This is a genomic window from Bradyrhizobium sp. (genome assembly GCF_035570375.1).
In the GTDB taxonomy this organism is placed as follows: Bacteria; Pseudomonadota; Alphaproteobacteria; order Rhizobiales; family Xanthobacteraceae; genus Bradyrhizobium.
This window is the reverse complement of sequence record NZ_DATMLW010000207.1, coordinates 1-55,431: the sequence shown is the minus strand read 5'-3', so window position 1 is coordinate 55,431 and position 55,431 is coordinate 1. Positions and strand designations below refer to the sequence as shown.

Annotated in this window: 49 protein-coding genes; 23 read left to right on the top strand and 26 right to left on the bottom strand. The window is 60.7% G+C overall.

Features of this window, described 5'->3' with window-relative positions; genetic code table 11:
- The 3 genes from VNX23_RS22875 to VNX23_RS22865 all read left to right on the top strand — a co-directional run.
- On the top strand, positions 1–1,817 hold a 1,817-nt coding region (locus VNX23_RS22875; protein ID WP_325633847.1), incomplete at its 5' end, for an adenylate/guanylate cyclase domain-containing protein.
- Between the two features lie 1,066 nt (positions 1,818–2,883).
- Complete coding sequence (locus VNX23_RS22870; RefSeq protein ID WP_325633846.1) at positions 2,884–3,402, top strand: hypothetical protein; 519 nt, start codon at positions 2,884–2,886, stop codon at positions 3,400–3,402.
- Between the two features lie 395 nt (positions 3,403–3,797).
- A complete protein-coding gene (locus tag VNX23_RS22865) occupies positions 3,798–6,053 on the top strand; it encodes a PAS domain-containing hybrid sensor histidine kinase/response regulator (protein WP_325633845.1) in 2,256 nt (751 codons plus the stop codon).
- Positions 6,054–6,236: 183 nt separating this feature from the next.
- Here VNX23_RS22865 and coaA read toward each other — a convergent pair whose 3' ends face one another.
- From coaA to hisB, 7 genes are all read right to left on the bottom strand, one after another.
- Positions 6,237–7,193, bottom strand: a complete 957-nt coding sequence (gene coaA / locus VNX23_RS22860) for a type I pantothenate kinase (protein WP_325633844.1) — start codon at positions 7,191–7,193, stop codon at positions 6,237–6,239.
- Positions 7,194–7,239: 46 nt separating this feature from the next.
- Complete coding sequence (locus tag VNX23_RS22855; RefSeq protein ID WP_325633843.1) at positions 7,240–7,563, bottom strand: phosphoribosyl-ATP diphosphatase; 324 nt, start codon at positions 7,561–7,563, stop codon at positions 7,240–7,242.
- Between the two features lie 94 nt (positions 7,564–7,657).
- Entirely contained in the window at positions 7,658–8,434 is a 777-nt protein-coding gene (gene hisF, locus VNX23_RS22850) for an imidazole glycerol phosphate synthase subunit HisF (protein WP_325633842.1), read from the bottom strand.
- 72 nt (positions 8,435–8,506) lie between these two features.
- Positions 8,507–9,247, bottom strand: a complete 741-nt coding sequence (gene hisA, locus VNX23_RS22845; RefSeq protein ID WP_325633841.1) for a 1-(5-phosphoribosyl)-5-[(5-phosphoribosylamino)methylideneamino]imidazole-4-carboxamide isomerase — start codon at positions 9,245–9,247, stop codon at positions 8,507–8,509.
- The gene (hisH, locus tag VNX23_RS22840) at positions 9,244–9,894 is read right to left on the bottom strand and encodes an imidazole glycerol phosphate synthase subunit HisH (protein WP_325633840.1); all 651 of its coding nucleotides are present in this window, start codon (positions 9,892–9,894) and stop codon (positions 9,244–9,246) included. Before hisH ends, hisA begins: the two co-directional genes overlap by 4 nt.
- On the bottom strand, positions 9,891–10,421 hold the full coding sequence (locus VNX23_RS22835; RefSeq protein WP_325633839.1) for a DUF2628 domain-containing protein: 531 nt from the start codon (positions 10,419–10,421) through the stop codon (positions 9,891–9,893). The genes hisH and VNX23_RS22835 overlap by 4 nt, the downstream gene beginning before the upstream one ends.
- Positions 10,422–10,446: 25 nt before the next feature.
- Positions 10,447–11,040, bottom strand: coding sequence for an imidazoleglycerol-phosphate dehydratase HisB (gene hisB, locus VNX23_RS22830; RefSeq protein ID WP_325633838.1), 594 nt, complete (start codon positions 11,038–11,040; stop codon positions 10,447–10,449).
- A gap of 229 nt (positions 11,041–11,269) precedes the next feature.
- Here hisB and hslV point away from each other — a divergent pair, with 229 nt between their 5' ends.
- Genes hslV through hslU form a run of 4 tightly spaced genes read left to right on the top strand, consistent with a single transcriptional unit; the run spans position 11,270 to position 14,258 of the window.
- A complete protein-coding gene (gene hslV / locus VNX23_RS22825; RefSeq protein ID WP_325633837.1) occupies positions 11,270–11,830 on the top strand; it encodes an ATP-dependent protease subunit HslV in 561 nt (186 codons plus the stop codon).
- Positions 11,831–11,832: 2 nt separating this feature from the next.
- Positions 11,833–12,315, top strand: coding sequence for a GNAT family N-acetyltransferase (locus VNX23_RS22820; RefSeq protein ID WP_325633836.1), 483 nt, complete (start codon positions 11,833–11,835; stop codon positions 12,313–12,315).
- Positions 12,312–12,914 (top strand): DUF2585 domain-containing protein, encoded by a 603-nt coding sequence (locus VNX23_RS22815; RefSeq protein ID WP_325633835.1) that lies wholly within the window; start codon positions 12,312–12,314, stop codon positions 12,912–12,914. Before VNX23_RS22820 ends, VNX23_RS22815 begins: the two co-directional genes overlap by 4 nt.
- Positions 12,915–12,956: 42 nt before the next feature.
- Positions 12,957–14,258 (top strand): ATP-dependent protease ATPase subunit HslU, encoded by a 1,302-nt coding sequence (gene hslU / locus VNX23_RS22810; RefSeq protein WP_325633834.1) that lies wholly within the window; start codon positions 12,957–12,959, stop codon positions 14,256–14,258.
- Between the two features lie 34 nt (positions 14,259–14,292).
- On the opposite strand, the gene VNX23_RS22805 is transcribed toward hslU, so the two are convergent.
- From VNX23_RS22805 to VNX23_RS22795, 3 genes are read right to left on the bottom strand one after another with little or no spacing between them, the layout of a single operon-like run.
- Positions 14,293–14,889, bottom strand: a complete 597-nt coding sequence (locus VNX23_RS22805; protein ID WP_325633833.1) for a Smr/MutS family protein — start codon at positions 14,887–14,889, stop codon at positions 14,293–14,295.
- Positions 14,886–16,418, bottom strand: a complete 1,533-nt coding sequence (locus tag VNX23_RS22800) for a murein transglycosylase A (protein WP_414643058.1) — start codon at positions 16,416–16,418, stop codon at positions 14,886–14,888. The genes VNX23_RS22805 and VNX23_RS22800 overlap by 4 nt, the downstream gene beginning before the upstream one ends.
- Positions 16,396–17,100, bottom strand: coding sequence for a Tim44/TimA family putative adaptor protein (locus VNX23_RS22795; protein WP_325633831.1), 705 nt, complete (start codon positions 17,098–17,100; stop codon positions 16,396–16,398). The genes VNX23_RS22800 and VNX23_RS22795 overlap by 23 nt, the downstream gene beginning before the upstream one ends.
- Positions 17,101–17,627: 527 nt before the next feature.
- On the opposite strand from VNX23_RS22795, the gene secB reads away from it, so the two are divergent.
- Positions 17,628–18,119 (top strand): protein-export chaperone SecB, encoded by a 492-nt coding sequence (gene secB, locus VNX23_RS22790; RefSeq protein WP_325633829.1) that lies wholly within the window; start codon positions 17,628–17,630, stop codon positions 18,117–18,119.
- On the opposite strand, the gene dnaQ is transcribed toward secB, so the two are convergent.
- The 4 genes from dnaQ to VNX23_RS22770 are packed head-to-tail and all read right to left on the bottom strand — an operon-like array spanning position 18,106 to position 20,931.
- The gene (dnaQ, locus tag VNX23_RS22785; protein ID WP_325633827.1) at positions 18,106–18,828 is read right to left on the bottom strand and encodes a DNA polymerase III subunit epsilon; all 723 of its coding nucleotides are present in this window, start codon (positions 18,826–18,828) and stop codon (positions 18,106–18,108) included. The two genes, secB and dnaQ, sit on opposite strands and share 14 nt — an antisense overlap.
- 23 nt (positions 18,829–18,851) lie before the next feature.
- Positions 18,852–19,451 carry a dephospho-CoA kinase gene (gene coaE / locus VNX23_RS22780; protein WP_325633825.1) on the bottom strand — a complete coding sequence of 200 codons (600 nt, stop codon included), beginning with the start codon at positions 19,449–19,451 and terminating at the stop codon, positions 18,852–18,854.
- Between the two features lie 38 nt (positions 19,452–19,489).
- Entirely contained in the window at positions 19,490–20,098 is a 609-nt protein-coding gene (locus VNX23_RS22775) for a Maf family protein (RefSeq protein ID WP_325633823.1), read from the bottom strand.
- Positions 20,095–20,931, bottom strand: coding sequence for a pyruvate, water dikinase regulatory protein (locus tag VNX23_RS22770; RefSeq protein WP_325633821.1), 837 nt, complete (start codon positions 20,929–20,931; stop codon positions 20,095–20,097). Before VNX23_RS22770 ends, VNX23_RS22775 begins: the two co-directional genes overlap by 4 nt.
- 476 nt (positions 20,932–21,407) lie before the next feature.
- Between VNX23_RS22770 and hemJ the strand changes: the two genes are divergently transcribed.
- From hemJ to VNX23_RS22735, 7 genes are all read left to right on the top strand, one after another.
- Positions 21,408–21,830 (top strand): protoporphyrinogen oxidase HemJ, encoded by a 423-nt coding sequence (gene hemJ, locus VNX23_RS22765; RefSeq protein WP_325633819.1) that lies wholly within the window; start codon positions 21,408–21,410, stop codon positions 21,828–21,830.
- A 256-nt stretch (positions 21,831–22,086) separates the two neighbouring features.
- On the top strand, positions 22,087–23,352 hold the full coding sequence (gene rho, locus VNX23_RS22760) for a transcription termination factor Rho (protein WP_325633817.1): 1,266 nt from the start codon (positions 22,087–22,089) through the stop codon (positions 23,350–23,352).
- Between the two features lie 206 nt (positions 23,353–23,558).
- Positions 23,559–24,923 carry a tRNA uridine-5-carboxymethylaminomethyl(34) synthesis GTPase MnmE gene (mnmE, locus tag VNX23_RS22755; RefSeq protein WP_325633815.1) on the top strand — a complete coding sequence of 455 codons (1,365 nt, stop codon included), beginning with the start codon at positions 23,559–23,561 and terminating at the stop codon, positions 24,921–24,923.
- A gap of 134 nt (positions 24,924–25,057) precedes the next feature.
- Positions 25,058–26,950: a tRNA uridine-5-carboxymethylaminomethyl(34) synthesis enzyme MnmG gene (mnmG, locus tag VNX23_RS22750; protein ID WP_325633813.1), complete on the top strand. Its 1,893-nt coding sequence runs from the start codon at positions 25,058–25,060 to the stop codon at positions 26,948–26,950.
- Between the two features lie 97 nt (positions 26,951–27,047).
- The gene (gene rsmG / locus VNX23_RS22745; RefSeq protein ID WP_325633811.1) at positions 27,048–27,767 is read left to right on the top strand and encodes a 16S rRNA (guanine(527)-N(7))-methyltransferase RsmG; all 720 of its coding nucleotides are present in this window, start codon (positions 27,048–27,050) and stop codon (positions 27,765–27,767) included.
- Complete coding sequence (locus VNX23_RS22740; RefSeq protein ID WP_325633809.1) at positions 27,764–28,615, top strand: ParA family protein; 852 nt, start codon at positions 27,764–27,766, stop codon at positions 28,613–28,615. The genes rsmG and VNX23_RS22740 overlap by 4 nt, the downstream gene beginning before the upstream one ends.
- Before the next feature lie 126 nt (positions 28,616–28,741).
- Complete coding sequence (locus VNX23_RS22735; RefSeq protein WP_325633807.1) at positions 28,742–29,623, top strand: ParB/RepB/Spo0J family partition protein; 882 nt, start codon at positions 28,742–28,744, stop codon at positions 29,621–29,623.
- Positions 29,624–29,666: 43 nt separating this feature from the next.
- Here VNX23_RS22735 and holA read toward each other — a convergent pair whose 3' ends face one another.
- The 4 genes from holA to VNX23_RS22715 form a co-directional block, all read right to left on the bottom strand.
- Positions 29,667–30,695, bottom strand: a complete 1,029-nt coding sequence (gene holA, locus VNX23_RS22730; protein WP_325633805.1) for a DNA polymerase III subunit delta — start codon at positions 30,693–30,695, stop codon at positions 29,667–29,669.
- Positions 30,696–30,788: 93 nt separating this feature from the next.
- Positions 30,789–31,340 carry an LPS assembly lipoprotein LptE gene (lptE, locus tag VNX23_RS22725; RefSeq protein ID WP_325633803.1) on the bottom strand — a complete coding sequence of 184 codons (552 nt, stop codon included), beginning with the start codon at positions 31,338–31,340 and terminating at the stop codon, positions 30,789–30,791.
- Positions 31,327–33,951, bottom strand: a complete 2,625-nt coding sequence (gene leuS / locus VNX23_RS22720; protein ID WP_325633801.1) for a leucine--tRNA ligase — start codon at positions 33,949–33,951, stop codon at positions 31,327–31,329. Before leuS ends, lptE begins: the two co-directional genes overlap by 14 nt.
- Positions 33,952–34,193: 242 nt before the next feature.
- Positions 34,194–35,891 (bottom strand): GGDEF domain-containing protein, encoded by a 1,698-nt coding sequence (locus tag VNX23_RS22715; RefSeq protein ID WP_325633848.1) that lies wholly within the window; start codon positions 35,889–35,891, stop codon positions 34,194–34,196.
- A 114-nt stretch (positions 35,892–36,005) separates the two neighbouring features.
- Between VNX23_RS22715 and VNX23_RS22710 the strand changes: the two genes are divergently transcribed.
- Positions 36,006–36,695, top strand: a complete 690-nt coding sequence (locus tag VNX23_RS22710; RefSeq protein WP_325633799.1) for a YggS family pyridoxal phosphate-dependent enzyme — start codon at positions 36,006–36,008, stop codon at positions 36,693–36,695.
- A gap of 16 nt (positions 36,696–36,711) precedes the next feature.
- On the opposite strand, the gene VNX23_RS22705 is transcribed toward VNX23_RS22710, so the two are convergent.
- Positions 36,712–37,281 carry a L,D-transpeptidase family protein gene (locus tag VNX23_RS22705; RefSeq protein ID WP_325633797.1) on the bottom strand — a complete coding sequence of 190 codons (570 nt, stop codon included), beginning with the start codon at positions 37,279–37,281 and terminating at the stop codon, positions 36,712–36,714.
- Between the two features lie 235 nt (positions 37,282–37,516).
- On the opposite strand from VNX23_RS22705, the gene VNX23_RS22700 reads away from it, so the two are divergent.
- Positions 37,517–38,203, top strand: a complete 687-nt coding sequence (locus tag VNX23_RS22700) for a response regulator transcription factor (RefSeq protein WP_325633795.1) — start codon at positions 37,517–37,519, stop codon at positions 38,201–38,203.
- 134 nt (positions 38,204–38,337) lie between these two features.
- The gene (locus VNX23_RS22695) at positions 38,338–38,781 is read left to right on the top strand and encodes a cyclic nucleotide-binding domain-containing protein (protein WP_325633793.1); all 444 of its coding nucleotides are present in this window, start codon (positions 38,338–38,340) and stop codon (positions 38,779–38,781) included.
- Positions 38,782–38,830: 49 nt separating this feature from the next.
- Here the strand turns inward: VNX23_RS22695 and VNX23_RS22690 are convergent, their stop codons facing one another.
- From VNX23_RS22690 to VNX23_RS22665, 6 genes are all read right to left on the bottom strand, one after another.
- Entirely contained in the window at positions 38,831–39,646 is an 816-nt protein-coding gene (locus tag VNX23_RS22690; protein WP_325633791.1) for an exodeoxyribonuclease III, read from the bottom strand.
- A 144-nt stretch (positions 39,647–39,790) separates the two neighbouring features.
- Entirely contained in the window at positions 39,791–40,597 is an 807-nt protein-coding gene (locus VNX23_RS22685) for an outer membrane lipoprotein carrier protein LolA (protein WP_325633790.1), read from the bottom strand.
- Between the two features lie 144 nt (positions 40,598–40,741).
- A complete protein-coding gene (locus VNX23_RS22680) occupies positions 40,742–43,177 on the bottom strand; it encodes a DNA translocase FtsK (protein ID WP_325633788.1) in 2,436 nt (811 codons plus the stop codon).
- A gap of 95 nt (positions 43,178–43,272) precedes the next feature.
- Complete coding sequence (locus tag VNX23_RS22675; RefSeq protein ID WP_325633786.1) at positions 43,273–44,487, bottom strand: aminotransferase class I/II-fold pyridoxal phosphate-dependent enzyme; 1,215 nt, start codon at positions 44,485–44,487, stop codon at positions 43,273–43,275.
- 222 nt (positions 44,488–44,709) lie between these two features.
- Positions 44,710–45,945, bottom strand: a complete 1,236-nt coding sequence (locus VNX23_RS22670) for a site-specific integrase (RefSeq protein WP_325633784.1) — start codon at positions 45,943–45,945, stop codon at positions 44,710–44,712.
- A 46-nt stretch (positions 45,946–45,991) separates the two neighbouring features.
- On the bottom strand, positions 45,992–46,621 hold the full coding sequence (locus VNX23_RS22665) for a hypothetical protein (RefSeq protein WP_325633783.1): 630 nt from the start codon (positions 46,619–46,621) through the stop codon (positions 45,992–45,994).
- A 444-nt stretch (positions 46,622–47,065) separates the two neighbouring features.
- Between VNX23_RS22665 and VNX23_RS22660 the strand changes: the two genes are divergently transcribed.
- From VNX23_RS22660 to VNX23_RS22645, 4 genes are all read left to right on the top strand, one after another.
- Entirely contained in the window at positions 47,066–50,113 is a 3,048-nt protein-coding gene (locus tag VNX23_RS22660) for a primase-helicase family protein (protein WP_325633781.1), read from the top strand.
- A gap of 717 nt (positions 50,114–50,830) precedes the next feature.
- Positions 50,831–51,337, top strand: a complete 507-nt coding sequence (locus tag VNX23_RS22655) for a hypothetical protein (protein WP_325633780.1) — start codon at positions 50,831–50,833, stop codon at positions 51,335–51,337.
- A 34-nt stretch (positions 51,338–51,371) separates the two neighbouring features.
- A complete protein-coding gene (locus VNX23_RS22650; protein WP_325633779.1) occupies positions 51,372–51,695 on the top strand; it encodes a hypothetical protein in 324 nt (107 codons plus the stop codon).
- Positions 51,689–53,749: an ATP-dependent helicase gene (locus VNX23_RS22645; protein ID WP_325633778.1), complete on the top strand. Its 2,061-nt coding sequence runs from the start codon at positions 51,689–51,691 to the stop codon at positions 53,747–53,749. The genes VNX23_RS22650 and VNX23_RS22645 overlap by 7 nt, the downstream gene beginning before the upstream one ends.
- Before the next feature lie 438 nt (positions 53,750–54,187).
- Here VNX23_RS22645 and VNX23_RS22640 read toward each other — a convergent pair whose 3' ends face one another.
- Positions 54,188–54,985: a hypothetical protein gene (locus VNX23_RS22640; RefSeq protein WP_325633776.1), complete on the bottom strand. Its 798-nt coding sequence runs from the start codon at positions 54,983–54,985 to the stop codon at positions 54,188–54,190.
- Between the two features lie 260 nt (positions 54,986–55,245).
- Here VNX23_RS22640 and pqqA point away from each other — a divergent pair, with 260 nt between their 5' ends.
- Positions 55,246–55,326 (top strand): pyrroloquinoline quinone precursor peptide PqqA, encoded by an 81-nt coding sequence (gene pqqA, locus VNX23_RS22635; RefSeq protein ID WP_084807017.1) that lies wholly within the window; start codon positions 55,246–55,248, stop codon positions 55,324–55,326.
- Positions 55,327–55,431: the final 105 nt, after the last annotated feature.

The window sequence follows — 55,431 nt, the reverse complement described above, 5'->3', positions numbered from 1 at the left end:
CGCCACAGGTTGGCATTGGGGCACATATGTCAGACCCTATGGCAGTCAGCCGACGCCTCGTGGCGGTCTTCGCAGCGGATGTCGAAGGCTACAGCCGCCTCATGGGCGCTGACGAGGTCGGCACGCTCGAAGGGCTTACCGAGCGACGTGCGATCCTCGACAGGATCATTGGGGAACACAGGGGCCGCATAGCAAACACGGCGGGCGATAGCGTGCTCGCCGAGTTCGGCAGTGCTGTGGATGCCGTTCGGTGCGCGGTGGAAGCGCAGACTGCGCTGGCCCAAGCGAACTCAAGTCGAGCACCCGAACGCCGCATTTGTTTCCGCATCGGGATCCACATCGGCGACGTAATGGTGCGCGCCGGGGACCTCTTCGGTGACGGTGTGAACATTGCCGCGCGGCTACAGTCCATTGCGAACCCCGGAGCCGTTTGTATTTCCGGTGCAACATACGATCAGGTGCGCAAGGTCCTGCCGGTGACCTTTGCGGAGCTTGGTGCCCTGCACATCAAGAACATTCATGAGCCGATCAGAGCGTATCACGTGTGCGCGCCGAATGAAGCGAGCGACGCTGCGCCCGCGCATGTCGCTGAGGCGGAGAACCTGCCTCCGATCCCTGACAAACCTTCCATTGCGGTACTTCCGTTTCAGAACATTAGCGGCGATCCCGAGCAGCAGTATTTCGCTGATGGTATGGCCGAAGACATCACTACAGCGCTGTCGCGGTTCAAGTCGCTGTTCGTAATCGCCCGGAACTCTGCGTTCAGCTACAAGGGTAAGGCGATTGACGTAAAACGCGTGGGTCGCGAACTGGGTGTTCGATATGTGCTGGAAGGCAGCGTGCGCAAGGCCGGAAGCAGATTGCGAATTGCGGCTCAGCTGATCGACGCTGCGAGTGGAGCCCACATATGGGCAGAGCGGTTTGACGGCGCGCTGGAGGATGTTTTTGAGTTCCAGGATGAGGTCACAGAGAAGGTAGTCGGGGCCATTGCTCCGAGGGTGGAACGGGCCGAGATAGTACGCGCTTGGCGTAGGCCTCCCAGCAACACCGATGCCTACGATTGCTACCTGAGAGGTCTGGCGTGCCTTTCCCCCATGACAGTGGAGGGTTTGGAGCAAGCGTTGCATCTGTTCACGAAGGCGAGCGCTCTCGATCCCGACTACGCATCCGCCTACGGGATGGCGATGCACTGTCATGCCCATCGCTTTGACTTACTTCTGGCAGAGGCAGACGACATTGCGCATAGGAGAAGCGAAATATCACGACTTTGGCCGATTGTCGCACGGGTAGGTCAGGATGACAGCGTGGCTTTGGGCGAGGCTGCGTGGGCGGTGGCCTATCTGCTCCAAGACCTCTCGTCAGCAAGGCAACTCATTGACCGGGCCCTCGAACTGAACCCCAATCTTGCCAGTGCGTGGGCAATTAGCGGCTGGCTCAACACCTGGCAGGGACATCCTGACTTGGCGATTGAGCACCTTGGCCGTGCCCAACGGCTCGACCCTGGATCGCTCAGACTTACAAGTTTTGCGGCGATGGCGCACGCCCGCTTTTTCCTGGGCGAATATGAGAAGGCGCTAGGTCTGGCAGAAGAGATGCTCCGGCACAGTCCGGACGCACATGTCTGCTTGCGCATCGGAGCCGCCAGTGCTGCGTTTGCCGGCCACATCGACACGGCACATGGATTGGCCGCCCGCTTGCAAGTCGTTGACCCGGCATTCGGCGTTTCCCGCCTCAGGGAATACCTCGGGCCCTATCAGAAGTCCGCGTTCGTGGAAAAGTACGCGGAAGGCCTGCGCCTCGCAGGACTGCCCCAATGAGCCCAGTGCTGCGTCTCTGTGGCGAACACGCGGGAGACGATGTGAGGCGGGCGGCATAGGGTAGCCCTGACTCACCAAGAATTCACATCACCGGTCCGCCCTGCGAACGCAGAGGGCCATAATCACCAACGCCGGTTGATTTCAAGGCCGTCTCTCTTCGCGCCAAAAGCAGGGCCGCGGCGTCTGGGTCCTGGATCATGATGCGATTAAGTGGAATCGCATCATGATCTCATCTCTTGGTTTGAGCATGATCTCCGCGCAAACGCGTTCCGCGTTTGTCGCGAGGGAAAACCGGTTTCCACTTTGCGCCAACGCGGCCCTTCGGGTCCGGATCATGCTCCAGCGTGCGCGGCGACGACATTGGTGTGCCGCTTGACAGTTGAAAAAACAGCAAGTCGCAAACTGATTTGCCCGTCGTGCCAATCTGCCGCAGCCGCTGGCGCTTGCCGCTTGACCCCGAAACACTTCACGATCTGCAACGTCCCGCCTCATCAACAAGGGGCGTTTCGCGATCGTCACGAACGTTGGGCGCGGGATGCGATGGACGTGAGCGCGCGGCTGACGAAAGCGCGCCTCACGGACGGCGAAGTCGTGTGGTCCTGACATCCCGACGCTGATGTCAAGCCTGTCGAGGCGATGATCTCTCAGGCGATGGTGGCAACAAAGCCCGGCTCACCAAGGAGAGCGCGAAATAAGCCGTTAAAACCATTCGCGCGGGGAATGCCGGACGAAAGCGGTGTGATCCGTGGTGACTTGCTCGTGTGCTTTTTTTCATTCGCACGCGAGGCTGCGGGGCGCGTCGATCGCCCGGCATTCCCTGCGCCCTTGATCCTTCGAGGGCAGGTTTCCTTAAAGCCAACTTGCGGCGCGCGCGCCGCGAGATCGCACCAGCGTGGCTGCGACGGGCTCGCTGTCATTCCGGGATGGTCTGAAAGACCAGACCCGGAATCTCGGAGTCCCAATGGAGAGCATCTTGCGCGTCAACTCCCCGGTAACGAGTTTTGTTTACGCTCCGCCAACCATAAGCCCTGCGTGTGGAGGGCTTGCGTTGATTGGGTGGCGTGCGATGTTGCGTTTGAAAGTTCTACTCTTTTCCGTTCCACTGATTGCCGGTGCGGTCATCGCCGCTGGCTACCTGTTCCCGGCCTCACATCCCTGCATCGCGGTCGACGACGCTTCGGTCGAAATCTCCGACCTGCCCTGGCATGCCGACCTCCATGTCGCCTTCACCGACGATCCCGCATCGGCAACCGTGCGGGTCGGACTCTCGGAAAACCCGGAGACTGCCGACTTTGCCGTTGTGGACGATGCGGAGGACGCAGATCAGAGCGCCTGCGCGGCCAACCCGGCCACCCGGCTCGTGACGGTGTCGGTCTATCCCGCGAAAGACGAACCCGTGATCTATCTCTCGCATGACGGCCCGGCCGATTTCCGGATCTATGTCCGCTCGAAAAGCTTCTCTGAGCGCGACGCGGCAGCGCTCGTCGTCGGTGCCGGAAGCGGCCAACATGGTGGACACGCCTCGCTCAGTGGTCTGATTCTAACATTCGCAACCCGTTTCGGGAGGCACCTTTGCGAATGTTAGAATCAAAGGACCACTAGCAAATATAGTTCTCTAGTGGAGTTTTGGTTTTGACATTCGCGTTTCACGAGTTTGCGGCTGGGCTGGTAGCGAATGTCAAATCCACTCCACTAGCGCATGATCCGGACCCGAAGGGCCGCGTTAGCGCAAAGTGTGCAGCGGTTTTCCGAAGCGACAAACGCGAAACGCGTTTGCGCGGAGATCATGCGCAAACAAGAAACTAAAGCGCGTTGGCGTCGACATAAGTCATCGCGTTTTAGCGGCTTAACACTTCGTCAACCCTGTTCTCAAGCCGACGTCGAAAACCATGCGCCCTAAAACCCTTTGCAAGGTCGCTGCCACATCTTCGGTGTCAATCAAAACGACAATTGCGACGTGAAAGTCAGGGTAATCGGGCGATGGGGCGGATTCGTTGGATCAAGTTGCGCATACGCCGCTTCGCACGGCGCCACCCCTGGATCATCTTCTCCGTTCGATCGTTCATGGTATTTTCCGCCACCTTCGGCGGCGCGTATGGATTCATCGTCGGCAGCCGCGCGGAAAATTCCGGCTATGACCCGAATGCCTTTGCGATCGGGGCGAGCTTCTTGTTCGCGCTTGCCTGCCTCGGGCTTGCCATGCAGAGCATGCGCTTGCGATTCCTGCACAGGAAGCTTGGCAAGGTCGCGATCCATAACGAGGCGCTGGTCGATCGCAACTGGGAATTGAAGGAAGCCGAGGAACGCGCCCGCAGCCTGTTCGAATCGCAAGGCGATCTGATCGTGCTGCGCGACGCGGACGGCCGCATCACCTTCGCCAACGACGCTTTTTGCGAACTCGCCGGCAAACCGCGCGACGCGCTGATCGGCAGCCCCTTCCAGCTCACCATTCTCGAGCAGGGCGAGAGCGCGATCGAGCCGAACGGCACCAGAATTCATGATCAGAAGATCGCAACTTCGCTCGGACCGCGCTGGATCGCCTGGCGCGAAGGGCTGGTTCGCGTCGATGCAGGCGCACCTGCCGAGACACGATGCGTCGGACGCGACGTCACCGACCGCACCGAGACCGAGCGCGCGCTGGCCGAGGCGCGCGACCAGGCCGACGCCGCCAACCGCGCCAAATCGCGATTCCTGGCGATGGCGAGCCACGAGATCCGAACGCCGCTCAACGGCATCATCGGCATGAGCGGCCTCCTGCTCGACACCGCCTTGACGGGCGAGCAGATGACCTATGCGAAGGCCGTCAAGACTTCGGGCGACGCGCTGCTCGCGCTGATCGAGGAATTGCTGGATTACTCCAAGATCGAGGCCGGCAAGATCGATCTCGAACATCGGCCGTTCGCACTCCACGCCCTGATTGAGGACATCACCGAACTTCTGGCGCCGCGGGCACAGGCGCGAAAGCTCGAAATCGCCGCCTATATCGACGAGGACCTGCCGGCGCAGGTGATCGGAGACGCCGCGCGGCTGCGCCAGGTGCTGCTCAACCTTGCCGGCAACGCGATCAAATTCACCGAAAAAGGCGGCGTGGCGCTGATGGTCGAGCCCGGCATATGGCCCAACGAAATCAGCTTCTTCGTGCGCGATACCGGGATCGGCATCGCGCCGGAGGCGAAAGAGCGGATTTTCCGCGAATTCGAACAGGCCAACGACAGGATCGCCAGAAACTATGGCGGCACCGGACTCGGCCTGAGCATCTCCGAGCGCATCGTCAGGCGCATGGGCGGCCGCATCACCCTTGAAAGCGCCCCCGGCGCGGGCTCGATCTTCGAAGTGGCCCTTCCGCTTCCCTCCGCCGGCCGTGGCGGCGGACCGCAAGGCCTCGAAAGCCCGGATTTTGCCGGCAAATCGATCATGCTGGTGGCGCCGCAAACGATCGAGGCGTCGTTGATCGCGCGCCGGCTCGGACGCTGGGGCGCTCAGACCTGCGTGGTCTCGGACACGGCCGTTGCGCAAGCCCTGCTGCCGGAGCGGACATGGCAGGCGGTTCTGCTCGATCACGCCCTCGGCCCGGAGGAGGTCGAAGCACTGGCCGAGGCCGCAAAGCCCTATGCCAGGCAACGCATCGTCATGTTCACGCCGGCGAGCCGGCATGAACTCCGATCCGCCTCGACCGCCTCGTCCTTGACCGGCTATCTGGTCAAACCGCTGCGCGCGGCTTCGCTCGCGGCCCGCCTGCTCGCGGAAGAAACTCCCGCGCCGGAGATCGCAGCCGGCGCCATGGTCGAACTTTCCGACGGGACCGAGGTGAAAGTGGCTGCCGCCACGCGCGGCCTTTCGGTGCTGGTGGCCGAAGACAACGAGATCAATGCGCTGTTGATGCGATCGCTTCTGACTCGGCTCGGCCATCAAGCGGTCGTCACCACCAGCGGCGAAGAAGCGCTGGAATCCTGGCTATCGGCGAAATCCGCCGGCACGCCTTACGACCTCGTGCTGATGGACATCCAGATGCCGGGTCTCGATGGCATCGAGACCACCAGGCGCATCCGCGCCCGCGAGGCCGACAGCTCCAGCCGCCAGACGCCGATCCTCGCCCTGACCGCCAACACGCTGGTGGAAGATCGCTATGCCTGTTTCGAAGCGGGAATGGATGGTTTTCTGATCAAGCCGCTCGATCGCGAAAAGCTTGCCGACGCGCTCGCTGGCCTGGCTGCCGCAAAGCACGTCGCTGCGTGAGCGCAATCCACCCATTCCTCCGCGCCAGCTTGACGTCGTCGCTGATTCCCCTGAGCCTGATGCCAATCAAAAACGTCTCTCAGGGGCTGGAGAAGAACCGCATGCAGTTCTTCCATGAGCTCATGGGCTTTCTCGACGAGGAAAGACCGCGTGCCTTGAAATGAGTGCGGATTTTTGGCCCTGCTACAAACGCCGCAGCGCCACCATTTCCACCACATGGTCGGCGCCCTTTTTCAGGATCAAGGTTGCGCGCGGCCGCGTCGGCAGAATGTTGTCTTCGAGGTTGGCAAGGTTGGTACGCTCCCAGATCGCAGTTGCGGTCGCGATCGCTTCATCGTCGGAAAGCAGCGAATAGCGATGGAAATAGGATCGCGGATCGTGGAACGCCGTGTCGCGAAGTGTGAGAAAGCGCGTGATATACCAGTCGCGCAATACCGATTCCTCGGCGTCGATATAGACGGAGAAATCGAAGAAGTCGGAAACCACGGCTATCGCCTTGCCGTCGCGCGGAAGCCGGCCGGTTTGCAGGACATTGACGCCTTCGACGATCAGAATGTCGGGCCGGTCGATCTCGATCCACTCGTTCGGAATGATGTCGTAGGTCAAATGCGAATAGACTGGCGCGCGCACCGGCCGCCGCCCGGCCTTGATGTCGCTGAGGAATGCCAACAGCATCGGCAGATCATAGCTTTCGGGAAAGCCCTTCTTCTGCATCAGGCCTTGCCGCTCCAGCACCGCATTGGGAAACAGAAACCCGTCGGTCGTTATCAGATCGACCTTCGGCCGCGGCGACCAGCGCGCCAGGAGCGCCTGCAGCACGCGCGCGGTGGTGGACTTGCCCACCGCAACCGAGCCCGCCACACCGATGATGTAGGGCATCTTGCGATCGCGGATGCCGAGAAACTGGCGTTGTGCCTGATAGAGCCTGTGCGCCGCATCGACGTAGATCGACAACAGCCGCGACAGCGGCAGATAGATATCCTCGACCTCCTGGAGATCGAGCCGGTCATGCATGGAGCGCAGTCTTGCGAATTCGCCGGGCTCCAGCGTCATCGGCGTATCTTCGCGCAGACGCGCCCACTGCTCCCGGGAAAATATCCGGTACGGATTGTACACTTGCTCCGGTGCACGAACATCCATGACGCCGCCTCTCACCTGTTCGCGTCGGGCGCGGCCCGAACGCCGGTCAATCGCGCTTGCGCGCCGCCTTCTCTTCGAGTCCGGACATACCGGTCCGTTGCTCGAGCGCGGCTTCGACTTCCTCGAGCTTCACGCCGCGCGATTTCAAAAGCACCAGCAGATGAAACAACAGGTCTGCGCTTTCCGCGATCAAATGGTCGCGGTCCTTGCCGATGGCGGCGATCACGGTCTCCACCGCCTCCTCGCCGAGCTTTTTGGCGCAATGCTCCGACCCCCTGTCCAGGAGCTTGCGGGTGTAAGACGCCTCCCCGCCCGACTCGGCGCGGGCATCGACGATGCTGGCCAGATCATGAATCGTGAAACGCGACATCAACTCGGCTCGATCGAATCAACTCGATATGCATGGCTCGGCAAGGAAGGGCAGCCGTCAAGAAGACCTGTAGCACTTCCCTCACAAAGAGTCGTCAGGGATCGAGCCGCATCGGCAGCCCGGCACGCGCCATATGGTCCTTGGCCTCACGTATGGTAAATTCACCAAAATGAAAGATCGATGCCGCGAGCACGGCCGTGGCATGCCCTTCGCGGATGCCCTCCACCAGATGGTCGAGATTGCCGACCCCGCCGGAGGCTATGACCGGGACCGGGACGCTATCGGCGATCGAGCGGGTCAGCGGCAGGTCGAACCCCTGCCGGGTGCCGTCCCGATCCATCGAGGTCAGCAGGATTTCGCCGGCGCCGAGCGATACCACTTCCTGGGCATATTCGATGGCGTCGATCCCCGTGGGATTGCGCCCGCCATGGGTGAAGATTTCCCAGCGGTCGGAGCTCGTCCCGCGCTTCACCCGCTTGGCGTCGATCGCAACCACGATGCACTGGTCGCCGAACTTTTCCGCCGCTTCCTTGACGAATTCGCGGCGGTTCACCGCGGCAGAGTTGATCGACGCCTTGTCGGCGCCGGATCGCAGCAGCGTCTTGATGTCTTCGATCGTGCGCACGCCGCCGCCGACCGTCAGCGGCATGAAGCAGGCTTCAGCCGTGCGGCGCACCACATCCAGCATGATGCCGCGGTTTTCATGGGTCGCCGTGATGTCGAGGAAGCAGAGCTCGTCGGCGCCGGCGGCGTCGTAGGCGATCGCCGCTTCGACGGGATCGCCCGCGTCGCGCAGATCGACGAAATTGACGCCTTTGACCACCCGTCCGTCCTTGACGTCGAGACAAGGGATCACGCGCACCTTGAACATTCGAAGCTCCTAAATCTCCGTCTCGCGATTGATCCTTGCGAAAGACCCGTGCCCGCTTTTCCGGATCATGCGCTACGCGGCAGCGCGCGCGCTTCGGATCAACGCCAGCGCGGCTTGAGGGTCGAGGCGGCCATCATAGAGCGCGCGACCGACGATCGCGCCGGCGAGTTTCCTGGCGTGGGGCGCAAGCAGCGCGGTGACGTCGTCGAGCGAAGCAAGGCCGCCCGAGGCGATGACGGGAATCGAGATGCGTTCGGCGAGCGCAATGGTGGCATCGAGGTTGAGGCCCTTCAAAAGCCCGTCGCGCGAAATGTCGGTAAAGATGATGGCCGCGACGCCTGCATCCTCGAACCGTCTCGCAATATCGAGCGCGGTCACTTCCGAGGTTTCGGCCCAGCCCTGGACCGCGACCTTGCCGTCGCGCGCATCCAGCCCGACCGCGACTCGTCCCGGGAATGTTTTCGCTGCGGCCTTGACCAGTTGCGGATCGCGCACCGCCGCGGTGCCGATGATGACCCGCGCGATGCCTTTTGTAAGCCAGGCTTCAACCGTCTTCAGATCGCGGATACCGCCGCCGAGCTGCACCGGCATGCTGACTGCCGCCAGCATCGCCTCGACCGCGTGGGCGTTCATCGGCTTGCCGGCGAACGCGCCGTCGAGATCGACCACATGCAGATATTCGAACCCTTGCGCGGCGAAGCTCGCGGCCTGCGCGGCGGGATCGAGGTTGAAGACGGTGGCGCGCGCCATGTCGCCCTGCTCCAGGCGCACGCAGTGGCCCTCCTTCAAATCGATGGCGGGAAAAAGGATCACGGCTTCCACTTCAAGAAGTTCGAGATCAGAGCCAGGCCAAAACGCTGGCTCTTTTCCGGGTGAAATTGCGTGCCGAACGTGGTGTCCCGGGCGACGATGGCCGTCACCGGTCCGCCGTAATCGGCGCGCGCCAGCACGTCCGACTGGTTGGTCGCGTTGAGATGGTAGGAATGGACGAAATAGGCATGCCTGCCCTTCGGGCCGAGGGGCAAGCGCTCGAGCACCGGGTGTTCGGCGACCAGATCGAGCGTGTTCCAGCCCATATGCGGAATTTTCAGCTCCGCATCGCGCGGCGAAATCTTTTCGACATCGCCGGCGATCCAGTCAAATCCGTCGGTGGTCACATACTCTTTGCCGCGGGTTGCCATCAGCTGCATGCCGACACAGATGCCGAAAAACGGCCGCGCCTTGTGCCGCACCGCCTCCGTCATCGCTTCGATCATGCCGTCGAGTGCGTCCAGGCCGCGGCGGCAATCGGCGAACGCGCCGACGCCGGGAAGCACGACGCGGTCGGCACGAAAGACCGCGTCTGGATCGCGGGTCACGACGATCCTTTCCGGAGCATCCAGGCTCCGGCTTGCGCGCTCGAACGCCTTGGCGGCGGAGTGCAGATTGCCAGAACCGTAATCGATGATCGCAACACTCAACGCGATGCTCCCGGCTCCGGAAACAGACCGATGATCTCGTCGCGAGAAGGCGGCAACGGTCGCGAAAATGCCTGGCCAGGAACGTCCCGGGTCGGCGGTGGCGCGCCGCGATCGACCGATGATTGATCGTTGCCCGGCGCGCGTCGCTTGGCGGTCCAGCGGTCGAAGAAGCGCCGCTCTGCCGCCTCCTCGTCGTCGGCGACCACGATATCGAGCTGACGCCAGTTGCGCCGCGACAAGTTCCAGCGCTTCAGGGTCGAAGCCTCGAAGCCCAACAGCAGCGCAAGCAGGCCATCGACGAGAAAGACCGCCGCCGGGCCAAGGCCGAAGCGAATCATCGCGACATCCACGACAATCATCAGAACGATCCAGCCAATCAACGCCAGCCACAGACGGTTCCAGGCAAGCCACACCACGCCAAACAGCGCAGCCCAGACGTGAAAACCGTCGCGAACGAAGGTGAAGCGATCCGTGGTCCGGAGATCCCAGTTGCTGGTCGCCGGAGCGTGCACTGTGTAAACCGGCATCATCACTCTCCGCTGAGAAGGAAAGTCAGCCGCCGAGCTGACCCTTGGTCGATGGCACTTCGCCCGCGGAGCGCGGGTCGATGGCGACCGCCGCCCGCAACGCCCTCGCCAGACCCTTGAAACAGGATTCGGCGATATGATGGCTGTTCTCGCCATATAGGGTCTCGACGTGCAAAGTCACGCCGGCATTGACGGCGAAAGCGTTGAACCATTCCCGCACCAGTTCAGTATCGAATTGGCCGACCTTGTCGCGTGGAAATTCAACCTTGAAGACCAGCACCGGCCGGCCGGAAATATCGATCACCACACGCGACAGGGTTTCATCCATCGGCATCAGCACGCTGGCGTAGCGGGTAATTCCGGCCATGGTGCCAAGCGCCTGCTTCACGGCCTGCCCCAGCGCAATGCCGACGTCCTCTGTGGTGTGGTGGTGGTCGACGTGAAGATCGCCGACCGCCTTCACCGAGATGTCGATCCCCGAATGCCGCGCCAAAAGCTCGAGCATATGGTCGAAGAAACCGATCCCGGTCGCGACACTGGACACGCCGGTTCCATCGAGGTTGACCCCAACCTCGATGTTCGTTTCCTTGGTCTTGCGCTTGACGGTGGCGCTGCGCATGAAAAAGCTTCCCTTGACCCAAAACGCGGCCGTTTTATCAGGCTGGGCCAGCCTTCGCCACTGCGGGATAGTGCTTAAGGGGACGAACTTCCGCCTATGGTGACTGAAATCGAGCCGCTTTCCGGTCCAATGCATTTTCCTGGTACGAAGGATGGTCCGTTGGCTCAAAAAACGCTGTGTTGTAAGCCTGCGCGCCAGCCCCTAAATCTGGCCGAACACGAGGTACACCATGCAAGCATCACCCAACGGGACGCCACCGGTCTGGCACGGCACCACTATTTTGACAGTTCGCAAGGGCGGCAAGGTGGTGATCGGCGGCGACGGCCAGGTTTCGATCGGCCAGACCGTGATCAAATCCAACGCCAAAAAGGTCCGTAAACTCGGCAAGGGCGATGTCATCGGCGGCTTTGCCGGTGCGACCGCCGACGCGTTCACCCTTTTCGAGCGGCTGGAAAGCAAGCTTGAGCAATATCCCGGCCAATTGACCCGCGCCGCGGTCGAACTCGCCAAGGATTGGCGCACCGACCGCTACTTACGGCGGCTGGAGGCGATGATGATCGTCGCCGACAAGGATGTGTCGCTGGTCCTGACCGGCACGGGAGATGTGCTCGAACCGGAAGCGGGCGTGATGGCGATCGGATCCGGCGGCAACTATGCCTTGGCGGCCGCACGTGCCTTGGTCGATTCCGACAAGGATGCCGAGACCATCGTAAGACGGGCGCTGGATATCGCCGCCGATATCTGCGTCTACACCAATCGCAGTGTGACCATAGAGACGTTGGGCGGCTGAGCATGAGGACTTATGCGTTCCGCCCGATGTCGGCCAAAGACCTGCCGACCATCAAGCGCTGGCTCGGGACGCCTCATGTTACTCAATGGTGGCACGACCCTTCGGAGCAATTCGAGCTTGTCAGCGGCGACCTCGATCATCCTGACATGGCGCAGTTCATCGTCGCCGCGGATGAACGAGAATTCGCTTACCTGCAGTGCTACATCGTGAGCACCTGGAATAGCGGCTTGGGCCCACAACCGGAAGGCACGCGCGGACTTGATCAATTCATTGGCGAAGCCGACATGCTCGATTGCGGTCATGGCTCGGCGTTCATCCGGACTTTCACCGAGCTCTTGCTCGCCGCCGGCACGCCGCGCGTCGTCATCGATCCCGATCCAGCCAACGCGCGCGCCATCCGCGCCTACGAGAAGGCCGGTTTCTGCCGCGACAGGGTCGTCGAAACGCCGGATGGGCCGGCGCTGCTGATGGTTCGCGATTCATGACGATCGCCCGCAGCACGCCGGCGATGTCCGGTCTATCAGGCTGGCAATGGACGCTGATGGCAGCCGGGCTGATCGTTCTTCAGGCATCGATCCTGTTTTCGATGGGTCGCCTTCCGATCTGCGCTTGCGGCTATGTGAAGTTCTGGCACGGCGTGGTGCGGAGTTCGGAGAATTCGCAACACCTGACCGACTGGTATACGTTTTCGCATATCATCCACGGCTTCCTGTTTTATGCCGCGACCTGGTTTGCGCTTCCGCGGCTTGCATGGCCTGCCCGCCTGATCGTGGCGATGCTGATCGAAGGCGGTTGGGAGGTGGTTGAAAACTCCAACTGGGTGATCGAGCGCTATCGTTCCGCCACCGTCTCGCTCGATTATTTTGGCGACAGCATCGTCAACTCGGTCTCCGACACGCTGTCCATGGTCGCAGGTTTCCTGCTGGCGCGAAAACTGCCGATCGCGCTGACCGTGGCCCTTGGTCTCGCGTTCGAGATTGTGGTCGGGCTCCACATTCGCGACAATCTCACGCTGAACATTCTCATGCTGATTCACCCCTTTGAGGAAATCCGGCAATGGCAGGCCGGACCGCCGATCGTCTGACGCCCGCTTGTGCAGCAAGGCATTCCGACATAGCTAGGACCCATGACTGACTTCTCTCCCCGTGAAATCGTTTCCGAACTCGACCGCTTCATTGTCGGCCAGACCGATGCCAAGCGGGCCGTTTCCATCGCCTTGCGCAACCGCTGGCGGCGCCAGCAGCTGATCGGCAGCTTGCGCGAGGAAGTGCTGCCGAAGAATATTTTGATGATCGGACCGACCGGCGTCGGCAAGACCGAGATCGCGCGCCGGCTGGCCAGACTTGCCGGCGCGCCATTCATCAAGGTCGAAGCGACGAAATTCACCGAGGTCGGCTATGTCGGCCGCGATGTCGAGCAGATCGTGCGTGACCTCGTCGAAGTCGCGATCGCCCAAACCCGGGAGCGAAAGCGCAAGGACGTGCAGGCCCGCGCGCAATTGGCCGCCGAAGAACGCGTGCTCGATGCGCTGGTTGGCGCCAATTCCAGCGCCGCAACGCGCGATTCCTTCCGCAGGAAGCTGCGCGCCGGCGAACTCAACGACAAGGAGATCGAGATCGAGACGCAATCCTCGGGCGGACTGCCGATGTTCGAGATTCCAGGGATGCCCGGCGCGCAGATGGGCGCGATCTCGATTGGCGATATCTTCGGCAAACTGGGCGGCCGAACCAAGACTCGCCGGCTGAGCGTTGCCGGCTCGCATGAAATCTTGGTCAACGAGGAATCCGACAAGCTGCTCGACAGTGATCAACTGGTCCAGGAATCCATCACCGCGGTGGAGAACAACGGCATCGTGTTCCTCGACGAGATCGACAAGATTTGCGTCCGCGACGGCCGTATCGGCGGCGACGTCTCGCGCGAGGGCGTGCAACGCGATCTGTTGCCGCTGATCGAGGGGACCACGGTATCGACCAAGCATGGGGCGGTCAAAACCGACCACATCCTGTTCATAGCATCCGGCGCCTTCCATATCGCCAAGCCTTCGGACCTCTTGCCGGAACTGCAGGGACGCCTGCCGATCCGCGTCGAACTGGAGCCTCTGACCCGCGATGACCTGCGACGCATCCTGACCGAACCCGAGGCGTCGCTGATCAAGCAATATGTCGCGCTGATGCAGACCGAAGGCGTGACGCTGGAAATCACCGACGGCGCCATCGACGCGCTTGCCGACGTCGCGGTCGCCGTCAATTCGGCGGTAGAAAATATCGGCGCCAGGCGCCTGCAAACGGTGATGGAGCGTGTGCTCGACGAGATCTCGTTTACCGCTCCGGACCGGCATGGTGAGACGGTGAAGATCGACGCCGATTATGTCCAAAAGCACGTCGGCGATCTCGCCAGAAACGCCGACCTGAGCCGGTTTATCCTCTAGTCCAAGCGGACAGTTCAGGTTTCCAAATTCCCTTTCAGGTTCTCGATCGCCGGATGCGCACATAAAGCGCGCCCTCGCCCCCGTGACCGACATGGGCTGCTTCGAAGCCGACCACGAGGTTACGGAATTCCGGCTGACTGAGCCATTGCGGCACCTGGCGGCGCAGCACGCCACGCTCGGCTTCCGCGCCGCTAATCTTGCCCTTGCCGGTGATGATAAGCACGAAGGTCAGACCGTCCTGGTGTGCACGATGCAAAAAGCTCGAGAGTGCGCGGTGGGCGCGGGCCTGGGTCATTCCGTGCAAATCGAGGCGAGCTTCGATTTCTTTCTGGCCGCGTGAAAGTTGCGAGCGCTCGCGGCGCCCCAACGACGCCAGCGGCGGCATTGCGGGCTTCGCGATTTTCGGCGGGCTCCCGCGCGGCGTCGATGGCGGCAAGACTGCCGGCTTTGCAGCGAGATGAGCCTTCGTGTCGGACGAGCCGGCGTCCGGCTTTGCCGCGCGATGCTTTTTCCGTAGCGGTTTTGTCTGCTTCGCAACGCTCTCCCAGAGTGCGCGTTCTTCCTCGCTCAAGATGCGCTTGCGGCGCAGCGCCGACAATTCCCAGAGCGGAATCGAGGGTGGCCGCTTCATTGGCCGTTCCGATCATGGCGGAGGTGGCGGCGATTCGGATCGCTGCCTGGCTTGATCGCGGGGCGAGGTTCTGGAAGCGGCACCCTGCCCGTCACCGTCGACCCGGCCGCAACGCTGGAAGAGCTTGCGCCACTCTTCTGGTTTTTGGCTTGATCCTTCAAGGCATCGACGGGTGGAAACAGTTTTGCGATTTTCTCTGACGGCCGCGGGTCCGGGAGGGGCATTTTTCGGCCGCGTGCGACCGGATCGAGACCTTTCGGCACGAGCATGACAAATCGCATGTTGTGGCGAAAGCGGCCGGCGATGCGACCGGCCTCAGCACCGGCGCCGTAATAGATATCGGCGCGCGCGGGTCCCGTGATCGCCGAGCCGGTATCCTGCGCCACCATCAGGCGGTGAAACGGCGTCTTCGATAGCTCTGACTGGATCGGCAGCTCGCCTTCGATGAAGAAAGGCGTACCGTAAACGTGCAGCGACTTGTCGACTGCAATCGAGCGGCCCGGCGTCAGCGGCACGCCCTGCGCGCCGACTGCTTCGTCCTTGTCGGAAAGTGGCACCTCGTGAAAGAAAACGTAAGCGCGGTTCTGCCGTCGCAATTCGTTAGCGCCATCCGGGTTCTGGTCCATCCATTCCCTGATCTTCTGCATCGACATCTGCTCTTTCGGGATGATGCCGCGATCGATCAGGATGCGGCCGACCGCCGTATACGGATAGCCGTTGTGCGAATCGTAGTTGATGCGGATGGTCGTGCCGTCTTCGAGTCGGATCCGCGCCGAGCCCTGAATTTGCGCGAAAAGAAGGTCGGTCTGATCCTTGAGCCAACAGATTTCGAGGCCTCGGCCGGCAATCGCGCCGTCCTCGATCTCGGCCCGATCGTAATACGGCACGAGCTTGCGACGGCCGATCTTGCGAAATACCTGGCCCTTGTTGGGCAAACTCGGCGCCTCTTGCCTGAAGCCACGGACGAACAAGTTCGATGGACGCCGATACACCGGCACGTTGTAGACGTCGGTCGGGGTCCGCGACCCGTCGAGGACCGGTTCGTAATAGCCAGTGACGAAGCCCGCATCCTCCCCGAGCCGCGAAATCCGCAACGGAAGAAAATGCTCTTCGAAAAAAGTGCGGGCCCTGGCGCCGTCGGTAATTTCAAGCGCCCTCGCGGCGCGGCAGGGTTCAGTCAGCGAAGATCCAAGCGCCTTGGGTTCGGCGAGCGCTTTTTGCTGCCCCCCAATCGAGACGCAGCTCGCGCGAAACGCCTTGAACGCCTGCAGATGATCGTCCGATCGCCAGCCGCCGATGTCGCTCCACGCGGCCGGCGCATACTGGCTGCCACTGATCTCGAGCGGCCACTCAAGTCGCGTATAGGGAATCGAACGAATTTTGGGAGGAAGCGACCTCGCCCGGTGTGGGGAAGGCGGCGTCTGGGCGTTGCGGGCTGCAATCGCGGTCAAGGGCGCCGGCGCAACGGCGATCACGTACAGCGCGACCAGTCCCCACCGACGCGCGTTAGTGACCGCTTCCGGTGCCAACAAGCTTCCAGTTCGGATCGCGTGATGTCGTGTCTCGGGCGAAAGTCCAAACATCGGTGATATCGGCGACCTTGTCCGGATTGCCGTCGACAATGGTACCGGTCTTGTCGCGGGTAACCGAAATCATCTGCGACACAAAACGAACCGTGAGCTGTGCGGAGCGGTCGCGGGCTTCAGCGCCCACGATCTCGGCCTTGTCGATCGAAACAAAGCGCGTCTCGGTCTTTTGCTCCTGCTTCTCGCGATCCCTGATCGCGGCGTCGAAGCTTTCAGATACTTCCGAGGACAACAGATCCCTGAGCGCGCGGCGATCACCATTGGCAAAGGCCAGCACGATCATCTCGTAAGCGCTGCGCGCGCCGCTGAGGAAATGGCGCGGATCGAATGAGGAATCCCGGGCAGCAATCCCGTCAAGGCCCTGGGCCAACGCAGTGCCCGGCTCGGCGATGCCTTTCCAGCGATCGGTCGGCGGCGCGACTTCGGCCGGCGGCGCTACCGGCTTCTGATCGATCACCGCCCCCGGCATCGGAACGACATTGTTGTCCTGTGCCCCCTGCACGACATTGCGCGCAGCCCGGTCATAAGGCGGCCGTTCGTTTCCGGTGCGCTGTCCCAGGACGTTGCGCAGGCGCAGGAAGATGAAGACGGCCAGAGCCAGGAAGATGATGGTGTAAATATCCACGTCCAATTCGCTTTCTGATTCTAACGCCAACCACGGGTCCCGGCCGTAAATCACTCCCGTCGTGGGAAGGCGGAGATTACTTTATGGATGGGTCAGCATTATGTAGGCACGAATTCCGGCCCGGCCAATGGCGCGTCCCGACATGAAGCTCCGTGCCGATGGAAACAGGACCAGGCCAATGCCTCACCCATTGCCACAAGTGGAATTGTAGCGCGTTTTCAGCGCAAGGGGAAACCCCGAACCCTGCCGGAAATCGCGCATATTCAATAATTTAGAAAGGACGTTCCGATTTTTATCGGCCGGCGGCGCAACTTGCGGCCGCTTGCCGCAATCCCAACGGGAGCATGGAGCGACGATGGAGGGATCCTCGAGGGACCGCCACCCGCTGCGATGGCAGCGTTCCTTCTTGTGGAAGCAGGCGGGCCTATGATAGCCACTCGCCCCGATCGGCCATTTTCGCACCTCATCGGCGAATTCGGGCGCAAAATTGGTCCTCGCTCGCTCAAAACGTTCCAGGAGAGATTCCTATGACCAACGGCAACGGCACGCCTCCAGAGGCGGCCCCTCCTCCCCAGTTGAACGTGCTGGCGCAGTACACCAAGGACCTTTCGTTCGAAAACCCGAATGCGCCGTCGTCGCTGGCGCCACAGCAACAGCCACCGGCGATCAACATTCAGATCAATGTCAGCGGCAACAATATCGCCGAAAACGAGTTCGAAGTAACGCTTTCGGTCGAGGGCAAGGCCGAAGGCGGCGGAAAGCTGATGTTCAGCTTCGAACTCGCTTACGCCGGCGTGTTTCGGATCGTCAATGTGCCCAAGGAAAATCTGCATCCCTTGGTCATGATCGAATGTCCGCGCCTGTTGTTCCCGTTCGCCCGCGAGATCATCGCTACCGCAGTACGCGACGGCGGGTTCCCTCCGCTGATGCTCGATCCGGTCGATTTCGTCGGTCTTTACCGCCAGAATCTGGAACGGCAGGCCGCGCAAACCGCGGCGGCGCAAGTCAAGCCAAGCTAGGCGATGCGCCCAAAAAATCGTTCAGGAAGTCGTTCCAGATCGGCTTGTCGCCGAGCGTGAGGACGAACTCCCGATGCGCCGCACGATCAGCTTCGGTCACCCTGGCCGCAAGGGGCACCTCGCGTTGCCGCCTTGGCATGTCGCCATACGCGCCCGCGCGGGTATCGCGGGATTCCGCCGCAAGAATCAATTGCGACTGCCGCGCGCCGATCAGGTCGATGTACACCTCGGCCAGAAGCTCCGCATCGAGCAGTGCTCCGTGCCTGGTGCGACGTGAATTGTCGATCGCATAGCGCGAGCAGAGGTCGTCGAGACGATTCGAAACGCCCGGATGCTTGCGCCGCGCCAGCAACAGGGTGTCGACGAGCCGTTCGCGCGCGATGATCGGCCGCTGGATTCGTTCCAGTTCGGCGTTGATGAAGCTGATGTCGAACGATGCGTTGTGGATCACCAGCGGCGCCTCGCCGATGAATTCCAGAAACTCGTCGGCCACTTCGGCAAACAGCGGCTTGGTGTTGAGAAACTCGGTGGAAAGTCCGTGCACGGCAAACGCCTCCGCGGGCATGTCGCGTTGGGGATTGATATGCCGGTGGAAGGTCTGGCCGGTCGGCATGCGGTTGAAAATCTCGACACAGCCGATTTCGACCAGCCGATCGCCGCGCAGCGGATCGAGGCCGGTAGTTTCGGTATCGAGAACGATTTCGCGCATGAGAAGCCGCCGAGAGTGACGAATCAGGATCGTCGCGGCTGCATCTTAGCAGCCTTGGCCAGAATGTCCTGAATTCGCGCCCGGACAGGCTCAAGCCCGTGCGACGTATCCACGACGAAATGGGCGCGCTTTCGTTTTTCGGCGTCAGGCATTTGCCGCGCCAGAATGGCACCCAGCTTCTCGTCGGTCATGTTGGGACGCGCGAGAATCCGTTGGCGCTGGATTTCCGCCGTCGTCGTGACCACGACAACCGCGTCGACCCGCTTCTCACCCCCGGTCTCGAACAGGAGCGGCACATCGATCACCGCAACCGGCGCGCCCGATTGCCTGGCGGCGTTCAGGAATTTCTGTCGCGCGGCACCGACCATCGGATGAACGATTTGCTCCAACCGTTTCATCGCCGCAGGATCATGCACGACACGCGCCGAAAGCTTGTTACGGTCGACCTTGCCGTTCGCGGTGGTACCGGGAAAAGCGGCCTCGATGGCCGGCGCCGCTTCGCCTTCATAGAGCCTATGCACGGCTGCGTCCGCGTCATAGACCGGGACACCTGCTTCCGCGAACAGCTTCGCGGTGGTCGATTTCCCCATCCCGATCGAACCGGTCAGACCAAGGACTATCATGTCAATGATCACTCCTCGATGCCATCCGGCATCCGCCTTCACGCGCCAAGCAGCCGCTCGCTGCGGAAAAATTCAAGCAAGGCCAACATGGGCAGTCCAAGGATGGTGAAGTGATCGCCCTCGATCCGCTCAAACAAGTGCACCCCAAGGCCCTCCAGCTGATAGGCGCCGACGCTGGACGTGACCGCCGCACCCGCCTCGCCCAGATACGCGCCGATTTCGGCTTCGCTCAGGGCTCGCATGCTCATGCGCGCGATCGCGATTTTTTCGAACAATATCTTGCCGTCGCGCGCGACCGCAACCGCGGAATAAAGCTCATGGCTGCGGCCGGCGAGCGCGCGGAGTTGTTCTGCGGCCTGTATCCGGCCCGAAGGCTTGGTGAAAAGCCGCGTGCCGAGCGCCAATGTCTGGTCAGCGCCGACGACATATCGGCCCGGACGGCGGCGCGAAACAAACAGGCATTTCTCGCGCGCCAGCAGTGCAGCAATGTCGCGAGGTGTGGAAAGATTCGATTTTTGCTGGATTTGTCGTTCGTCAATTGCGGCCGGCTCGCTTTCGAAATTGATTCCGGCATTGGCAAGCAGCACCTGTCGCGCGTGGCTTTGCGAGGCCAGTATCAACGGCTCTTTTCCGCGCCACAGCGTCATTCCGCCAGCCGTTGCCGTTGCCTGTCGGTGAAAAGTTTCAGGACAGCGGCCGCGGTTTCCTCGATCGAGCGACGCGTGACATCGAGCTGCGCCCAATTGAATTTGGCGCTCAATCGCCGCGCGAACGCCACTTCATCGGCAACGGCCTGACGATCGATATAGGTGTCATTATCGCGATCCCCCATGCTCAACAGCCGGTTCTGGCGGACCTGAATCAAGCGCTCCGGCGTCGCGTGCAGGCTGACCACCAGAGGCTTCCGCAGTGTCTCCAATTGATGCGGAATCGGGATGCCTGGCACCAGCGGCACATTGGCGGTACGGATGCCGCGGTTGGCAAGATAGATCGAGGTCGGCGTTTTTGAGGTGCGGGAGACGCCGACGAGGATCACATCGGCCTCCTCCAGCCCTTCGACGTGCTGTCCGTCATCGTGCATCATCGTGTAATTCAGCGCGTCGATCCGCTTGAAATATTCAGCGTTCAACGTGTGCTGGGCGCCGACCCGGCCTGTCGTGGGCGCACCGAGATAGGCATGGAACAACTGCATGACCGGACCGATGATCGAGAGGCTCGGTATGTTGATTTCCTGGCACTTGGCCTCCAGTCGGGCAACGAGATCCTTCTCCAGCAACGTGAAGAGGACGATGCCCGGCGCTTCCTCGATTTCACTTAGCACCCGATCGAGCTGTTTTTGGCTGCGCACCAGCGGATAGACATGTTCGACCGGTGTCACATTGGCATATTGCGCAGCGACCGCCCGCGCCACGGTGATCAATGTCTCACCGGTCGAGTCGGAAACCAGGTGAAGATGGAAATAATTACTGGTCGTGGGCACAGAAAATCCCTGTCCAATCTGTGAATCGCTGTGGAGCTGGCTTGAGAGAATTCGCGGAGGTTTCGGCGGATCGGGATAACCCGGCTTTTTCTTCACAGGCCTCGAGACGAGGACAACTCCTTTCAATGAGCCCAAGGATAATGAGGTTTTGTGGATTTGTCTCTTCATAAGCTGGCGACATCATCGCGCAACCATTTGATGAAGATGTTTTTTAGTGGAACACCATGTTCGACATGGCAATTGTTGAGAGATGTGAAGAAACCCTGGGGAAGCGCCGGACAGACTTGCGCGGGTGCAATTCACGTTTACTCAGACTCAAACCTTAAGATTCTAAAATTATTGGTTTAGATAAGTGCTGCTTGCGGATAGGTCTGAGCCAGCAACGAAGAAAGATGTTTTGGAACGCGGAATAATGGCTGAGATGTGCTCTGCGCTGCTTTTTTCGGTTGGGTGCGTTCGAATGTGAATGAGGCGCGATGTACGGGTGGATCAAGGCACTGCATATTATTGCGGTCATCGCGTGGATGGCCGGAATGCTCTATCTGCCGCGGTTGTTTGTTTATCACTGCGAGGCGGAGGCAGGTTCAAAGCAGTCCGAGACGTTCAAACTCATGGAACGCCGGTTGCTGAGAGTGATCATCAATCCGGCGATGGTCGTGACCTGGCTCGCAGGACTTTACCTCGCCTGGGCCGGTCATTGGTTCTCGGCAAGCTGGCTGCATGCGAAGCTCGTGCTGGTGCTGGTATTATCTGGCGTCCACGGCTTTTTTTCGCGCTGCGTGAAGGATTTTGCCGCTGGACGGAACCTGCGCAGCCAGAGATTTTACCGTTTTATCAATGAGGTACCCGCCCTGCTGATGGTCCTGATTGTCATTTTGGTGGTCCTAAAACCGTTTTGATCGGCCTTGCGGCGGATGTCGCCGGCTTGCGGACGGTGAACCGATTTTCTATATTCTGATTATCCCACCCTACGCAGGCGGATGTGGTCGCGTTCCGGTTTCCCAGTTGGACCGGCCGCCGCATCAGGTTTGAAGCCTTTCCGGCGCTTTCCTTGCTCAGACCTGCGGACCTTCCAGATTTTTTTCGTCCGCACTTCCAAAAAAGCCACCTCGCAGTCCCCTTCCCCAAGTTACTCCACACCACAGGACCACCCCAATGCGGGAAATAAAACTTCAAGACCTCAAAGCTCAGACGCCGGCCGAACTCGTTTCGTTTGCGGAGGAAAAAGGGGTCGAAAACGCCAGCACGATGCGCAAGCAGGAGCTGATGTTTGCCATTCTCAAACAGCTCGCGATCCAGGAAACCGACATTATCGGCGAAGGGGTCGTCGAAGTGCTCTCGGACGGTTTTGGATTTTTGCGTTCGCCGGACGCCAACTATCTGCCGGGACCGGACGACATCTACGTTTCGCCTTCGCAGATTCGCCGTTTCGGACTTCGCACCGGAGATACCATCGAAGGCCACATCCGCAGCCCCAAGGAGGGCGAACGATATTTTGCGCTGTTGAAAGTCAACACGCTGAATTTCGAGGATCCGGAAAAGTCCAAGCACAAGGTCAATTTCGACAATCTGACGCCACTGTTTCCGGATGAGCGCTTCCGGCTCGAGCTGGACGATCCGACCCGAAAGGACCTTTCTGCAAGGGTGATCGACATTGTCGCACCGATCGGCAAAGGCCAGCGTGCCTTGATCGTGGCCCCGCCCCGCACCGGCAAAACCGTGTTGATGCAAAATATCGCGCATTCGATCACGGCCAATCACCCCGAATGCTACCTGATCGTGCTCCTGATCGATGAGCGGCCGGAAGAAGTTACGGACATGCAGCGCTCGGTGAAGGGGGAAGTCGTGTCGTCGACTTTCGACGAGCCGGCCGTGCGCCACGTCCAGGTCGCCGAGATGGTGATCGAGAAGGCTAAGCGACTGGTCGAACACGGCCGTGACGTCGTGATCCTGCTCGACTCGATCACGCGGCTCGGGCGTGCCTACAACACCGTCGTGCCGTCCTCCGGCAAGGTGCTGACCGGCGGCGTCGATGCCAACGCGTTGCAGCGGCCCAAGCGTTTCTTCGGTGCCGCGCGCAATATCGAGGAGGGTGGCTCGCTGACGATCATCGCGACCGCGCTGGTCGATACCGGCAGCCGCATGGACGAAGTGATCTTCGAAGAGTTCAAAGGCACCGGCAATTCCGAATTGATTCTCGATCGCAAGGTTTCCGACAAGCGCACTTTCCCGGCGATCGACATTTCCCGCTCCGGCACCCGCAAGGAAGAACTGATCACCGACCCGCAGGTGCTGAAGAAAATGTACGTGCTGCGGCGGATCCTCAATCCGATGGGAACGATGGATGCGATCGACTTCCTGCTCGACAAGCTCCGCAACACCAAGAACAACTCGGAATTCTTCGAGTCCATGAATACCTGAGCTCGGCCACTGGCCGAGTCCGTCAGGTCGTTTCCGTTGGAGGCGGGTGGGGGGACGACCGTTGTTGGCGCTCCAGGCCTGAATGGCGGTTGGTTTGCTGCGATCGCAAGCAAGGGGTGCAGCATTTGAGGTCAGCAGCCCGCCATGCGCAAGCTCGGGCGATAGAAATTACGTTGCATTCTCAAGGGCTCGCGCACAAATAGGGAATGCATCCGCGCGAACAGACCATTTTTGCGCTGTCGTCGGGCCGGCCCCCGAGCGCGATTTCGATTGTGCGGCTTTCGGGACCGCAGGCGAGGGCAGCGCTTGCGGGGCTGGCGGGCAGGGTGCCGCAACCGCGGATGGCGAGTAGGGCCTTGTTGCGCGATTCCCCCGGTCAGCCGATCGACGAGGCCGTGGTGCTGTGGTTTCCAGCGCCAGCAAGTGCGACCGGCGAGGATGTCGCCGAATTTCATGTTCATGGCGGACGGGCGGTCCTGGCGGCGTTGTTTGCCGCGCTGGCGAGCTTCGAAAATGTCCGCGCCGCAGAGCCCGGCGAATTCACCCGCCGCGCCTTCGAGAATGGCAAGCTCGATCTCACCGAAGCCGAAGCGCTCGACGATCTGATTCGCGCCGATACCGGCCGGCAGCGGCGTCAGGCGTTGCGTCAACTGAAGGGGCTCCTTGGCGACAAGGTGCGGGATTGGCGCGCGCGTATCATCGAGGCTTCGGCCCTGATCGAGGCTGGAATCGATTTCTCCGACGAGGGCGACGTGCCGGAAGAATTGATCACGCCGGCTTTGGCGGGAATCAAATCGCTGCTCGATGAAATCGAGGAAGTGCTGGCAGTCCGGGGACGAAGTGAGAGGCTGCGCGAGGGCCTGGTGGTCGCAATTTCCGGGCCACCGAATGTCGGCAAGTCGACCTTGATCAATCTGCTGGCCCGGCGCGAGGTGGCGATCGTCTCGCCTCACGCGGGCACCACGCGTGACGTCATCGAAGTTCAGCTTGATCTCGATGGCTACCCGGTGACGCTGATCGACACGGCGGGCATCCGGCAGACGGACGATCCCGTCGAGCAGGAAGGGGTGAGGCGCGCGCGAATGCGGGCGGCGGAAGCCGACCTGGTGCTGTGGCTGATCGATGCCGAGCACACGCAGAACGAAAGCACGGAACACGAATTGGCAGCGGACGCGAGCGTGTGGGTGATTCGAAACAAGATCGATCTCGAAGGGCAGGGCAGGGCGGCAGATTCGGCCATTGACCCACCAGGGGCGCGTGGGGCAGGCGCGTTTCGAATATCGGCGAGCCGCGGCGACGGAATCGCCGATTTGGTCGCGGCGCTGACTGCGTTTGCGCGGGATTATCTCGGGTCGGGAGAGGGGGCGCTGATCGGACGCGCGCGGCAACGGAAATTATTGGAGGAGACGGCGAGCTCTTTGCAGCGGAGCCTCTTCGCGGTCGGGCAGGGTGAGGAATTGGTCGCGGAGGAGTTGCGCGGGGCGTCCGATCTTCTGGGTCGGCTGCTCGGCCGGGTTGATGTCGAAGACATCCTCGACGCAATTTTTCGGGAGTTTTGTATCGGCAAATAGTGACTTAATGTTCATTTCTTCAATCGAAGTGAGACGCCCATTCCTGATGGCTTGCTGTTTCACGTGAAACATCTTTTGCGGCAGGACTAATTTGTCACTTCCGGCTCAATCGGCTGCGATATACAACGCGCGACATGATCGGCCCAAAATCATTCGACGTCATTATCATCGGAGGAGGCCACGCTGGTTGTGAGGCCGCAAGTGCCGCTGCGCGAGCGGGCGCGAGGACAGCGCTGGTAACGCACCGATTCGCGACCATCGGTGCGATGTCCTGCAATCCCGCCATCGGCGGTCTCGGCAAGGGCCATTTGGTGCGGGAGGTCGACGCGCTCGATGGCCTGATGGGCCGAGTCGCTGATGCTGCTGGGATTCAATTTCGCATGCTCAATCGCCGCAAGGGCCCAGCCGTGCGAGGACCGCGGGCCCAGGCGGATCGCAAACTTTACGCCGCGGCGATGCAGGCCGCGATCGCAGAGACCGCCGATCTCAGCGTGGTCGAAGGCGAAGCGAATGAGCTGATCGTGTCGAACGGCTCGGTCACCGGCATCCGGCTTGTCGATGGAAACGAATTGTCGGCGGGCGCGGTGGTTGTCACGACAGGGACCTTCCTGCGAGGTCTGATCCACTTGGGCGAGCGGAGCTGGCCTGCCGGGCGAGTCGGTGAGGCGCCAGCGATGGGTCTTTCGGCATCGTTCGAGCGCGCAGGCTTCACGCTCGGTCGGCTGAAGACCGGCACGCCGCCGCGGCTCGATGGCGCCACGATCGATTGGTCCGCCGTCGAGATGCAGCCTGGTGATGATCCGCCGGAGCCATTTTCGGTGCTGACCGACAACATCACGACCCCACAGATTCAGTGCGGCATCACGCGGACGACGGCCGCCACCCACGAGGTCATTCGCGGCAACGTCCACCGCTCGCCGATGTATTCGGGGCAGATCAAGAGCACGGGACCGCGCTATTGCCCCTCCATCGAGGACAAGATCGTACGGTTTGGCGATCGCGACGGACACCAGATTTTTCTGGAGCCAGAGGGCCTCGATGACACCACGGTCTATCCGAACGGCATTTCGACTTCGCTGCCGGAAGAGGTTCAGCTCGCCATTCTCGCCTCGATTCCCGGGCTCGAGCGCGTCCGAATGATTCGCCCAGGTTACGCCATTGAATACGACCACGTCGATCCGCGCGAACTCGATCCCGGCCTGCAGACCAGGCGGCTGCCTCGCTTGTTTCTGGCTGGACAGATCAACGGCACGACCGGCTATGAGGAAGCGGCGGCGCAAGGCCTGGTGGCCGGTCTCAATGCCGCCCTGGTGGCCAGCGGGTCCAAGCCGATCGTTTTCGATCGCGCCGACGGCTATCTCGGAGTCATGATCGATGACCTCGTGACACGTGGCATCACCGAGCCCTATCGGATGTTTACATCCCGCGCGGAGTATCGTTTGACCCTGCGCGCCGACAATGCCGATCAGCGGCTGACCGACAAAGGGATCGCGTTAGGATGCGTGGGGCAGGGGCGTGCGCGGCGTCACCACGCCAAGATGGTGGCCTTGAATGATGCAAAGGCAAAGGCGCGGTCGCTCACGCTGACGCCCAATGAGGCCGAGCGATACGGCATCGCGCTCAATAAGGACGGCCAGCGGCGCTCTGCGTTTGAGCTTCTCGCCTATCCCGAAGTCGGCTGGTCGCAGGTTCGTTCGATCTGGCCGGAGCTGTCGGCCATTGACCCAAGGATCGCGGTCCATCTCGAGATCGATGCGAAATACGACGTCTATCTCAAGCGCCAGGTCGCCGACATCGAGGCTTTCCGTCGTGACGAGGGGCTGATCCTCAGCGACGTCGATTACGATGCGGTCCCCGGGCTTTCCAACGAAGCGCGGGCAAAGCTTGCAGCCGCGCGACCGCTCAATGTGGGGCAGGCGGGTCGAATCGACGGCGTGACGCCGGCGGCACTGGGGATTCTGGCGGCGTATCTTCGGCGCCAAACGCGCGGGAAATTGGTGACCGGAGCCTTTGCTGCTGGGGCCTAGGCGCCGCTTGCGGGGTGTTTCACGTGAAACGCATTGCAGATCTTTGCGCGGTCCCACCGGGATCATCTCGGCGGACCGGGCCGGGGAGGGGGAATCCATGAGCGCGGCGAATTCGCCTCGGACCGACTTGCGCAAAGTCCGATCGAGCCTGGACCTCACGTCCGACAAAGCCGCGGCCTTGGCGCTGACGCCTGTTTCACGTGAAACGGTGGATCGGCTGGATCGCTTCGTCGAACTGCTTCTTGAGTGGCAGGCCAAGACCAATCTTGTGGCGCCGTCGACCTTGCCGGCCGTATGGACCCGTCACGTTTCTGATTCGCTGCAGCTCCTGGCGATCGCACCGTCGGCAAAAACATGGGTCGATCTAGGTAGCGGCGGAGGCTTTCCGGGCGTGGTGCTCGCCTGCGCGCTGGCGCCAGCGCCGGGTGCCCACGTCGTCCTGATCGAACGCAACGCGAAGAAGGCGGCCTTCCTGCGCGAGGCGTTACGCGTCACCGGTGCGCCCGGCACGGTTCGCCCGACAGATGTCACCGATGTTGTGGATAGACTCGCTGACCCCGTCGATTGCATCACCGCGCGAGCGCTCGCTCCGCTAAATCAACTCATCGCCTTCGCAGAGCCGTTGATGAAAAGGGGCGCGAAAGCGCTGTTTCTCAAGGGTCAAGATGTAGACGCTGAATTGACCGAAGCCACTAAATATTGGAAAATTAACCCACGCCTCCACGCCAGCCGCACCGGTGGACACGGCTGGATCGTCGAACTCGACAGGATCGAGCGGCGCACCGCGCCCACCCCTATCCATGGTTCTCGCGCATGACCTTAATTGATGAGGATTATCAAGAGGATAAGGCCACAACCCAGCCTGGACATCCGCGCATCCTGGCGCTTGCGAATCAGAAGGGAGGCGTCGGCAAGACCACGACGGCCATCAATCTGGGCACGGCGCTGGCTGCAATCGGCGAGCGGGTGCTGATCGTCGATCTCGATCCGCAGGGTAACGCCTCGACGGGACTCGGCATCGACCGCCGCAGCCGCAATTGCTCGACCTATGACGTGCTGATCGGTGAAGCATCCCTGCGCGAATCGGTGGTGCAGACCGCGGTGCCACGGCTGCACATCGCGCCGTCGACCATGGATCTTTCGGGCCTGGAACTTGAACTTGGAACGACGCCCGGCCGCGCCTTCCGGTTACGCGATGCGATCGCGGCGCTGAACACCAACGCCACCCAGGACGCCGATTATACCTACGTTCTGATCGACTGCCCGCCCTCACTCAATCTTCTCACCGTCAATGCGATGGCGGCCTCCGACGCCATACTGGTGCCGCTGCAGTGCGAGTTCTTTGCTCTCGAAGGACTTTCACAATTGCTGCAGACGGTGGAGCAGGTGCGCGCCACGCTCAATCCGAATCTCTCGATCCACGGCATCGTGCTGACGATGTTCGATTCACGCAACAACTTGTCCAACCAGGTCGTTGCCGACGTCAGGCAGTTCATGGGCAGCAAGGTCTACAAGACCATGATCCCCCGCAACGTTCGCATTTCCGAGGCGCCTTCCTACGGCAAGCCGGTGCTGGTCTACGACCTCAAATGCGTCGGCAGCGAAGCCTATCTCAAGCTTGCAACGGAAGTTATCCAGCGCGAGCGCGAGCTTCGCACGCACTAGATCGTGAGCCGACATTGGCGCGATCCCGTTGCCGGTGTCGCGCTTTCGGAGCTGACTGCGAAACGACGCGGTCTCCAGAAGTGAAGTGAAACAGGAGCGCCTGAGTTGAATCCAAGGGAGCTGGCGATGGCCGAGGAAGCGCGTTCGCGACTGGGGCGCGGTCTTGCAAGTCTGATCGGAGATGTCGGTGGCGAAGCCGCGCATCTGGAACGCCCGCGCGCGCAGCGCAAAGTGCCGATCGAGTTTCTCAAACCGAACCCGCGCAATCCACGCCGCGACTTCGCCGAGGCCGAACTTCGCGAGCTAGCCGACTCGATCAAGCAGCATGGCGTGATCCAGCCGATCGTGGTGCGGCCGGTGCGCGGTGGGCAGGATCGATACGAGATCATCGCCGGCGAGCGCCGGTGGCGGGCGTCGCAGCTTGCGGGTCTGCACGAGGTGCCGGTGGTTCCGGTCGACGTCACCGATGCCGATGCGCTCGAGATCGCGATCATCGAAAACGTGCAGCGCGAAGATCTCAATGCGATCGAAGAAGCGCAGGGCTACCATGCGCTGGCCAATGAATTCAAACGCAGCCAGGACGAGGTTGCAAAAATCGTCGGCAAGAGCCGCAGCCACATCGCCAACACGATGCGGTTGACCAAATTGCCGGCAGAGGTTCAGGCCTACATCACGACTGGCCAGTTGTCGGCCGGTCATGCGCGGGCGTTGATCGGCGTGCCCGATCCCCTAGCCGCCGCCAAACGCATCGTCGAAGAAGGGCTCAACGTGCGTCAGACCGAGGCGCTGGCGCATGTCGAGGGCGTGCCCGCGCGCAAGCCGCTTAAGGCGCGGAGCGGCGGCAAGGTAAAGGACCCGAACACGGTGGCACTGGAGAAGAGCATCAGCGATGCGCTTGGGCTCGCCGTCAGCATCGATCACGGCAATTCCGGCGGCACCGTGCATATCCGCTATCGCGATCTCGATCAACTCGACGACATCGTGCGAAGGCTGGGCAAGAAGGCTTAAACCGTCCTCTCGCGTTGCGCGAGTCCATGGAGGCGGTTCGGGCTTACGCGCGCCGCTTGGCATTCACTGCGATCGACATCAACGCGCGCTGCGCGATGACCGCGCCGAGTGTGGCCTGCTTGCGCATCTCGAGGGCCGCGGTTGCGAGCTGCTCGATGATCAGCGTCAGCCGCGCCACGTTGAACTGACGCAGCGCTGCCTCGACGCTTGCCCTGCGGGAGAAGTGCAGGCGTGGAAATCCGCTCTCCACCACAGCCGAAATCGGCGAACCTTCCCCAATTGCAAGCGCGGATTTGTGCAGCCAGGCTGCATGGCGTTGGGCCGCGGAAATGATCACGCCGGGATAGGTGCCGGCCAGCATAGCCTTGCCGAACTCGGTCTCGACGACGGCGGGATTTCCCGCAAAGGCCGCATCCACGATCGGGTCGATCTTGAGCTCGGAGGCATCGGCAGCAACCGCCACCACGTCGTCGAGCGTGACCTCGCCTTTGCCGTGTCCGTAGAGCGTGAGCTTGCGCAACTCGTTGCGCGAAGCCTGGCGATCGCCGCCGAGCAGGGTCATCAGCACCGCGCGCGCATCCGGCGATATGCGCAGGTTCGAAGCGCGGAGCTCATCGTCGATCAGCTTCGCAAGATCGCGCTCGGTGTCCGGATAGCAGGCGATTGCAACCGCGGCCCGGGCGCGCTCGCAGGCTTTGCGCAGTGGCGATTCGGGGCGCAGCTCACCCGCCTCGATCACGATCCGGCAATCCTTCAGGGTCATCTCCGCCAGCGCGTCGATTCCGCCGGCGAAATTCCGCGAGCCGGCGCGCACGCGAATCGCGCGGCGGCCGCCGAACAGGGGGATTGTCATCGCTTCGTCGACCAGGCGCGACGGTTCGCTCGAAAGCTCGTCGCCATCCAGCTTCACCAGGGAAAACGGATCATTGGGATCATCCACCGCCGACGCCAGCAGGGCATCGGCGCGTTCCCGCACCAGGCCGGCGTCTGAACCGTAGAGCAGTATGATGGGACGGCCGGGGTCCGGCCTTGCCAGGAATGCCTCGATTTCCTTTCCACGCAGCGCGACCATGAACAGACCGATATCTCATTTCGCCGGCAGTCGCATGCGCGTCAGATCGAAATCCGAGTTGGCCGAGCCTGGGGTTTGCGGATTTATGGCCGATCAGGTGCCGGCGTAGAAATAGGATGCCAGGCGGGTCTGGATATGTTCGGCAATTTCCTGACAGGCGCGGTCCTCGGCGTCGCGGAAGGCGCGGGCGCGCGAAAAGCGCTGATAGCTTCCGGGAATATCGTAGCTGACGCGCGAGAAGGTCGAGCCGGTCATGACCGATCTGTTGGTGGCGATATCGATCAAATTGAACTGCGCATCAATCCCGTAGTTTTCGCTGGTCGGCAGCGCGGTGTTCGGATCGGTCAACAGCGAGGAACGGTTGGTCGTGAAGCGGATTACCAGCCGGTGGGTCGGCGGCATCCCGGTGGCATTGCCATAAAGCTTGAACGCCAGGGCGTTGCGGATTTCCACTCCCAACCGCGCGTCGCGCGAGCTATTGGGCTTGTCGATCGGCGGGAGGTCCACACCCATCAGCTTTTCGCGGAGCGCCGGCGTCCCATCGGCACGCTCGGCGTACATCGGCTGGAAGCAGCCGGCCGTCAGCGCCGCAAGCGTGGCTGCGGCCAAAAGCCGAGCGGCGATGCGAATCCTAGCCAACGACATTGACGATCCTCATGGGAACAACGATCACCTTGCGGACGGGCTTACCGCCCAACGCCAGCTTTACCGCATCGAGACTCAAAACGGCAGCCTCAATTTCCGGATTCTGGGCCGTGCGGGCCACGGTCACTTCACCCCGCTTTTTGCCGTTGACCTGCACCACCAGCGTCGCGGTGTCTTCAACCAGCAAATCTCGTTCGATTTGCGGCCAACTCGCCTCGGAAACCAGGCCCCCCTCGCCCAGGACGGCCCAGCACTCCTCGGCCAGATGCGGCATCATGGGTGCGAACAATTGAACAAGAATGACCGCGGCCTCCCGGACGGCCCAGGCCAGGTCGTGCGAGGGCTGCCCCTCGCGCGCCAAGGTCTCGCCCAGTGCGTTGGAGAATTCGCGGATATAGGCCAGGCAGACGTTGAAATGCAGCTTCTCGATACCGGTGGAGACCTTGTCCAGCGCGCCGTGGGCCGCCTTGCGCAGCGCCAGCGCCTCTCGATCGAAGGCCGCCGGTCTCGCCTTCGACGCGCTGGCGCCGATCCCGGCCGATTCGTTGATCAGGCGCCAAAGCCGCTGCACGAATCGGGCAGCGCCCTGCACGCGCTCATCACTCCAAATCACGTCGCGATCGGGGGGTGAATCGGACAGCATGAACCAGCGCGCCACGTCGGCGCCGTAGGTGGCGATGATGTCGTCGGGATCGACGGTGTTGCGTCTGGACTTCGACATCTTTTCGATGCCGCCGATCGCAACCTCTTCGCCTGTTGCAATGAGCGTGGCGCGACGACCGCTCGCGCCGGTCTCGAGACTGACCTCGGCCGGTGTGACGTAGCTGCCGTCGGTCCTCTGATAGGTTTCGTGCACCACCATGCCTTGCGTGAACATACCGGCGAAGGGCTCCTTCATGCCGATATGACCGGTGGCCTTCATGGCGCGGGTGAAAAAGCGGCTATAGAGCAGATGCAGGATCGCGTGCTCGACGCCGCCGATATACTGGTCGACCGGCATCAGACGATCGACCACAGGCAGCGTGGTCGGCGCCTTCTCGTTCCAGGGATCGGTGAAGCGCGCGAAATACCACGAGGAATCCACGAACGTGTCCATGGTGTCGGTTTCGCGCACGGCCCTGGCGCCGCACTGCGGGCAATTGACGTGCTTCCAGGTCGGATGATGGTCGAGCGCGTTGCCGGGTTTGTCGAACGTTACATCCTCCGGCAGCGTCACCGGCAGATCCTTGTCGGGCACGGGAACGACGTCGCATTTCGGGCAATGAATGACCGGGATCGGACAACCCCAGTAGCGCTGACGCGAAATGCCCCAGTCGCGCAGCCGGAAGTTCACCTGCCGCTCGCCGATGGGCTCATTGCCGCGCAACTCGTTTTCCAGCCGTTTTGCGACCTCCTCCTTGGCTTGTTCGATGGTCATGCCGTCGAGGAAGCGTGAGTTGATCATGCGGCCGTCGCCATCATAGGCGGTGTCGGTGATGACGAAGGTTTTCGGATCCTGTCCTTCGGGACACACCACGGGCGTATTGCCGAGCCTGTATTTGTTGACAAAGTCGAGGTCGCGCTGGTCGTGTGCCGGACAGCCGAAGATCGCCCCGGTGCCATATTCCATCAGCACGAAATTGGCGACATAAACCGGCAGCTTCCAGTTCGGATCGAAGGGGTGGATGGCGCGAATGCCGGTGTCGAAACCCTGCTTCTCGGCGGTGTCGATAAGCTCCTGTGCCGTGCCGATGCGCTTTGTCTCCGCGATGAACGCCGCCAGTTGTGCGTCTTTCGCCGCGGCCGACTGCGCCAGCGGATGATCGGCCGAAATCGCCATGAATTTGGCGCCGAACAGCGTGTCATGGCGCGTCGTGAATATCTTCAGCTCGGACTCGCCCGCCGGCGTGGTGGCGGGATCGAGCGCAAAGCGAATCAAAAGGCCTTCGCTGCGCCCGATCCAGTTCTGCTGCATCAGCCGCACCTTGTCCGGCCAGCGATCCAGCGTGTCGAGCGCATCCAGAAGTTCTTGCGAGTACCTCGTGATTTTGAAGACCCACTGATTCATCTCGCGCTGCTCGACGACGGCCCCGGAGCGCCACCCGCGGCCGTCGATCACCTGCTCGTTGGCGAGCACGGTCATGTCGACCGGATCCCAATTGACCTTGCGCTTTTCACGCTCGGCCAACCCGGCACGCAGGAAATCGTTGAACATCTTCTGCTGGTGCTTGTAGTAGCCTGGATCGCAGGTTGCGAATTCGCGCGACCAGTCAAGCGAGAGCCCGATCGAGCGGAGCTGCTTTTTCATCGCGGCGATATTGTCGTAGGTCCACGCCTTGGGCGCGATCTTGCGCTCGATCGCAGCATTCTCGGCCGGCAGCCCAAAGGCATCCCAGCCCATCGGATGCAGAACGTTGAAGCCCCTGGCGCGCATGAAGCGCGCCAGGACGTCGCCAAGCGTATAGTTGCGGACATGCCCGATATGGATGCGCCCGGACGGATAGGGGAACATCTCGAGCACGTAATATTTGGGCCGCGGATCATCATTCCTGGCAGCGAAGATCGCCCCTTCTTCCCACCGGCGCTGCCAGCGCGGCTCTGATTCACGTGCGTTGTAGCGTTCGGCGGGCATTGAACCTGCGGCTTTTCGTGATGACGCGGACTTCGGAATCGGAACACTAGATCATCATGCGATTAAGTGGAATCGCATCATGATCTCATCTCTTTTTGAGCATGATCCTTTCGGAAAACCGGCTTCCACTTTTCCGGATCATGCTCTCGGGTCGAAAAAAACGACGGCGGACTAGGCCACAAAAGCGGCTTGGCGGTCAACGGGTGTCGACCGATCACAGCGTTCCAGGAAGGGCGGAGCAGTCAGTTCGCCAGCGCCGCAGGCTCGCCGGTCCCGGCGCTCAGCGCAAGACCGTGTCCGGCCACGGAGTTTCGTCCGCTCCGTTTGGCAACATAGAGGCTGGCGTCGGCGGCTTCGACCAGATCACTGGGCCGCAACGTGTCGACGGGCGTGGTGCTGGCCACCCCCACGCTGACGGTGACGGCCTGATGGTTGGATGTGGCGTGTGGCAATGCCAGACCCTGCACGGCCGCGCGCACCTTTTCGCCGATTTCCAGCGCGCATGTGGCGCTGGTATTCGGCAGCAGCAGACAGAACTCCTCACCACCGTAGCGGCCGGCAAAGCCCAAGGTTTCGGCGGCAAGGCCTGCCAGCGTCTCGCCGAGCCGGGAGAGGCAGACGTCCCCTTCGGGATGGCCATAGGTGTCGTTGAACAGCTTGAAATGATCGACATCGATCATCAGCAGCGACAATTCGCTGTTGTGCTGCTGGGCCTTCATCCATTCGAAATCGAGCCGGGTCTGGAACCCGCGCCGATTGGCCAGACCAGACAACATGTCGATCGAGGCCATCACAGTCAGCCGGTCGTTGGTGGCGATCAAATCGCGCTCGCGCTCGGCGAGGCGAGCAGCCATGGTGTCGAACGCGCGGGCCAGTGGAACGAATTCCGCCGGCAATCGGCGGCGCGGCGCGCGCACCGACCATTCGCCCTGGCCAAAACGCTGCGCGATCGCCACCATGGTGTTGATCGGCCGGATGATGAGCGTTTCCGCGGCGATCAGGGCGCCGAGCAGCACGAACAGGCAGACGAATCCAAGCTGCAGATAAGCGGTGCGAATCTCTTCGTTGATGTCGGCGCCCAATCTGGCTTCGTCGATGCTGACGATCAGGCGGGATTGCGTGCCGGGAATGCGTGCGAAGCTGATGGTGCGCCTGGAATGATCGGGTCCGACAAATGAAAACGATTCCGCCTCTTTTTCCGAGCTCGTCACTTTTGCTGCAATCGCCGACACGAGCGGCACGCGATCGAGCGGCTGTCCAATCATGCCGGCCTGGTCGGACGGTGCCGCCAGCACGGTCCCCATGCTGTCGACCAGAACCGCCAGCATACCGGGCCGGCCGCCGACATCGTTCAGGATCTTCGACATCCAGGAAAGATTGACGCTGGCAACGATGACGGTGTCCGACGTCGCATCAATTGCGGCCACCGGATAAGCGCCTATCATGATCGGCTCGTGGTCGGTCCTGGCGAGCATGAAGTCGCTGAACACGAGATCCCGGGTTTGCCGTGCCTGGTTGAAAAAGGCCCAATTGCCCAACTCAAGTCCGACCAGGGCGTTTCGCGTCGCGCATTCGACCCGACCTTCCTTGCCGACAATCATCAGATTGCGAATCCGCAGCAGGTCGATCGCAAGGTTCGCGCGCAGCGAATCACAATTGCGACCCGTCACTTCTTTCGACGCCTGGACGTGGGCTGCCCACTTCACCACGGTCTCGACGGCTGAAATGACCTCGCGCTGGCCCTCGGCGCTATGCTGTGCGAATCTCGAGAAATCCTCGTAGGCGAGCGCAATCTGCTTGTTGCGGGCTTCCTCAAGCGAGCGGGCGCGTTCGAGCATCAGCGGCGCGACCAGGATCAAGGCCAGCAATGCCAGCCGCGCGCGGATTCCGAGCAGCTTTTTGAGCTTTCCTCGGTTGCGGCTGAAACTGGAGGCTAACATCATGGTCCCCTTGCCCGCACGAAGGCTATACAAGGGGGTTCAAGAAGCCTTTCCCGAACTCGGTAAAATTGGAACTATCGCGCGAAAATTGTAAATCGGTACATGACAACTGCCATGATCTCGGATCGTCTTTCTCGACAGGCTGCACATTCGCCAACCGGGCTTTCCGCGGTGGAGCAGGAAATCGCGCGCGCCTGCAAAGAGGCTCGCCGGGATCGCTCGTCGGTCACGTTGGTCGCGGTTTCCAAGACGTTCAACGCCGAAATGATCAGCCCGGTTATCGAAGCCGGGCAGCGCGTATTTGGCGAGAATCGCGTCCAGGAGGCCAAGGCAAAATGGCCGGGATTGGTGTCGGCATACCCCGGAATCGAATTGCATCTGGTCGGGCCGCTGCAATCCAACAAGGCGAAAGATGCGGTGGCCCTTTTCGACGCCATCCACTCGGTCGACCGCGCCAGCCTTTGCGAAGCGCTCGCCAGGGAATTCAAATCGCAAGCGCGCCGGCCGCAATTGTTCGTTCAGCTCAACACCGGGGAGGAGCCGCAAAAGGCCGGCGTTTCGCCGGCCGAGGCGGACAGCTTTATCGCAAGCTGTCGCGAAAAATACCGTCTGCCGATTTCAGGCCTGATGTGCATTCCCCCCGTCAACGACCCGCCGGCGCCGCACTTCGCCCTGACTGCGAAGATTGCCGCCCGCAACGGGTTAAAGAATCTGTCGATGGGTATGAGCGCCGATTTTGCCGTTGCGATTGCGCTCGGTGCCACCCATGTGCGCGTCGGCTCGGCGATTTTCGGTGAGCGGTGAGTGCGAATCGGCACGCCTAGCCGATGATGACCTTGGTCTGCGGTCCGAGCCGCAGCAAGAGGTGGCGCATCGCGGAGTTCGTCATCGAAACGCAGCCGGCGGTTGGAGAAAAATTCGCGCGCGCAAGATGCAGGAACACGGCGCTGCCGAGACCGGCTACCCGCGGCGAAGCGTTGTGATCGATCTCGACGATGAAGTCGTAAAGGTGGTCGTCACGCCTGAGCCGGTCGCCGCTCTGGTCAGGGCCAAGTTTGATCGGCCGGTTATAATGGCGGCTGTTCGGGTCCTCGCACCAGGCGTCTTCAGGTCGAATCGCGCGGATTGGCAAGAAGGTCCTGGGCCTCCGATGGCGGTCGGCGCGCCACCACAATCGGCGCGGCCGGAAAATGCCTCTGGGCGTGCCGCCATCGCCCTCCCGCTTGTTGGCGATGATGCCGCTGCGCCCCAGCGCGACCGGGATGGTCTGTCCGCCAGCCACCAGCCAACCGCGGCGGCGGTTGCCGGCGGCAGCGCGGATCCGGATTGCCGCGAGCGGGCGATCACATCTTTTTGTTCGGTAAGCCATTGAAGAAGCGGAATTATCCATTCAATCGGAGGGTCACCCAAATTGACGCCGGCGGAACCCTGATGTCGCCGCCCGGACATTTATCAATCCGGGACATTTATCAAAACGAGTTCGAATTCTAGGCTAGATTGCGATTCGACTTGTGAAACCGTAACAGGCCCCTACTTCAGGACGAACAGTTCGGAAAAATCCTGATTTAGCAACCATGACCCGCCCAAACCGTTTGGGCTCGCGCTGCCGCTCAGAGGACTTACCCATGGCCAATGCCCGCAAGATCCTGATCGTGGATGACGATGTCGATCTGCGCGATACGCTTGTGGAGCAATTATCGCTGCACGATGAATTCGAAGCCTCCGCCGTCGATACCGGCGCCAAAGGGGCCACCGTCGCCCGAACGGAAGCTCCGGATCTCGTGCTGATGGATGTCGGGCTTCCCGATACTGACGGCCGCGAGGTGGTACGCTCCTTGCGCAAGGGCGGCTTCAAGGCGCCCATCATCATGCTGACGGGACACGACACTGATTCGGATACCATCCTCGGGCTTGAGTCGGGCGCCAATGATTATGTCGCCAAGCCGTTCCGCTTCGCCGTGCTGCTGGCGCGGATTCGGGCGCAGCTTCGACAGCATGAAGCGAGCGAAGACGCGGTATTTTCCGTCGGCCCCTACAGTTTCCGGCCCGGTTCCAAAATGCTGACCGGCGCCAATTCCCGAAAGGTACGCCTGACCGAGAAGGAAACGGCGATCCTTCGATTCCTGTACAGGGCCGGCCAGCTGCCGGTGTCGCGCGAGACGCTGCTGCAGGAAGTCTGGGGTTATAATTCGGGTGTCACCACCCACACCCTGGAGACCCACATTTATCGCCTGCGCCAAAAGATCGAGAAGGATGCGGCAAATCCCGAGATATTGGTGACGGAGGCCGGTGGCTACAAACTGGTGCCGTGATGCGATAGGGCTGACGAACCGTATCGCGCGGTGCGCCGGACGCATCGATTTCCTGATGCCCAGACTTTCCGAAGTTCGTGAAAGCTGGGCGCTGCGGTAGAGCACGAAGTTCGAAAAGCTGGCACTAGCCTTTCATGACGATCGAGGATGATGTTGTCCTGCTCGAGCGTGTCCCGACACTCCGCCTGTTGGGAACGGCAAGCTTGCGCATGCTGGCGATCGGTTCCGAGCAACGCCATGTCGCGCGTGGCGGCGTACTGTTCCATATGGGCGAGGAGGCCGATTCCGGCTTTGTCGTTCAGAGTGGCGCGTTCCGGATCGAGGATGATGGCGGTGCTGGGATCGTCGCGGCACCCGGCGCGCTGATCGGGGAGCTGGCGCTGATTACCGCGATGAAACGGCCGTCGACGGCGGTCGCCCTGGAAGACTCCTCCGCGATCCGGATCGCACGCAGCCTTTTTCAACGCGTGCTGGAAAGCGATCCGGCGGCTGCGCGTCGGCTGCGCGACGAATTTGCCAGCCGCACCAGCCAGATTGCGAGCGACATTCTGATGGCGGGCACCAAGCTCAGTAGCTGACGGCCCGCCCTGCCGCGCCATCGTGCAAATCATCAGACGTCGAAAGTTCTCAGACCTCCAGCGTCACCGTCACCGGTACGTGGTCGGACGGCCGCTCCCAGCCGCGCGCATCGCGTCCAATGCGGAAATCGCTGACCCGGTCTTTCAGCGCGCGCGAGATCCAGATGTGATCGAGCCTCCTGCCCCGATCGCCCACCGTCCAGTCGGCAGCGCGGTAACTCCACCACGTATAGACTTTCTCGGACAGCGGGATTCGATCGCGCGCGACGTCGATCCACTCGCCGTGGCTCTGCGCCGCCAGCAGTTTTTCGCACTCGATCGGGGTATGCGACACCACTTTCAATAATTGCTTGTGCGACCAGACGTCGTTTTCATGGGGTGCCACATTGAGATCGCCGACCAGGACATGATGGTCGTCGCCGCGCGGATGCAGCGGCTCGCAGGCCTTCATTTCATCGAGGAAACGAAGCTTGTGCTCGAACTTCGGATTGAGCGCTGGATCCGGAAGGTCGCCGCCGGCCGGCACATAGAAATTGTGCAGCACCAGGGGTTTTGAGAGCTGCGCCTTGCCGCCGAATTCGACCGAGATGTGACGCGAATCGATCTTGTCGCAGAAGGTCCGCACGTCGCTTTTCTCAAACGGCAATGTCGAGAGGATCGCCACGCCGTGATAGCCCTTCTGCCCGTTCAGGGCGACATGCTCGTAGCCGAGCCGCCTGAAGCGCTTGAGCGGAAACGCGTCGTCGATGCATTTGGTTTCCTGCAGGCACAACACATCAGGTCTCGCCGATTTGATGAACTTGGCGACGAGATCGATGCGCAGGCGCACCGAATTGATATTCCAGGTTGTCAGGGAAAGCCGCATGGAACCAGTGGAAGAAGCCGTACCGTGATGAGGCACGACTTGGTCCCGCAATCAAGAAGGAATTTTGCAGCCTTCCACCGCTATCGCCTTCCGCGGCGGTAACGCACTCGCGGCGAGACTGACGGGAACGTCAAATCCGCCACACTAGCCCGGCGGCATCATGCGTTCGGAAAAATCGATCTTGAACATGCCGGGATCGACCTTCCTGGAAGTATCCAGATTGTAGACTGCGACCGTGGTGTCGTAGCCCTGCGGATCGGTCACCGTCCATTGCTTGAGCTGACCGTCCTTGGCGCCGACCATCAGCAAGAGGCGGCTGGTGCCGAGCAGGATCTGCCTCTCCTCGATGGTGATGCTGATGAAGAGATCGTCCGATGTCACGCTCACGACATTGGTGTCTTTCAACAGATCGATGCGGTCCGAGAGCAGATATCGCAGCGGCGTCTGCGACAACGGATAGATATCCTGGGTCGCAAGCCTTTGGTCGCGCACGGCCAGCATCGAACCGTCGGCGATGATCGCGATCGGGCTCGGCGGATCATATTCGAAACGCAGCTTGCCGGGCTTCTGGATAAAGAACTGGCCCTTCGTCTTGGTGCCGTCAGGTCCGACCTGAACAAAGTTGCCGATCACCGTTTGCAGCGACGACAGATAATTGCTGACCTTGGCGGCCTGCGCCTTTTGTTTGTCATCGAAGGTCGCAAAAAGGCTCATCGGCACGTTGCGGCGAGGATCAGGAATGATCGGATTGGGCGGTATCGCATTTGCTCCGGTCGTCATCGATCCCCTTTGCCCGTCGGACGCGCTCATCTGCACGTCACGGCCCTTCGGGGCCGGTTTGGGAATGGGAACGTTCTGCGCGCGGGACGGCGTCGCCAGGCAACCGGCGATCGAGGCGCCGATCAAAAGCGCAAGCGCCGATCGTGCCATGGAAACGGATGCTTTTGCCATTGGAGGTATTTGATTTCTGGTCAACGCGTCGTCCCGCCTGCCCGGCCCCCGCGGCCTTTCTAACGTGCTTCGTGCAGCGGAGGTATGGTTTTTCCGTGAAAAGATAGCAGCAATTCCTGAGGGTTCCAGGATTCGCCGTCTCGATCAAAAGCCGCCTTCTTCTTCCTCGATCAGAATTTCGCGCTTTCCGGCGTGATTGGCCTGTCCGACGATGCCCTCGAGTTCCATTCGCTCCATCAGCGACGCGGCGCGGTTATATCCGATTTGCAGCCGTCGCTGAATATAGCTCGTGGAGGCCTTGCGGTCGCGTTTGACGATCGCGACAGCCTGCGCAAACAGATCGCCGCCACCGTCGCCGCCCATGCCCGTGGAGTCGAATACCGCGCCGTCCTCGTCCGAGGGCTCCTCCGCCGTGACCGCTTCGAGGTATTCCGGCGAGCCTTGCGTCTTGAGATGGCGCACCACTCTTTCCACCTCCTCATCGGAGACGAAGGGTCCGTGCACGCGGCTGATCCGCCCGCCGCCGGCCATGTAGAGCATGTCGCCCTGCCCCAGCAGTTGTTCGGCGCCCATTTCACCCAAAATGGTGCGGCTGTCGATTTTCGAGGTGACCTGAAACGAGATACGTGTCGGAAAATTTGCCTTGATGGTGCCGGTGATGACGTCGACCGACGGCCGTTGGGTCGCGAGGATGACGTGGAGACCGGCAGCGCGCGCCATTTGCGCGAGCCGTTGCACCGCGCCTTCGATGTCCTTGCCGGCCACCATCATGAGGTCCGCCATTTCGTCGACGATGATGACGATGTAGGGCAGCGGATCGAGGTCGAGCTGCTCCTCCTCGTAGATCGCCTTTCCGGTTTCCTTGTCGAAACCGGTATGCACGGTGCGGGTCAGCTCCTCGCCTTTTGACCTCGCTTCCGCCAGGCGCTGATTGTAGCCGTCGATGTTGCGCACGCCGAGCTTGGCCATTCTCTTGTAGCGCTCTTCCATTTCGCGCACGGCCCATTTGAGCGCGACCACGGCTTTCTTGGGATCGGTGACCACCGGCGTCAGCAGATGCGGAATGCCGTCATACACCGAAAGCTCGAGCATCTTCGGGTCGACCATGATCAGCCGGCATTGATCCGGCCGCAGCCGATAGACGAGGCTGAGGATCATGGTGTTGATGGCGACCGATTTGCCGGACCCGGTAGTGCCGGCGATCAATAGATGCGGCATGCGCGCCAGATCGACGATGATCGATTCGCCGCCGATATTCTTGCCGAGGCAAAGTGGCAGCTTGGCGATCGTCTCCTGGCTATCCTTTCCGGAAATCAGTTCGCGCAAATAGACCTTTTCACGGTGTGCGTTCGGCAGTTCGATGCCGATCGCGTTGCGGCCGGGAACAACGGCGACACGCGCCGAAAGCGCGCTCATCGAGCGCGCGATGTCATCGGCCAGTCCGATCACGCGTGACGACTTGATGCCGGGCGCGGGCTCGAGTTCGTAGAGCGTCACCACCGGGCCCGGATGGGCCTTGACGATTTCGCCGCGGACACCGAAATCGCCAAGCACACCTTCCAGCGCGCGCGAATTGGCCTCCAGTTCCGACTTGCTCAGCGGCTGGCGGTCGGACGCTCTCGGTGCGGTCAGGTACGAAACCGACGGCAGCTCGAAACGCTCGGACGATTTGCGACTGGGGGCGCGAGCGGCCTTCTTGCGCGGCGTGCGCTCGGCCGGCGCCTCATCTTCCTCCTCATCGTCGTCTTCTTCGTCGCTCTCTGGCGCAAGCGAAGGACCGGAGCGACCATTGAGGCTCGGCTCCTGACGCTCGAACGAGGACGCGCGCTGCGACGGCGCACTTGCGACCAATGAGCGATAGGCAACGCCCATCAGCCATGTCAGGCGTGCCTTGGTGCTCATCAGCGCGTGAACCGCCCATCCCAGCGAGATGGAGCCGTCGTCGTCGTCTGCGGCGAATTGATCCTCGTCGTCCCCGATCGAGGTCAATTCCTCATCCTGCGGGCGCGAACCGACGCCGCTTGCAAACAGAAAGCTTGCGACCGTGCAAGCGCCGAGGACAAGTCCGAGCGTAAACTTGTAGACGAAGCCGGGTGGCCCGAATATCACGGCGGGGGCGCGCACCAGCGCATCACCAATGACGCCGCCAAGTCCGGTCGGCAGTGGCCACGCGCCGCCATGCGGCCAACAGCCTGCAAAACCCGCCGCCAATATCGTGCACAGGATCCAGCAGCCCAGCCGCAGCGCCTGACGATCGAAAGCGCGGTGCGTCAGCATGCGCCAACCCCACACCCCGATCGGCAGGATCACCATGATCGCGCCGAGGCCGAGAAGCTGCATCAGTAGATCGGCGCCAATCGCGCCAGGGTAGCCGACAAGATTGCGAATCGGCCGCGACGTCGCGTGGCTGAAGCTCGGGTCCTGCACCGACCAGGTCATCAGGGCGGCCGCCGCGAGACCGGCGAGGGTCAATAGTCCAAGACCGGCGAGTTCGCGCAGGCGCCGTACCAGCGCCTCGCGGATCGCGGCCGGAAGGTGGCCGACGAGGGGAATGACACGTTCGATCGCTGGCATGCTCATGGGCCTTCGCGATTGGATTCTGATGCAACTGACTGGCATCGCGATCGCATCCTGTTTGTGCAGATCCTTTCTGACAGCCGGTTTCCGATCATGCTTCAGTCCAGAATTTCCACCAGCCGGTGCAAAGCCTCGGCTGTTGTTTCACTGTCCGCGACCAGCGCGAGGCGAATGTAGCCGGCGCCGGGATTGCTGCCGTCCGGCTGCTGCCGCGCCAGATAACTGCCGGGGATGACGCGGACGCCCGCGTCACGGTAAAGCCTGACGGTTGCGGCTTCGTCGCCGCCCTTCCCCGACGCATCGAGCCATACGCAAAATCCGCCGGCGGGGCGGCGATAGCCATAGCGGTTGCCGAGAACCTGATCGGCCAAATCGAACTTGATCCGGTACAGCCTGCGGTTCTCTTCGACATGGGCCTCGTCGCCATAGGCGGCGACCGCGACATGCTGCAGCGGCACCGGCACCTGCGGCGCGGCGACATTGCGCAGCTCGTGGAAGGCGCCGAGAAATTTCCTGTCGCCGGCGGCAAAGCCGACGCGCATGCCGGGCAGATTCGATCGTTTCGACAGCGACTGAAAGGCGACGACATTGGTGAAATCGGGCCCGGCGCATTCCAGCATGCTGCCGGGTGCTTGCCCGGTGTAGATTTCCGAATAGCACTCGTCGCTGAAGATCATGAAGCCGAAGCGATCGGCCAGGGTCTTCAAGCGAAGGAAATACGCCTTCGACGCCACCGAGCCCTGCGGATTCGCTGGTGAAGCAATGTAGAAAGCCACGGTTCTCGCCAGCGTTGCTTCGTCAAGCGCGTCGAGATCGGGAAGGAATCCGTTTTCGGGCGTGGTCGGCAGATGGATCTGCTCGCAGCCGGCGGCGCGGGCGCCCGCCCCATAGGCCGGATAGAACGGATTGGGCATCAGGATGGCGGGCCTGCCCTTGCGCTCTCCGACATGACGGGCGGCGGTCAGCGCCGCAAAAAACAGCCCCTCCCGGCTGCCATTGAGCACGAGCAGCTCGGTGTCGGGATCGATTCCTCTTGGCAGGTGAAATCGCCTGGACAGCCAGGTCGCAGCGGCCTTCCGGAAAGGCTCGATTCCCCTCGCCAGCGGATAGCGCCCGAATTCGCTGATGTGGCTGGCCAGCACCGGGCCCACGAACTCCGGCAGGGGATGCTGCGGCTCCCCCAATGACAGCGTTATCAACGGCTTGGACGGCTTGTAGGGGGCCAGCAATTCGGTGACGCGCAAGAACGGCGAGCGTTCGCTGTCCTTGCTTCCGCCGCCCTGCGGCACGCGGGATGAAGCGGTCATGGCCATACTTGCCAGCACTCTTTCAGGCCGCCGATCGCAGTTTGAGACCGGCGGTAAGCGGATCAACCACCATAGATACGGCGAGGTTAAGACGCGATTAACCATCGACGCGAGTTCGCGATACACTCGCTAACAGAAAATCGAGATGGTTTGGATAGTTAGCGCCCAAACGCCGTCCCCGCCACCGCGTTCTGCCACTTAGTTGTCACTTGAGAGAGCTGCAGGGTTCTACCCACGTTCTGCTTCTCCAACAGTGGTTCGGGCAATCAGATCGTCGGCCAGATCGGCGCCCCGTCTCAAGTTGGCCTCCAAAGCATGGGCATAGACTTTGCCAGTCGTCCCAGGATCGCTGTGACCCGCCAGCCTCGCCGCGTCGATCAAGCTGATCCCGCGACGCGTCGCGCTGCCTGCGATCATGGCGGTAATCGCGCTATGGCGCAGTTGGTGAGGCGTCGTGCCCGCCGGCAGGCCGGCTTTTCGGCAAGCTGTTTTGAAACGCGAACTCATGCCAGACAAGCTGCGAGGCACCTTTCCATGATCAACCAAGTCGGCAGTAAATATGCAGTCTTGCGGATGCAGTAATGGCCGAACCGATGGAATGTTCTCGGGCAGGCCAGATATTCTACGCGACGCGGCTTCTTGGCTTGTCCGCTCTCGTTCGAAACTTGCAGCGAGCGATGTGCCGATCGGAACATCGCGAACGCTGCCGCGCGTCTTTGTGGCTCCTAGTCGCCCCTGTCCGTGGATGTCGCTTCTCTTTACTGAGTGCCGGATGCGCATCACTCGGTTTGAAATGTCTACATCGCACCACCGTAGCGCCAGAGCCTCGCCCGGGCGGGCAGCGGTCGCGGTCATGATTTCGATCCACAATCGCAGTTGGTTATCCTTGTCGCAAACTTGAATGAGGGCGGCTATTTGACTGGCGCTCATGGCAGTGCGGCGTACACGGTCGACCGCCGTAGGCTCATCCCCTAGCTTGAATTTCGTAAATTTTGGGACCGGACTGTTGGCGATTATCCTTTGTTCGACTGCTTTCGAGAACAGCACGCTCAACGCAGCATATATGAGTTTCATTGAGGCAATGGATAGGCCCCGATTGCGATCGCAGCCGGCGGTCTTGCGACCATACGTGTACAGGTTTCGCAGGCATTTTTGCAGCATTTCGCCCGTAATATCGGCGAGGCATCGATCGCCAATCTCGCTCCTAACTTTGTCCAAAGAATTTCGGTATGCGCGGCGCGTGGCGTCCCCGTCTGCGCCCATTTTGGTATGGTTTTTGAGAAACTCCTCGACATAGGCATCGAACGTGGGAGCTTGGCTGTTTGCACGTTCAGCCCTTTTTTTAGCTGCGTATAAGCCCGATTGAACTTGGGTAACAAACGCTGGCAACAGCGCAAGCGCCTCTTTTCGCGTTCGGACGCTGACTGCTTCGCTGTATTGCTTTCCATCAATAGTGACGACCATTGAGCGGCTTCCTCCACGTTCTCGGATGAAGCCAGTAAGTCGTGGTCTACGCTTTCTCACTATCATTTGGTTTCTCCAACTCACTACTAAGCGATGATCCCAAAATATTTTTTGCCCACTCCAACTCACTACTGAGGGATGATCCCAAAATATTTTTTGCCCACTCGGTAATTGAAACGTTGAGGCCTCTGGCCATACCAGCGAGCGCGACAGCTTCGGGCGATCGTCCGGCGCCCGAGGCGCCCGGTCGGGCAGCTATGGCCAGATCACGGGCGAGGTTATAGGCAAGTGCGTGCGCGACCAGGCAATCGTCGGACGTCAGATATTTATCCTCGGCCCCAAGAAGTTCGAGGAGCTTTGCCACCGCGAGCCTGACCATCGCCAGCGCGCGAGCCCGGTCACGAATTGGGTCATCAGATGCACGGATTGTTCGCTCCAACTGGGCTGCCAAATAGCCGACTGCTTGTCCGAGGGCGCAATTGCGCACCACGCTTTCTACGGTATCTCCATACAGCACTCGGGCAGTTTCAGGCTCTGCGTCCGACAACGAAGCCCTAAGGCGTTGCATGATTTCGGCCGGCAGCTTGCGGCCCTGTGCTTCGCCAGCTTTTCGCAAATCATGTGCCTCGGTGGAACTAAGTCTAAGCTGGACAAGGACTTTTTTATCTTTTGACATTTCTCGATTTTCTCACAGCAGTGAAATTTGTCGCGGAGAATTTTAGTGCGAAGCGGCTTGAATTATAGGAATGCATAGTATACCTATGCATTTCGGATCTTTACCTGTCAAGTCGCGGAGAACCATTATGGCTCACAAACTCTTGCCCCTTACTGTTCCCGTCCCACTGGCCGGCGCCCTTTTTGGGGCCAGCCCCCCCACAGCGTACCGCTTGAATTTGCCCGTCCTAGCGCTGCCGGGCCGCAAACGCGTCGCTATCGCGGATTTGGAGCGCCTGCTCGGAACCAAAATAACGACTGAGCACCTCGCTGAAGCGCAAGCGCGGTTGGATCGATCGCCAAGAGCCTCCAAGCAGCTTCGAGAGCACCAGGAAAACGGCGAAGAATGAGGGATCAGCAGCGTGAGCTCGCTCAAAGCCCGAGATGCGCCGCGAGAGTAAGCAGCATGTTTGACCATTTCCCAATAGAAACTGGCATAGAAGAGACCGCCAGCAAGGGCGCAGCCGCCGCCGCAGCCGTCGATACCGGCTTCGACACCACGCCGGTTACCGCCACAGTAAGTCCGGCTCTGGCACCCGCGCCGGAGACGGTGGACACCGGGTTCGGTGATCTGGGCGTAACAACTGCGCCGGTCCAGCCGGCAGCGCCAAGGGCGAACACAGTGGCTGGAAAGGGCAAGCCCGAGGATCTGGACGCTCGCGTGGCCGCCCTGCCGCCGAAAAAGTCGACAACTAACTGGAATGCAATCTCGGTCTTTATGGCCAACGTTGTTCCGTGGCCGGGGTCTCCAACAGACCCAGGCTACGTCAACTTGCATTTCGGGCTCCCAGACGACCACTCGTCCGTAGGTACGAAGAAGAAATACAAGGGCGTCCCCGGCTGGCCCTACAAAGACCCATCCAATTTCGTCACGCGTCTCGACCGGATGCTCAAGAACCCCGGCAAGTTCACGGACATCTGGTACTGCCTTTCGCTCCAAAAGGATAAAGGCACCAATAAGCGGGGCGACCCAAAAGCGATCCGGCTCAAGGCCAACGCCATCGGGCTCAAAGCGATCTGGGTTGACATCGACATCAAGGACGACCCGAAGTGCTACCAGACCCAAGCGGAAGCCCTGAAGGCGATCCTCGATTTCCAGCGCGCCAACCTCCTGCCAGAGCCGTCTGCCATCGTGTTCTCGGGCGGGGGAATACACGTTTACTGGATCAGTAAGACGACGCTTCTCCCACACGAGTGGGACCCATTTGCTCACGGCCTGAAGGCGCTGCTCATCTCGCAGGGGATCAAGTGTGATGCGGGGCTGACCACAGACAGCGCAAGAATTCTTCGCGTGCCGGGGACCAAGAACTACAAGTACGACCCACCACGCGAAGTCCAACTCGCGAACCTCCCATTGCGGATGTACGACTTCCCCACGCAGCTATCGATGCTGCCACCGCTGGCAGGGCAGATCAAAACCCCATCAGCGACACCAGCGTTTAGTCTCTTCGCCGAGGGAGCCGACCTCGACAGCTTCAAGAACCCACCACCATGGAGTTTCCCCGACGAGCCCGGTCTGGATGCGGGCATCGACCGCTTCGCCGATTTCCTCGTCGACCCACGACCGATTTTCAAGGACTGTGGCTTCTACCGCGACGCCTTCGCCAACGGTGGCACGGATCACAAGCAAGACCTGTGGATGTACGGGGTCCTTGGCGCCACCTTTATGGAGAATGGGCGCGCCTACGCCCACGAAATCTCCAAGGGTCATGCGTCGTATACCCCGGATGAAACAGATGCGATGTTTGATCGCAAGGTAGCTGACCGCCATGACCGAGGACTGGGATATCCCCAATGTTCAACCATTCAGGGCGCCGGTTGCAAGGCGTGCCGGACGTGCCCGCTCCTAGGGAAATTAAAGTCACCCCTCAACATCAGGCCGGTTGTTACCGCCACAGCAGATGCGACGTCGGACGCCACTCCGCAATCCGAACCATCATTTGCGGACCCCGGCGCTGAGTTCGTCGATCCCCATAAAACAAGTCCGGTTTCTGTTTTAATGGCATTGCATGGCAAAGGGGCCGACCTCAACAGCTTGTTCCTTGCGATGAACCAAACCTTTGCCGTGGTCAGATACGGCACGCAGATACTCGTAGCAACCATCGGCGACGACATCTGCCTGATGAAAGTGGAAGACTTCCACAAGATGCTCGCAAATATAGTTGTACCCGTAGGAAACAAGGAAATTGCAGTCAGCAGGTTGTGGTTCAAATGGGAAGACCGGCGTCAATATCCGGGCGCGGGCGTGGTGTTCCAACCGGGAGGACCTCCTGAGATCAAGGGTGACATGCTTAACCTTTGGCGTGGTTTCGGCATCAAGCCAATGCCCGGCAATTGGTCGTTGCTTCGCGATCATATTTTCAAGGAGGTTTGCTCTGGACGGCAGGACTACTTTGACTATCTCATTAATTGGATGGCCTATGCAGTGCAGCATCCCGACAGGCCGATGGGGGTAGCTGTCGCCTTCCTCGGTGCCCAGGGCGCGGGCAAGGGCATCGTCGCTCGCACTTTCGGAAAGTTTTTCGGAAAGCACTTTGCTCATATCGCAAATGGTGAACAACTCACCGGACGCTTCAACGCCAGCATAGGTATGTCGTGCGTGGTATTCTTAGACGAGGCGCTGTGGGCTGGCGATAAAAAAGGTGAGGGTGTTTTGAAGGCTCTCATCACGGAGCCATCTCTCCAACTTGAAGCTAAATTTCGTGATCCAATACGAGTTGAAAATCGATTGCGGATCGTTGTTGCATCCAACAACGATTGGGCAGTTCCAGCGGGCATCGGCGACCGCCGTTGGTTTGTGCTCAACGTTGCCGATACTTATTCAGGAATGGCCCATCAAGGTTATTGGAACGCGGTTTACAACCAAATTGACGGCGGCGGTGCTGCTGCGATGCTTCACGATTTGCTGTCTATGGACGTTAGCGCGTTTAACGTGCGCGCCGTCCCCCACACTGCCGCAAAGGCGTCACAACAGGTGCACTCGTTGCACGGCTCGTTGGCTTGGTTGCACGACGTCCTACAGGAGGGTTCCATTGGCGGCGAGCAGTGGCAAGACGCCGGTCTGACCATCGAAACGGATCGGGCCTACATGTGCTACGTAGAATTCAGCAAACGCCAGCGCGACTGGAAACCTGAGATCAAAGCGGTGTGGTCGAAGAATATTCGGGCTGCCCTCGATCCGCACATTCATACTACCCGGCCAACTAAGGGCGCCACACGGGTTCGCGAATTCCAGTTCGCGCCCCTTGATGACTGTCGGCGACAGTTTGCATCCCACCTGTGCGCCCCAGATCTCGAATGGGAGGCGGGAAGCCAGCCGGACAATCAATCAGAGGAAGCACCCGAGGGTATGTGGGACTGCGACGACCCCCGTCTCGATGCTGTCGACGCCGAATGGGAGCCGGAAACAGACCCCGAGCCAGAATACGAGGCCGAGGACGGGCCGTTAGATTGAGAGCCCGCGCACTGACCGGGCTAAGATGCAGATGAAATTGGCGTCCGACCAGAAACTGCGTCGTCCAACTTCAAGGCCGCGAAGTTGGACGCGAATAATGCCTGCCGTCGTTGATGCGGTCCAACCAGACCAACCTGTCCGCGCTGGCGAAGCAAAATCCTATTCGGCAGTTCGAGGCAGGGACGGGACTCCGAGAAAAAGTCGGCAGGGGGCGCTGAAGCCTATTCTTCTCTTTTCTAATTTTTGGTTGGACAGGTTGGACAGGTTGGACCGGCACTGAGAAACCCGATACTTCTCGCGTCCAGCCTCGCAGCCTGAACCCGGACGGGCGGACCTTGGCATACCCCCGTGCGTGCAGCGAAGATCACAAGGTAGCAAGGTCTGACCACCCCGCCCTTCCACTCCCAGAGTGATCCACACCATCACCCTGCTCGCGTCCCACCTTGAAGCCTTCTCACCCCTGGCTGTCATCATTCGCCAACGATTACGACCCCGCCATCAGATCGTTAAGCGGAAGCGAGTCGAGACAGATCCACCAGACTGCAAGACCGGGAAATGGGACCTCTCGGGGGAGTAGCAAGGTGCCAAGGTTGCAACACAAAAAATGGTCCGCCCAGAAATTGATTAAGGAAACCTCAACTCTTCGACGCTAACACTGCCTCCTATCGTTGCATTGCCGCGGCAGATCGTCGGGCTCGCACACAAGGAGAAAGTAAAATGACCACCAATTCAAACAGTCTCATAGCGAGAGAAGTTGATCGGCAGTTCGCCAAACTGAATGCCAAACACGGCTGGTGCTGCAACAATCCAGTCACTAGTGATGGTTTCGTTTGGGGCATCGACCCCATCGCAGAGCAAAAGGAGTACGCGAGTGTCTTTCTCCTCGCTCGCGAATGGTTTGCGGTCAACGGGCCACCTGATGCACCTCTGCTACCCGACCAACACGACCGCGATCGTTTCAGAGGGTCTGGGGGCATTACTGCGCTCGTTGGCTTCTACGCTCGATCGCTGTCCGCGCGGAACTACGACGTTTGCAAACATCCGCCATTCCACGAGTTCGCCTGCGGCGTAATGGCGATCGCGACGGAAAAAGGGCTGCGGAACCTTGAGAAGGACGAGACCTTGATAAGGCGTTTCCCGCCCCGCGCGCTTGTGGGTATGGCGCCGGGCGCGGTCTGGTATCCACCTGAAGAGTACGCGGAGTGGGGGCGTGGAGCCGCGTAACTGCCGCCAGGCTGGTTGGGAGGAGAGAGCACAGATGTCAGCGCTCGAACGATTAAGAGAAGCTATCGCCGAACTTGAGACGCCTGCCGATCCTTGGCTGGCACCGTTGCAGCGTGTCCGCGGCAAGGTTGAGTTTGATGGCCAAGAGCGCGTGAGCAGCCAGACATTGCTGGACATGCTTGAGGTGCCTCAGCGCAGCCGCACAGCGGGCGCGTACCGGCGTCTAGCGAAGCTAATGGCTGCACTCGGATGGACCGCTGTACGAGTGCGCGACCTGACCCGTGGCGGCTACAAGGAACAAGTTCGCGGGTACGTACGCAGCCTTACCCACAAGAGGACGGGGAGCCAACCGTGCTGACATCCGCGACATACCTGGACGACCTCAACGCCGAGCAGCGCTATGCCGTCGAGCATGGCGTTACGCAGGACAACACTGTCGGGTCGCCATTGCTCGTTATCGCCGGCGCGGGGTCTGGTAAAACCAACACGCTCGCCCACCGGGTCGCGCACCTTATCGTCAACGGCGCAGATCCGGGCCGCATCCTCTTGATGACGTTCTCGCGACGGGCGGCTGCGGAAATGACCCGTCGGGTTACGCGAATTGCGGGCAAGCTGGGCAGCAATTCATCCAACCTGAGCGATGCCCTGGTGTGGGCCGGGACCTTCCATGCTATCGGGGCCCGCTTACTGCGGGAATATGCCGAACGGATAGGACTGGATCCCGGATTTACTATTCACGACCGGGAAGACTCTGCCGATCTCATGAACCTCGTTCGTCATGAGCAGGGTTTTTCAAAGACCGAACGTCGGTTTCCGGCCAAAGGTACTTGCGTTGCGATCTATTCGCGTTGCGTGAACGCGGAAACGTCACTTGAACAGGTGGTGGATCGTTTCTTCCCCTGGTGTGCGAGCTGGACAAAGGAGCTGAAGCAGCTTTTCGCGGCGTATGTCGAGGCGAAGCAAGCTCAAAACGTGCTCGATTATGATGATCTTCTCTTGTACTGGGCGCAGGTGATGTCGGATACCACCTTGGCTTCTGAGGTGGGAGGACGCTTCGATCATGTGCTCGTCGACGAATACCAGGACACGAACCGCTTGCAATCGTCGATTTTGCTCGCACTTAAGCCAGGTGGTGCGGGTCTAACAGTTGTCGGCGACGACGCTCAGTCGATCTACTCGTTCCGAGCGGCGACTGTGCGCAATATTCTCGACTTCCCGAACCAATTCTCGCCGCGCGCCGAAATTGTAACGCTGGACCGCAATTACCGGTCGACCCAGCCCATCTTGGCGGCTGCCAATGCCGTGATCGGCCTTGCCAGGGAGCGGTTCACAAAAAACCTCTGGACCGAGCGGTTGTCGTCGCAAAGGCCGCAGCTGGTCAGCGTTCGAGACGAGGCCGACCAGGCCCGCTACGTGGTCGAACAGGTCCTGGCAAATCGCGAACAAGGTATGATGTTGAAACATCAGGCCGTCCTGTTCCGCGCATCGTCGCACAGCGGAGTGCTCGAAGTCGAACTGACCCGACGCAACATCCCTTTCGTGAAATTTGGCGGCCTCAAGTTCCTGGACACGGCGCATGTCAAGGACATCCTCGCGATGCTACGCTTCGTCGAGAACCCGCGAGATCGCGTCGCAGGCTTTCGGCTCCTCAACCTTCTGCCTGGCGTAGGACCCGCTACAGCAAAGCGCGTGCTCGATGCCCTGGCGCAATCTGCTGACCCGACGGGGGCGTTGCACGACCTGCCCGCCCCGCCTCGCACAGGTGTTGATTGGGCCTCCTTCGTCGAGACGGTCGGAAACATCCGCGATGCCGGATGGCCGGCGGATCTCGAGTTAGCTCGCGTCTGGTATGGACCTCATCTCGAACGTATCCATGAAGATGCGGAAATCAGGCGCGCCGATCTCATTCAGCTCGAGGGGATTGCGAGCGGCTACCCGTCGCGCGAGCGCTTTTTGACTGAGCTTACGCTCGATCCGCCTGAGGCCACCAGCGACCAGGCCGGCGTCCCCCTGCTGGATGAGGACTACCTAATCTTGTCCACAGTCCATTCGGCGAAGGGCCAGGAGTGGAAATCGGTCTTTGTCCTTAACGCGGTCGACGGTTGCATCCCATCCGATCTTGGCACCGGCACTACCGAGGAAGTGGAGGAGGAGCGTCGCTTGCTCTATGTCGCAATGACGCGGGCGAAAGACGACCTGCATCTCATGGTTCCGCAGCGCTTTTTCGTTCACGGCCAGAGCGTCCAGGGCGATCGTCACCTCTATGCCTCGCGAACGCGCTTCATTCCTGAGACGCTTCTGCCGCTGTTTGATCGCTCCAGCTGGCCTACATCTGCGCAACCTGCATGGACTATCGTGAATCAAGGTCCTCGCATCGACATTGCGGCGCGTATGCGCGAGAGGTGGCGATAGCCGTCAAGTTATCGCTCCCGGCAAGATGTAAACGTGCAACCGCTCCACCCCGCGCAACGATGAGACAATGTCCGCGCTAAAATTTCCTGATTGGCAGCCTGGTCATATCGCTTAGGTGCTGCGCCCGAGCTTCGCCGTATGAATAAGGTCGCTCCGCCCTCAATCGTCACCCCGGCGGCATTCCCAGACGATCGCGAAGGCGAGGGTTTTTCGCGGGCGGAGTAATCGGCATGAAGGAGGGGCCCTATCCCCTAGCACGGGTCGCCATGTTCGACCCCGCATGAGGATGCGGTGCACTGTCTGGATTGGCATCGGCGCGTGAACACAGCATACTTGCATGGTTTCAAGGACGACTTTCCTTCCTACGTTGCCCATCGCCGCCGCTATCGCTTCCGCCGTCAACCTCGTCGCTCGCCAGCGTCTGATCGACCGCGGTTCTCAATTCCTCGGTGTCTCTAGCAACCGGATGGGACCGAACGCTCGGAAGAGCAACAACTGTATGTTGGCGACAAACAACTGAAGAGCGACAGCGCCCGCCACAAAATACTCCTCGCCGGAGGGGATTTTGGGTCCGATGGCCGTCGTGTACGCGATTCCCAAAACCATCGGCCCGTCGATGAAGATGGTAATATCCCAGAATTCCTTTCTCGCCTTTTCCGAAGAAGCGCCTTTGTAAATGAGAAAATCCATGACGAGAATGCCTAGCACAAAAATCAATGTATGAAATCCCAGAATGATTTTGATGGCGGAAAACATCTCATTCAAGATCCGCGAGGACGTTTCCATCGAGTGTTTTATGTTGTCGATGTTTATCCATAGGTCTGAATTTCCGTGAACTGCCAGATCGAAATAATACCCGCCGAGCACAAATGAGACGACGCCATTGCCGACGATCATCGTAAATATGGTCTTGGCATAGCGGTCCAACCCGTTGTAAGGGCGGATAAAAGGAAGGAGAACCGAGAAGTGGGCGAAGACTGCGGTGGACCATATCGCCACTGCGATAAGCAGCTTCTCGGGCTGCTCGAGTCCGATTCTTTCATGGAAAAGGATAGCCATGAAGAGCAGAAAAAATATGCTAACCCAGAAAATTAGCGATACGACAATCTCTGTTTCGATTGGATGGTACGTTTTACCGGCCTCGCCGTTCACGGTTAAGCGGAAGATTGAACGCTCCGGCCCGAAATGAGACCGAGCCGGTTCGTCGTCGCGCTGATGGCTTTTTCCGCTATCCATTCCATCACCGGGATGAAAGTAAGCTCGTGTTGTAGACCGTAAATACCGATGATTTATTCCGCTGCGACATCGCCAATCTGCCTGATGCCGCGCATCCCTCGGCGTCTCGTCCTCGCGGCGGGACGCGATAAGTTTCTTTAATATCCACATTTCCGCAGGCGATGCCCATCAGTTTCGCTTAATGCAACGAAAATCAATTCTGATTTCTGGCCGTTCTGGAATTGTGATCTGGTGGGCCCGCCTTCAAAATTGAGGTTCAAATGGCCTGGAAGGCTCCAAAGATTGTCGAAGTGTCGGTGGGCATGGAAATCAACATGTACGCCTGCGCAGCGCGCAAGTAAGCCTCAGTGGGGTGACCTGCCCGGTTCAAGAAGCAATCTTTGCTTTCGAACTGAGGCAGGCGCCTGAGGGGCCCAATATGCAAGCGGAAAGATTCTCGGACTTCT

What these genes read in the sequence shown, in the direction of transcription:
- holA (WP_325633805.1), bottom strand. Translation starts at nt 30,695, where the DNA reads ATGGTCGCGCTGCGTGGAAAGGAAATCGAGGCATTCCTGGCAAGGCCG.
- VNX23_RS22865 (WP_325633845.1), top strand. Translation starts at nt 3,798, where the DNA reads ATGGGGCGGATTCGTTGGATCAAGTTGCGCATACGCCGCTTCGCACGG.
- rsmG (WP_325633811.1), top strand. Translation starts at nt 27,048, where the DNA reads ATGAGCGCGGCGAATTCGCCTCGGACCGACTTGCGCAAAGTCCGATCG.
- VNX23_RS22855 (WP_325633843.1), bottom strand. Translation starts at nt 7,563, where the DNA reads ATGTCGCGTTTCACGATTCATGATCTGGCCAGCATCGTCGATGCCCGC.
- VNX23_RS22640 (WP_325633776.1), bottom strand. Translation starts at nt 54,985, where the DNA reads ATGGATAGCGGAAAAAGCCATCAGCGCGACGACGAACCGGCTCGGTCT.
- VNX23_RS22715 (WP_325633848.1), bottom strand. Translation starts at nt 35,891, where the DNA reads ATGTTAGCCTCCAGTTTCAGCCGCAACCGAGGAAAGCTCAAAAAGCTG.
- VNX23_RS22690 (WP_325633791.1), bottom strand. Translation starts at nt 39,646, where the DNA reads ATGCGGCTTTCCCTGACAACCTGGAATATCAATTCGGTGCGCCTGCGC.
- hslU (WP_325633834.1), top strand. Translation starts at nt 12,957, where the DNA reads ATGACTGACTTCTCTCCCCGTGAAATCGTTTCCGAACTCGACCGCTTC.
- coaA (WP_325633844.1), bottom strand. Translation starts at nt 7,193, where the DNA reads ATGGATGTTCGTGCACCGGAGCAAGTGTACAATCCGTACCGGATATTT.
- VNX23_RS22665 (WP_325633783.1), bottom strand. Translation starts at nt 46,621, where the DNA reads ATGTCAAAAGATAAAAAAGTCCTTGTCCAGCTTAGACTTAGTTCCACC.
- dnaQ (WP_325633827.1), bottom strand. Translation starts at nt 18,828, where the DNA reads ATGCGCGAAATCGTTCTCGATACCGAAACTACCGGCCTCGATCCGCTG.
- VNX23_RS22710 (WP_325633799.1), top strand. Translation starts at nt 36,006, where the DNA reads ATGATCTCGGATCGTCTTTCTCGACAGGCTGCACATTCGCCAACCGGG.
- pqqA (WP_084807017.1), top strand. Translation starts at nt 55,246, where the DNA reads ATGGCCTGGAAGGCTCCAAAGATTGTCGAAGTGTCGGTGGGCATGGAA.
- VNX23_RS22870 (WP_325633846.1), top strand. Translation starts at nt 2,884, where the DNA reads ATGTTGCGTTTGAAAGTTCTACTCTTTTCCGTTCCACTGATTGCCGGT.
- VNX23_RS22650 (WP_325633779.1), top strand. Translation starts at nt 51,372, where the DNA reads ATGTCAGCGCTCGAACGATTAAGAGAAGCTATCGCCGAACTTGAGACG.
- rho (WP_325633817.1), top strand. Translation starts at nt 22,087, where the DNA reads ATGCGGGAAATAAAACTTCAAGACCTCAAAGCTCAGACGCCGGCCGAA.
- hemJ (WP_325633819.1), top strand. Translation starts at nt 21,408, where the DNA reads ATGTACGGGTGGATCAAGGCACTGCATATTATTGCGGTCATCGCGTGG.
- hisB (WP_325633838.1), bottom strand. Translation starts at nt 11,040, where the DNA reads ATGCGCAGCGCCACCGTCAAGCGCAAGACCAAGGAAACGAACATCGAG.
- VNX23_RS22695 (WP_325633793.1), top strand. Translation starts at nt 38,338, where the DNA reads ATGACGATCGAGGATGATGTTGTCCTGCTCGAGCGTGTCCCGACACTC.
- VNX23_RS22670 (WP_325633784.1), bottom strand. Translation starts at nt 45,945, where the DNA reads ATGGTCGTCACTATTGATGGAAAGCAATACAGCGAAGCAGTCAGCGTC.
- VNX23_RS22835 (WP_325633839.1), bottom strand. Translation starts at nt 10,421, where the DNA reads ATGCCGGTTTACACAGTGCACGCTCCGGCGACCAGCAACTGGGATCTC.
- secB (WP_325633829.1), top strand. Translation starts at nt 17,628, where the DNA reads ATGACCAACGGCAACGGCACGCCTCCAGAGGCGGCCCCTCCTCCCCAG.
- VNX23_RS22680 (WP_325633788.1), bottom strand. Translation starts at nt 43,177, where the DNA reads ATGAGCATGCCAGCGATCGAACGTGTCATTCCCCTCGTCGGCCACCTT.
- VNX23_RS22820 (WP_325633836.1), top strand. Translation starts at nt 11,833, where the DNA reads ATGAGGACTTATGCGTTCCGCCCGATGTCGGCCAAAGACCTGCCGACC.
- VNX23_RS22675 (WP_325633786.1), bottom strand. Translation starts at nt 44,487, where the DNA reads ATGGCCATGACCGCTTCATCCCGCGTGCCGCAGGGCGGCGGAAGCAAG.
- VNX23_RS22805 (WP_325633833.1), bottom strand. Translation starts at nt 14,889, where the DNA reads ATGAAGCGGCCACCCTCGATTCCGCTCTGGGAATTGTCGGCGCTGCGC.
- coaE (WP_325633825.1), bottom strand. Translation starts at nt 19,451, where the DNA reads ATGATAGTCCTTGGTCTGACCGGTTCGATCGGGATGGGGAAATCGACC.
- VNX23_RS22735 (WP_325633807.1), top strand. Translation starts at nt 28,742, where the DNA reads ATGGCCGAGGAAGCGCGTTCGCGACTGGGGCGCGGTCTTGCAAGTCTG.
- VNX23_RS22660 (WP_325633781.1), top strand. Translation starts at nt 47,066, where the DNA reads ATGTTTGACCATTTCCCAATAGAAACTGGCATAGAAGAGACCGCCAGC.
- mnmG (WP_325633813.1), top strand. Translation starts at nt 25,058, where the DNA reads ATGATCGGCCCAAAATCATTCGACGTCATTATCATCGGAGGAGGCCAC.
- VNX23_RS22740 (WP_325633809.1), top strand. Translation starts at nt 27,764, where the DNA reads ATGACCTTAATTGATGAGGATTATCAAGAGGATAAGGCCACAACCCAG.
- leuS (WP_325633801.1), bottom strand. Translation starts at nt 33,951, where the DNA reads ATGCCCGCCGAACGCTACAACGCACGTGAATCAGAGCCGCGCTGGCAG.
- VNX23_RS22700 (WP_325633795.1), top strand. Translation starts at nt 37,517, where the DNA reads ATGGCCAATGCCCGCAAGATCCTGATCGTGGATGACGATGTCGATCTG.
- hisF (WP_325633842.1), bottom strand. Translation starts at nt 8,434, where the DNA reads ATGTTCAAGGTGCGCGTGATCCCTTGTCTCGACGTCAAGGACGGACGG.
- lptE (WP_325633803.1), bottom strand. Translation starts at nt 31,340, where the DNA reads ATGTCGTTGGCTAGGATTCGCATCGCCGCTCGGCTTTTGGCCGCAGCC.
- VNX23_RS22655 (WP_325633780.1), top strand. Translation starts at nt 50,831, where the DNA reads ATGACCACCAATTCAAACAGTCTCATAGCGAGAGAAGTTGATCGGCAG.
- VNX23_RS22775 (WP_325633823.1), bottom strand. Translation starts at nt 20,098, where the DNA reads ATGACGCTGTGGCGCGGAAAAGAGCCGTTGATACTGGCCTCGCAAAGC.
- VNX23_RS22705 (WP_325633797.1), bottom strand. Translation starts at nt 37,281, where the DNA reads ATGGATAATTCCGCTTCTTCAATGGCTTACCGAACAAAAAGATGTGAT.
- mnmE (WP_325633815.1), top strand. Translation starts at nt 23,559, where the DNA reads ATGCATCCGCGCGAACAGACCATTTTTGCGCTGTCGTCGGGCCGGCCC.
- VNX23_RS22685 (WP_325633790.1), bottom strand. Translation starts at nt 40,597, where the DNA reads ATGGCAAAAGCATCCGTTTCCATGGCACGATCGGCGCTTGCGCTTTTG.
- hslV (WP_325633837.1), top strand. Translation starts at nt 11,270, where the DNA reads ATGCAAGCATCACCCAACGGGACGCCACCGGTCTGGCACGGCACCACT.
- VNX23_RS22815 (WP_325633835.1), top strand. Translation starts at nt 12,312, where the DNA reads ATGACGATCGCCCGCAGCACGCCGGCGATGTCCGGTCTATCAGGCTGG.